55 protein-coding genes, 2 pseudogenes and 2 riboswitches (1 of these 59 running past the window's edge) are annotated in these 57,671 nt (G+C 39.9%); of the genes and pseudogenes, 13 read left to right on the top strand and 44 right to left on the bottom strand.

The features are described from left to right. The 10 genes from BMZ58_RS16705 to BMZ58_RS16660 all read right to left on the bottom strand — a co-directional run. Nucleotides 1-43, bottom strand: the start of a protein-coding gene (locus BMZ58_RS16705) for a hypothetical protein (RefSeq protein ID WP_139207367.1). It extends 596 nt beyond the left edge of the window; 43 of the gene's 639 nt are visible here — the first part of the coding sequence; its start codon is at nt 41-43; its stop codon lies off the left edge, out of view. A gap of 278 nt (nt 44-321) precedes the next feature. Then, nucleotides 322-639, bottom strand: a complete 318-nt coding sequence (locus BMZ58_RS16700) for a hypothetical protein (protein WP_075037703.1) — start codon at nt 637-639, stop codon at nt 322-324. 83 nt (nt 640-722) lie between these two features. Continuing rightward, the gene (locus tag BMZ58_RS16695; RefSeq protein ID WP_075037702.1) at nt 723-1,169 is read right to left on the bottom strand and encodes a hypothetical protein; all 447 of its coding nucleotides are present in this window, start codon (nt 1,167-1,169) and stop codon (nt 723-725) included. Nucleotides 1,170-1,190: 21 nt separating this feature from the next. After that, nucleotides 1,191-1,403 (bottom strand): hypothetical protein, encoded by a 213-nt coding sequence (locus BMZ58_RS16690; protein ID WP_075037701.1) that lies wholly within the window; start codon nt 1,401-1,403, stop codon nt 1,191-1,193. 249 nt (nt 1,404-1,652) lie between these two features. Further along, nucleotides 1,653-3,998 (bottom strand): RNA polymerase recycling motor HelD, encoded by a 2,346-nt coding sequence (helD, locus tag BMZ58_RS16685; RefSeq protein ID WP_075037700.1) that lies wholly within the window; start codon nt 3,996-3,998, stop codon nt 1,653-1,655. Nucleotides 3,999-4,374: 376 nt separating this feature from the next. After that, on the bottom strand, nt 4,375-4,851 hold the full coding sequence (locus BMZ58_RS16680; RefSeq protein ID WP_075037699.1) for an SRPBCC family protein: 477 nt from the start codon (nt 4,849-4,851) through the stop codon (nt 4,375-4,377). 210 nt (nt 4,852-5,061) lie between these two features. Then, nucleotides 5,062-5,895 (bottom strand): STAS domain-containing protein, encoded by an 834-nt coding sequence (locus tag BMZ58_RS16675; protein WP_075037698.1) that lies wholly within the window; start codon nt 5,893-5,895, stop codon nt 5,062-5,064. Between the two features lie 255 nt (nt 5,896-6,150). Next, a complete protein-coding gene (locus tag BMZ58_RS16670) occupies nt 6,151-7,773 on the bottom strand; it encodes an FAD-dependent monooxygenase (RefSeq protein WP_075037697.1) in 1,623 nt (540 codons plus the stop codon). A gap of 569 nt (nt 7,774-8,342) precedes the next feature. Then, nucleotides 8,343-9,380, bottom strand: a complete 1,038-nt coding sequence (locus BMZ58_RS16665) for a DUF4179 domain-containing protein (RefSeq protein WP_075037696.1) — start codon at nt 9,378-9,380, stop codon at nt 8,343-8,345. After that, nucleotides 9,373-9,906, bottom strand: a complete 534-nt coding sequence (locus BMZ58_RS16660; protein ID WP_075037695.1) for a sigma-70 family RNA polymerase sigma factor — start codon at nt 9,904-9,906, stop codon at nt 9,373-9,375. Before BMZ58_RS16660 ends, BMZ58_RS16665 begins: the two co-directional genes overlap by 8 nt. 247 nt (nt 9,907-10,153) lie before the next feature. On the opposite strand from BMZ58_RS16660, the gene BMZ58_RS16655 reads away from it, so the two are divergent. Then, nucleotides 10,154-11,032, top strand: coding sequence for an NAD(P)-dependent oxidoreductase (locus tag BMZ58_RS16655; protein WP_075037694.1), 879 nt, complete (start codon nt 10,154-10,156; stop codon nt 11,030-11,032). 103 nt (nt 11,033-11,135) lie between these two features. Here the strand turns inward: BMZ58_RS16655 and BMZ58_RS16650 are convergent, their stop codons facing one another. The 11 genes from BMZ58_RS16650 to BMZ58_RS16600 form a co-directional block, all read right to left on the bottom strand. Next, nucleotides 11,136-12,275, bottom strand: coding sequence for a mannitol-1-phosphate 5-dehydrogenase (locus BMZ58_RS16650; RefSeq protein WP_075037693.1), 1,140 nt, complete (start codon nt 12,273-12,275; stop codon nt 11,136-11,138). Nucleotides 12,276-12,280: 5 nt separating this feature from the next. Beyond that, nucleotides 12,281-14,368 carry a BglG family transcription antiterminator gene (locus tag BMZ58_RS16645; RefSeq protein WP_075037692.1) on the bottom strand — a complete coding sequence of 696 codons (2,088 nt, stop codon included), beginning with the start codon at nt 14,366-14,368 and terminating at the stop codon, nt 12,281-12,283. A 108-nt stretch (nt 14,369-14,476) separates the two neighbouring features. After that, nucleotides 14,477-16,414, bottom strand: coding sequence for a PTS mannitol transporter subunit IICBA (locus BMZ58_RS16640; RefSeq protein ID WP_075037691.1), 1,938 nt, complete (start codon nt 16,412-16,414; stop codon nt 14,477-14,479). A gap of 417 nt (nt 16,415-16,831) precedes the next feature. Beyond that, nucleotides 16,832-18,352, bottom strand: coding sequence for an MFS transporter (locus tag BMZ58_RS16635; RefSeq protein WP_075037690.1), 1,521 nt, complete (start codon nt 18,350-18,352; stop codon nt 16,832-16,834). 220 nt (nt 18,353-18,572) lie between these two features. Further along, complete coding sequence (locus tag BMZ58_RS16630; protein ID WP_075037689.1) at nt 18,573-19,001, bottom strand: MarR family winged helix-turn-helix transcriptional regulator; 429 nt, start codon at nt 18,999-19,001, stop codon at nt 18,573-18,575. Between the two features lie 292 nt (nt 19,002-19,293). Further along, nucleotides 19,294-20,502 (bottom strand): Bcr/CflA family efflux MFS transporter, encoded by a 1,209-nt coding sequence (locus tag BMZ58_RS16625; RefSeq protein ID WP_075037688.1) that lies wholly within the window; start codon nt 20,500-20,502, stop codon nt 19,294-19,296. 335 nt (nt 20,503-20,837) lie between these two features. Next, the gene (locus BMZ58_RS16620) at nt 20,838-21,902 is read right to left on the bottom strand and encodes an enoyl-CoA hydratase/isomerase family protein (protein WP_075037687.1); all 1,065 of its coding nucleotides are present in this window, start codon (nt 21,900-21,902) and stop codon (nt 20,838-20,840) included. Nucleotides 21,903-21,912: 10 nt separating this feature from the next. Further along, nucleotides 21,913-22,698: an enoyl-CoA hydratase-related protein gene (locus BMZ58_RS16615; RefSeq protein WP_075037686.1), complete on the bottom strand. Its 786-nt coding sequence runs from the start codon at nt 22,696-22,698 to the stop codon at nt 21,913-21,915. A 20-nt stretch (nt 22,699-22,718) separates the two neighbouring features. Further along, a complete protein-coding gene (locus tag BMZ58_RS16610; protein WP_075037685.1) occupies nt 22,719-24,176 on the bottom strand; it encodes a CoA-acylating methylmalonate-semialdehyde dehydrogenase in 1,458 nt (485 codons plus the stop codon). A gap of 15 nt (nt 24,177-24,191) precedes the next feature. Beyond that, nucleotides 24,192-25,079, bottom strand: a complete 888-nt coding sequence (locus BMZ58_RS16605) for an NAD(P)-dependent oxidoreductase (RefSeq protein ID WP_075037684.1) — start codon at nt 25,077-25,079, stop codon at nt 24,192-24,194. A 19-nt stretch (nt 25,080-25,098) separates the two neighbouring features. Continuing rightward, nucleotides 25,099-26,790 (bottom strand): acyl-CoA dehydrogenase family protein, encoded by a 1,692-nt coding sequence (locus BMZ58_RS16600; RefSeq protein ID WP_139207366.1) that lies wholly within the window; start codon nt 26,788-26,790, stop codon nt 25,099-25,101. Between the two features lie 187 nt (nt 26,791-26,977). Continuing rightward, nucleotides 26,978-27,168: riboswitch (cobalamin riboswitch) on the bottom strand. A 224-nt stretch (nt 27,169-27,392) separates the two neighbouring features. Then, a riboswitch (cobalamin riboswitch) is annotated at nt 27,393-27,595 on the top strand. A 175-nt stretch (nt 27,596-27,770) separates the two neighbouring features. On the opposite strand from BMZ58_RS16600, the gene BMZ58_RS16595 reads away from it, so the two are divergent. The 4 genes from BMZ58_RS16595 to prpB all read left to right on the top strand — a co-directional run bounded on the left by BMZ58_RS16595 (nt 27,771) and on the right by prpB (nt 31,606). Beyond that, complete coding sequence (locus BMZ58_RS16595; RefSeq protein ID WP_075037683.1) at nt 27,771-27,992, top strand: hypothetical protein; 222 nt, start codon at nt 27,771-27,773, stop codon at nt 27,990-27,992. 42 nt (nt 27,993-28,034) lie between these two features. Further along, complete coding sequence (gene mmgD, locus BMZ58_RS16590; protein WP_075037682.1) at nt 28,035-29,150, top strand: citrate synthase; 1,116 nt, start codon at nt 28,035-28,037, stop codon at nt 29,148-29,150. A gap of 72 nt (nt 29,151-29,222) precedes the next feature. Then, nucleotides 29,223-30,665 (top strand): bifunctional 2-methylcitrate dehydratase/aconitate hydratase, encoded by a 1,443-nt coding sequence (locus BMZ58_RS16585; RefSeq protein ID WP_139207365.1) that lies wholly within the window; start codon nt 29,223-29,225, stop codon nt 30,663-30,665. Between the two features lie 20 nt (nt 30,666-30,685). After that, entirely contained in the window at nt 30,686-31,606 is a 921-nt protein-coding gene (gene prpB, locus BMZ58_RS16580; RefSeq protein WP_075037680.1) for a methylisocitrate lyase, read from the top strand. A 427-nt stretch (nt 31,607-32,033) separates the two neighbouring features. Here prpB and BMZ58_RS16575 read toward each other — a convergent pair whose 3' ends face one another. The 6 genes from BMZ58_RS16575 to BMZ58_RS16550 all read right to left on the bottom strand — a co-directional run bounded on the left by BMZ58_RS16575 (nt 32,034) and on the right by BMZ58_RS16550 (nt 36,277). Then, nucleotides 32,034-32,366, bottom strand: coding sequence for a DUF1048 domain-containing protein (locus BMZ58_RS16575; RefSeq protein ID WP_075037679.1), 333 nt, complete (start codon nt 32,364-32,366; stop codon nt 32,034-32,036). Next, nucleotides 32,363-32,716, bottom strand: coding sequence for a DUF1048 domain-containing protein (locus BMZ58_RS16570; RefSeq protein ID WP_075037678.1), 354 nt, complete (start codon nt 32,714-32,716; stop codon nt 32,363-32,365). The genes BMZ58_RS16575 and BMZ58_RS16570 overlap by 4 nt, the downstream gene beginning before the upstream one ends. An 11-nt stretch (nt 32,717-32,727) precedes the next feature. Beyond that, on the bottom strand, nt 32,728-33,048 hold the full coding sequence (locus BMZ58_RS16565; protein ID WP_075037677.1) for a PadR family transcriptional regulator: 321 nt from the start codon (nt 33,046-33,048) through the stop codon (nt 32,728-32,730). A gap of 398 nt (nt 33,049-33,446) precedes the next feature. Continuing rightward, entirely contained in the window at nt 33,447-34,700 is a 1,254-nt protein-coding gene (locus tag BMZ58_RS16560) for an aminopeptidase (protein ID WP_075037676.1), read from the bottom strand. A gap of 309 nt (nt 34,701-35,009) precedes the next feature. After that, the gene (locus BMZ58_RS16555) at nt 35,010-35,600 is read right to left on the bottom strand and encodes a putative immunity protein (RefSeq protein WP_075037771.1); all 591 of its coding nucleotides are present in this window, start codon (nt 35,598-35,600) and stop codon (nt 35,010-35,012) included. 137 nt (nt 35,601-35,737) lie between these two features. Continuing rightward, complete coding sequence (locus tag BMZ58_RS16550) at nt 35,738-36,277, bottom strand: GNAT family N-acetyltransferase (RefSeq protein ID WP_075037675.1); 540 nt, start codon at nt 36,275-36,277, stop codon at nt 35,738-35,740. A gap of 161 nt (nt 36,278-36,438) precedes the next feature. Here BMZ58_RS16550 and BMZ58_RS16545 point away from each other — a divergent pair, with 161 nt between their 5' ends. Continuing rightward, nucleotides 36,439-37,365 (top strand): DMT family transporter, encoded by a 927-nt coding sequence (locus BMZ58_RS16545; RefSeq protein ID WP_075037770.1) that lies wholly within the window; start codon nt 36,439-36,441, stop codon nt 37,363-37,365. Nucleotides 37,366-37,600: 235 nt separating this feature from the next. Next, entirely contained in the window at nt 37,601-37,795 is a 195-nt protein-coding gene (locus BMZ58_RS16540; protein ID WP_075037674.1) for a hypothetical protein, read from the top strand. Between the two features lie 851 nt (nt 37,796-38,646). Here the strand turns inward: BMZ58_RS16540 and BMZ58_RS16530 are convergent. The 4 genes and pseudogenes from BMZ58_RS16530 to BMZ58_RS16515 all read right to left on the bottom strand — a co-directional run bounded on the left by BMZ58_RS16530 (nt 38,647) and on the right by BMZ58_RS16515 (nt 40,472). Next, entirely contained in the window at nt 38,647-38,958 is a 312-nt protein-coding gene (locus tag BMZ58_RS16530; RefSeq protein ID WP_075037672.1) for a hypothetical protein, read from the bottom strand. A 179-nt stretch (nt 38,959-39,137) separates the two neighbouring features. Further along, a complete protein-coding gene (locus BMZ58_RS16525) occupies nt 39,138-39,575 on the bottom strand; it encodes a GNAT family N-acetyltransferase (protein WP_075037671.1) in 438 nt (145 codons plus the stop codon). Nucleotides 39,576-39,759: 184 nt separating this feature from the next. Further along, a pseudogene (locus tag BMZ58_RS16520) lies at nt 39,760-40,045 on the bottom strand (hypothetical protein). A 202-nt stretch (nt 40,046-40,247) separates the two neighbouring features. Then, nucleotides 40,248-40,472 carry a hypothetical protein gene (locus BMZ58_RS16515; protein WP_075037670.1) on the bottom strand — a complete coding sequence of 75 codons (225 nt, stop codon included), beginning with the start codon at nt 40,470-40,472 and terminating at the stop codon, nt 40,248-40,250. Nucleotides 40,473-40,929: 457 nt separating this feature from the next. Between BMZ58_RS16515 and BMZ58_RS16510 the strand changes: the two genes are divergently transcribed. Further along, entirely contained in the window at nt 40,930-42,063 is a 1,134-nt protein-coding gene (locus BMZ58_RS16510; RefSeq protein ID WP_075037669.1) for a S8 family peptidase, read from the top strand. Nucleotides 42,064-42,425: 362 nt separating this feature from the next. Here the strand turns inward: BMZ58_RS16510 and BMZ58_RS16505 are convergent, their stop codons facing one another. The 5 genes from BMZ58_RS16505 to BMZ58_RS16485 all read right to left on the bottom strand — a co-directional run bounded on the left by BMZ58_RS16505 (nt 42,426) and on the right by BMZ58_RS16485 (nt 47,380). Continuing rightward, the gene (locus BMZ58_RS16505; RefSeq protein WP_075037668.1) at nt 42,426-43,256 is read right to left on the bottom strand and encodes a glycerophosphodiester phosphodiesterase; all 831 of its coding nucleotides are present in this window, start codon (nt 43,254-43,256) and stop codon (nt 42,426-42,428) included. A gap of 512 nt (nt 43,257-43,768) precedes the next feature. After that, on the bottom strand, nt 43,769-44,305 hold the full coding sequence (locus BMZ58_RS16500; protein WP_075037667.1) for a nucleoside/nucleotide kinase family protein: 537 nt from the start codon (nt 44,303-44,305) through the stop codon (nt 43,769-43,771). Between the two features lie 399 nt (nt 44,306-44,704). Then, nucleotides 44,705-45,703, bottom strand: a complete 999-nt coding sequence (locus BMZ58_RS16495; RefSeq protein ID WP_075037666.1) for an NADP-dependent oxidoreductase — start codon at nt 45,701-45,703, stop codon at nt 44,705-44,707. Nucleotides 45,704-45,743: 40 nt separating this feature from the next. Then, nucleotides 45,744-46,079 (bottom strand): ArsR/SmtB family transcription factor, encoded by a 336-nt coding sequence (locus BMZ58_RS16490; protein ID WP_075037665.1) that lies wholly within the window; start codon nt 46,077-46,079, stop codon nt 45,744-45,746. A 410-nt stretch (nt 46,080-46,489) separates the two neighbouring features. Continuing rightward, nucleotides 46,490-47,380: a LysR family transcriptional regulator gene (locus BMZ58_RS16485; RefSeq protein ID WP_075037664.1), complete on the bottom strand. Its 891-nt coding sequence runs from the start codon at nt 47,378-47,380 to the stop codon at nt 46,490-46,492. A 235-nt stretch (nt 47,381-47,615) separates the two neighbouring features. On the opposite strand from BMZ58_RS16485, the gene BMZ58_RS16480 reads away from it, so the two are divergent. From BMZ58_RS16480 to BMZ58_RS21220, 4 genes are all read left to right on the top strand, one after another. Further along, the gene (locus tag BMZ58_RS16480) at nt 47,616-49,058 is read left to right on the top strand and encodes a sodium:solute symporter family protein (RefSeq protein WP_244151626.1); all 1,443 of its coding nucleotides are present in this window, start codon (nt 47,616-47,618) and stop codon (nt 49,056-49,058) included. Beyond that, nucleotides 49,033-50,169 carry a M24 family metallopeptidase gene (locus BMZ58_RS16475; protein ID WP_075037663.1) on the top strand — a complete coding sequence of 379 codons (1,137 nt, stop codon included), beginning with the start codon at nt 49,033-49,035 and terminating at the stop codon, nt 50,167-50,169. Before BMZ58_RS16480 ends, BMZ58_RS16475 begins: the two co-directional genes overlap by 26 nt. Nucleotides 50,170-50,476: 307 nt before the next feature. After that, entirely contained in the window at nt 50,477-51,394 is a 918-nt protein-coding gene (locus BMZ58_RS16470) for a proline dehydrogenase family protein (protein WP_075037662.1), read from the top strand. A gap of 66 nt (nt 51,395-51,460) precedes the next feature. Next, nucleotides 51,461-51,610, top strand: a complete 150-nt coding sequence (locus BMZ58_RS21220) for a hypothetical protein (RefSeq protein ID WP_167360103.1) — start codon at nt 51,461-51,463, stop codon at nt 51,608-51,610. A 346-nt stretch (nt 51,611-51,956) separates the two neighbouring features. Here BMZ58_RS21220 and BMZ58_RS16465 read toward each other — a convergent pair whose 3' ends face one another. From BMZ58_RS16465 to BMZ58_RS16440, 6 genes and pseudogenes are all read right to left on the bottom strand, one after another. Next, nucleotides 51,957-52,313 (bottom strand): hypothetical protein, encoded by a 357-nt coding sequence (locus tag BMZ58_RS16465; RefSeq protein WP_075037661.1) that lies wholly within the window; start codon nt 52,311-52,313, stop codon nt 51,957-51,959. 253 nt (nt 52,314-52,566) lie between these two features. After that, nucleotides 52,567-53,553 (bottom strand): annotated as a pseudogene (locus BMZ58_RS16460) (type II asparaginase). Between the two features lie 84 nt (nt 53,554-53,637). Beyond that, complete coding sequence (locus BMZ58_RS16455) at nt 53,638-54,741, bottom strand: threonine synthase (RefSeq protein ID WP_075037660.1); 1,104 nt, start codon at nt 54,739-54,741, stop codon at nt 53,638-53,640. A gap of 66 nt (nt 54,742-54,807) precedes the next feature. After that, nucleotides 54,808-55,182 carry a RidA family protein gene (locus BMZ58_RS16450; protein WP_075037659.1) on the bottom strand — a complete coding sequence of 125 codons (375 nt, stop codon included), beginning with the start codon at nt 55,180-55,182 and terminating at the stop codon, nt 54,808-54,810. A gap of 10 nt (nt 55,183-55,192) precedes the next feature. Then, nucleotides 55,193-55,852 (bottom strand): helix-turn-helix transcriptional regulator, encoded by a 660-nt coding sequence (locus BMZ58_RS16445; protein WP_075037658.1) that lies wholly within the window; start codon nt 55,850-55,852, stop codon nt 55,193-55,195. A 309-nt stretch (nt 55,853-56,161) separates the two neighbouring features. Continuing rightward, nucleotides 56,162-56,257 (bottom strand): DUF3953 domain-containing protein, encoded by a 96-nt coding sequence (locus BMZ58_RS16440; RefSeq protein WP_075037657.1) that lies wholly within the window; start codon nt 56,255-56,257, stop codon nt 56,162-56,164. 239 nt (nt 56,258-56,496) lie between these two features. On the opposite strand from BMZ58_RS16440, the gene BMZ58_RS16435 reads away from it, so the two are divergent. Next, complete coding sequence (locus tag BMZ58_RS16435) at nt 56,497-56,697, top strand: CsbD family protein (protein ID WP_075037656.1); 201 nt, start codon at nt 56,497-56,499, stop codon at nt 56,695-56,697. Nucleotides 56,698-56,992: 295 nt separating this feature from the next. Here the strand turns inward: BMZ58_RS16435 and BMZ58_RS16430 are convergent, their stop codons facing one another. Then, the gene (locus BMZ58_RS16430) at nt 56,993-57,247 is read right to left on the bottom strand and encodes a hypothetical protein (RefSeq protein WP_075037655.1); all 255 of its coding nucleotides are present in this window, start codon (nt 57,245-57,247) and stop codon (nt 56,993-56,995) included. Nucleotides 57,248-57,334: 87 nt separating this feature from the next. Then, nucleotides 57,335-57,671: NUDIX domain-containing protein (locus BMZ58_RS16425; RefSeq protein WP_075037654.1), on the bottom strand; the 337-nt coding region annotated here is incomplete at its 5' end.

The raw sequence follows: 57,671 nt of genomic DNA, 5'->3' as shown, positions 1-57,671 counted from the left end.
TTCCATACAGTTTTATTTTCTTTCTCCACTTGTCCATTTCCATCTTGAAATCCTCACTCTCATCATAAAACAACTTGAAATTGTTTTAGATTGCCTTCTCCTGATAAGTCCTTTCTCAATAAACTAATACTTAGCTCCGGAGGAACAGTTGGTTGCTGGCATACTATGTAAATATTTCTGTTTCTTATAATTTGCTGATCCTGATGCCCTCTCCTATATTAAAACCTAGCCAACTTCCGATAAATGGAATAGCATCAAAAGGAAATTCCAACCTTACAGAATCAAAATCCATAGCAAGCCACATTACTGTAAAGCCAACACTTAACACACAGAGAAAAACAGCCGATAGCGTGGTTTTTCGCTTCCACCGCTTCTCTCCCAATCGATCTCGGTCAAAAGCTTGCACACGCTGCTTGATTTTGGACCCAGCACCTTTCCAGTCTTAAGGGTGTACAGCATACCAGCTGCAAATATCCAAAAAAGAGCACAACATAAGCCCAAAAGCAGGTTAGCAGACCCTCCGTTCCTCACAAAATATGCAAACAGCACCATTAACAACAGCATCCCGAAGTTATAGTGAACTAATTGTTTCTTTTTCAAACGCTTCATTTCTTGTATATCCCGATCCACTCCCTCCACTTATTCCCCCTCCTTTCCATTCTGACTCATTTTGGGATGCCTCTCTCCCCCTGAATATTACGAGTGATATCATTAGACACCTTTTATAGTGAACTATGTAAAATATCCTTAATATCATCCAAATGTTGAACTAGGGATAGGCCGGATGTAAAGACATAAAAACAGCTGAGAATCAGGGCACTCTTCAGTGATTTCCCTTTAACAACATCCATTCCAACCCAGAACACCGCGACAATCATGGAAGTGAAAAAGAGGTGATAATGGAACTCCTGCTGACCAATCAGGTCGACAAGCCACTCCTGTTTCCATTCCTCCCCTTCTCGCGGTTGATAAGGAACTCGCTCTCCTTCAAGCCCGAATGTGTTATAAGATTGGAGAACAATCCCGCCCTCTTTATTTTCCAGCACTTCGTAACCGTAGGGAGAATACCCGAGCGGATAGGCGATAAAGTAGGAAATGACAAACGCAGCCATCAAGAAGGCAGTGTAAAGAAGGACGCGCCTGATTTTTTTCAATTTTGCTTCACTCATAAATCCACCACCACTTCTTGCTTATGTATTACTTCCATTCAAATGATAATAGGCAAAAACACAAACGGCATATAAAGGGGCTGTGATAGAAATGAAAGTTATACCTGAGAGGATTTTTTCACTATCATAAAAATCCAGTTTTGCTGCAAAGTATAGCAGCCATGAAGTAATCGCTGCTACAGCAATTAAATAATGAAGCTTTTCCTCACCTAACTCAATTTTCTTTTTCCCCACAAGTTCACCTCCCAGCACCTTCATACCATTTATACGAATCGGATTTTCAATGGTTTCACTGTTTTACACTTGGAAAATAACAATGCCTGCCTCCACTATGAAAATCGTGAAGTCAGGCACCGGGGGGGCATTTCAATAGGAAAACTTACGTGCATGGGCTGGTACATCCGGGACACGCAAATGATACGCTGAACAGATGGAATCGGTACAAATTACTTACCTAAATTCTATTTATCCTAAAAACCATCATCATCCTTGGGAGATCAGCTCTCGGCCAGATGGAATGTTACTCAAGAATTGGTTCGGCTCACCTACACTATAAATTTGCAATTGATGCATCGCTCTAGTACAAGCAGTGTAAAACATCCGGCGAAGGTTCTCTTCCCCATAAACTTCCATGGATGCATCATAAATAACGACCGCATCAAATTCAATTCCTTTTGCAAGGTAAGCCGGAATAACGATAACCCCTTTTTCATACTCATCATTATTTTTCTTCACCAGTTTAAGGTTGTGGATACGATCACGCAGCACATCATAAGCAACAGAACTTTCCGCAGCTGACTTACATATGATGGCGATCGTTTGATAGTCACTATTTCTTAAGGCTTCGATTTTAGTCCCTATTTCAGTGTGTAATTCATCATGATTAGCTAAGATAGAAAGGATCGGTTTATCTCCTTCACGGTCAAAAGCTTCAATATGTTCCCCTTCTGGGACAAGCTGCCGGGTGAACTCAATGATTTGCCTTGTAGACCGATAGCTGCGTTGTAAGTTGATATATTCTGTTTCACTTTTCCCATATAAGCTGGTTAACGACCGGAAATCCACAGAATGATCGGCGTGTGCAAATATGGCCTGGTTAAAGTCCCCAAGGACCGTCATTTTTGCCATTGGAAATAACCTTTTCAAAAACTCGAATTGGAATACAGAATAATCCTGGGCTTCATCTACCAGCACATGTTTGATAGAAGTATTGGAGTGGAACCCTTGAATGAGTTCTTTTAACAGCAAATAAGGGGTAGCATCCTCCTGGAATAGCTTGTTTTCCTCCAGCATTTTTCTTGTGGAAGAGCAAATATCTTCCCATTCTGGCGGAAGATCCTGTTCCTCCCATAACTTTTGCTTTATAGAATTTTCAAAGAGCTGCCTATACAAGCCTTTGATATTAATGAACTGAAGACCTTCTACCTTTTTACGTAAAGGCTTCAACTTGCTTCGTACAATCATACGAGTAAGCACCTTTTTCTCTTTCACGTAAAATTCAAAGGAATCTTCATTAAATTCATCGGTTTCCTCCAATTGATTGTATACCTTTTGAAGCTCATCTTTGCTAAGCAGCTCTATTTGATCCTGTACCCACTTCTTCTTCCTCTCTAGTTTTTCGGTTTTATCGATTTCTTTAAGAAGCCGTTCTTTCAACATATCTATCCGGTTATGAAAGCGAAGCGACGTATTTTCCCGATAAAAAATATCCTTTACTTGCTTTGCGGATACAATCGTTTGACCGCGAAACTTTAATCCTTTGAATAACATTCCATCCGACTCTAAAGCTTCCCGGTACTTTTTGACTGCTTCAAAGAAGTGTGCGGACGCTTTAAATTGAATACTGGCTTTCCTTGTTTTATAAGCAGGATCCTCTGTCTCCACCAGCAAATATTCCAATTGTTCATAAGGGTCCTCAATTGTAAAGGAGTCCCCTAACCGGTGTTCCAGGTAACTTTGAAAAGTTTCCTGCAGCATATTCTCCTCTCCAAGTTCTGGTAAGACATGGGATACATAATTACTGAACATGTTGTTCGGGGAAAATAATATGATTTGATCCGCCTTCAACGTCTCGCGGTATTTATAGAGAAAATAAGCAATTCGCTGAAGGGCGGCTGATGTCTTCCCACTCCCCGCAGCTCCCTGTACAATTAGAAGTCTGCCGCGAACGTTCCGAATGATTTTATTCTGTTCCTTTTGTATCGTTGCAACGATACTTTGCATATGTTTATTAGACCCTTGTCCCAGCACTTCCTGCAAAATTTCGTCACCGATCGTAAGGCTAGTATCGAACATGGACTGGATCACGCCATCTCTGATGTTATACTGCCACTTTCCTTCCAGTTCCCCATGAATAACGCCTTCAGGAGTAGCGTATTCAGCCGGGCCAAGAGGATAATCGTAATAAACACTCGATATCGGAGCTCTCCAATCATAAATGAGGATCGTTTCCTTCGTTTCATCGAAAACCGTCGAAACACCGATATGAATCCGCTCTGCATCATTCGTACCCTCTTCTGTAAAGTCAATCCGACCGAAATAAGGGACTTTCTCGATACGTTTAAGCTTTTCCAACCTTTTATAAGAATGGCGATGCGTGCCTTGGCTTACTGATAAATCCTGCGCTTGTTGTCTCATTCCGATAATCGTTTCAAGGTAATCGTCGAATGTGTCCATATTTACCTTAAGATCATCCCAAAAGTGTTTCCGGATATGGATCACTTCTTCTTTACGCTTGGCTGCGTCTTCTTCAACCTCGTTTATTTGCTTCTTGATGGTTCGCTTCACCTTATCCAAGTATTCCTGCTCTTTCTGAATTTCTTTAGCCACATAAACCACTCCTTAAGAAAATACAAATTCAAGGTTGACTTTCCAGCAGTTTTAGAATACAATCTAAAATAGAGGGAACTATACCCAAAATAAAATAAACGTAAGTCAATAATTAAATTTAACACAGATTCTTTTCTATAGCAATATATATGTATCATTAAAAATGTATAACACTTGATAAAAAAACCAGCTCGGCGATAAGCCCGCAGCTGGTTTTTACATTTCTAAGTGGAGAAAATCCGCACACACTCAACCACTTGTTTCATACAAATCTGCAGCCGGGCAAAATTCCCGCCCTATGGAGGAAATGCCAACTACGATTCCCCATTCAATTATATGAGGAAGCTTTTTGGAAAACTCTCAATCAGCAAGGAAATTAACGAAGATCCAATGATTTTCGATACATTTCCCGTAATTCCGCTGCATTATCTTTCCATTCCACCGGATGCCCGTCGACTAACTGGTGAAGGGTATCCAGACACCTGTGCCATCCAGCAGCCACATACATCGCCATTTCCTTATCATCAAAAACATGAGTGAAGACCATCAGGCAGCCTTCTCCTTCTTCCCGCAAGGAGATTTGTATCTGATCATCCACTTCCTGGAATTCAAAAGTATGAGGACTTTCCAACGCAGTTATGACGGCTTCATATATCGACCCTTCCCCATCATCGAAACCAATCTTACCACCCAATTTAAGGTCCATCTCCCCTGTCGCGAAAGGGTACCATTGGGAAAAGTAACTAGGATCCGTTATAATCGGAAATACTTCTTCTGGTTTACTAGAGAAAAAACGTTCAAATCTTAATGCATAGCGACCATTTGACTCCTGTAGTGTTCCAAGTTCCTTCATATTTCACCCTCCACATTTTTAATCCTTTTTCTACTTTCCCCTTCTCTTTTTCACAACCAAACAATATCTACCGCCCACCTGCTCCTAGAAAAGAAAGGAGAGGCAGCTGTGAAAGCCTCTCTCCTTTTTCAGGTCGCCAATCATTGTAACGACAAAATGACCTTAAAACAGATATGAAAAGGGTTTTCGTCGAGGTGGAATCCTGTGTACCTATTGAAGCTGAGGAAGAAAATATTCGCTTAACGCTTGCTGTAAAGTAGCCAGCGTTTCCGTCTGTTGATTGAAATGGACTCCGCTACTTGTAATTTCTCTTACAATTTCTTTCCTTAAACCAGTGATGACTGTCTTGCATCCCATCATGCCAATACCATCAATACAGCTCATTAACTCAACCGTGCTTTCTTTGTCCATCGCTGCGATGCCGGACAAATCCATGATCAATGTCTCAATTCTCAAGTCAGAGACTTTTGTTAACACTTTGTCTTTCAGAATCTCTATCCGGTTGGCATCCATCGCTCCGATAAGTGGAAGAATACAGATCGAGGAACCAATTGGAATGATTGGGACAGAAAGATTTTTGACCAGCTCCTGCTGAGCAGAGAGTAAGGAATCTTTGTATGTAGAATACCTGATGAAGAACGAATTCAGAAATTCATCCACCCGATTATTAATCGCGCTTTCCAACTGGAAAAAATCACGGACTTCCTTATTCTTATTCATTTCATAGTATTTCTCAATCATCTTCCACAGTGTTCTGCGGATAGCTTGGATCCATTCTAATTTGAATGAAAGGTCAATGGAGTGAGTGGCCCAAGCAATTCCCTCTTGTTTGGCAAACGACCTCAACGCTTCATCTTCCCCATCAATAATATAAAAAACCAGGTGATGCGCATTGTTCACAAGGTCGATGTTCCCTATAGTTAAAATTTCGTCAATTTTGTCTTTGACGTTCACTGCCTCCGACAAAAGTGTCTGCTCAAAAATGTGGCTGTTTTTTTCGAAGAATCCTTTTAATTGATTAGAGTAATCATAAGTTAGTTCCATAACTGTCATCCTTCCCCGTATTTATTAAAAGGCTTCACATCGAGATATAGGTTTCTTTATCACCTTAACTCATTAAACCTATTATATATTTTACTATAAGATCCCTCACAATTCACTTCTCCTAGGCTGTAAATCATTACCTCCAGCAATCACTTCAAAATACAATCACCTAATTGCCGACCCCTGATAATATTGGACCCTGAAGAAGAAACGCTAAAGAGATAAGATAAACTTTGGAGGCATATTCCCGATAAATTAACCAAAATAGTTGACTAAAGCTTCTTTTAAATCACCAACATGATCAAAGGAAGTGTGGACTAGAAAATAAGCATCCGGGCGAATAATCATTGCATCCCCCTTAAATAAACCTAATCTCTCCTTTGCTTCCCCGTTTTTGTCAAGGTAAATTCCATCTCCAGTATACTCCGTTCCCAGCCCATCGCTTTCCACAATAAAAACAGGTGTCAGGAAAGTCCCTACCTTCTGATAAAAAACTTGAAGCGCTTTTCTTACTTGGCTTTCCAGTCTTGGCAGGCTATTTTCGTCGGTATACATAACTAATAGACATTCCCCTGATTTCAACAAATGGTACAACTCACTTTTCTCTTTTTGTACCGTGTAAAGGCGAATATTCGGAACTCTTTCTCCTGCTGTTACTTTTTTAGGTTTGGGGCTCTTCCCCATTCGTTTCGAAAACGAAGTAAATGTATATTCAACTTCTATTTGTGATAAGCGGGAGGCTATTTGCTTCTGGATCGTACCATTGTTCAGGATTAGCTGGAATGCTTTATTTCTGGCCTTTATAGCATATTTATTTTGAATACTCATAATCCGGATCAAACGTTCTGTGGCATCAATAACACCTTGAGCTACCGGCTTTCTTTCTTCCTGATAAGTATCTAGTAAACGTGGGGGCAGTTGATATTTCAAAACATAAGCTAGTTTCCAGGATAGATTGATAGCATCCTGGATCCCTACATTCATTCCTTGGCCCCCTAACGGATTATGAATGTGTGCCGCATCACCTACAAGGAACAGTCGCTTATCCTTATAAGAGGGAACATGACGATGAGAAGCAGTAAAGCTTGACAGCCAATAAGGATCCAGCAACTGCAAAGGTTCCGGATACAGCTTTGTTACTGAATCCTGGATTTCTTTGAAGGTAACCTCTTCAGGGAATCGGTCGCCTTGTTTATCAAAGTCCATGACAATTACTCTCGTGTATCCATTCTGGAAAGGAGCAAAGAAAAGCAAACCACGTTCTGTAGAGATAAGGGATAATCGATTGTCTAAAGAAGGTTCATCGATTTTCACATCCCCAAGCATAAAAGATACATTCTCTGATTCTCCCTCAAACGGCATCTGAGCGAGATCTCTTGTAGTACTATGAGCCCCGTCACATCCTATTATATATTTAGACGTGATCGTCTGCTCTTTTCCATTTTTTAACACAGTAGCCCGGACGAAATCTTTCTCCTGTTGCACATCCAGCAGTTTTGTACTTCGCTGCACTGTTTTGTCAGGGAGATTATTTTCTAAGATTTTTTCCGTCTCACTTTGAGGCAGGATACTTAAAAAAGGATAATCCGTTTTCATTTTCAACAGGGAAACGTCCATGGAAAATAACCTTTCATCACGATAATAAAAATTCAAATGTTCACCTATTGTGCTTTCCTTCATCAGTTTGTTTGTAACGCCGAATATCCTCAATAATTCAAGCGTACGGGAATGAACAACTAGAGCTTTAGAATATAAGGATGGCTGTTCGTTTTGATCAATGATCTGGTACTGGACACCATAGTTATTCAATTGATTCGCCATCGTCAATCCCGTAGGCCCGGCACCAACGATTAATACCTCTGTATCTAATTCGTACATGAGAATCCTCCTAAATAAATCAAAACTGACGAGTCTGAATCTCCATTAGCAGAGAGAGTAACTCTGATTAGCAGGGGCACTCATTTCCAAAAATAGCCCAAATGAAGTATGCAACTTGAAGAGGCTCTTCATATATATTTTTTTGAGTTAGAAATGTACCCTATAGATGACATTCTAATGGTAAAATTTAAATACTCTTTTTTATTCCCTTAAAATGAAGAAAACTAACCTGAATTTTAGGTTTTCTAAATAATTTTGGTTTTTTACTAAAAAACAAGAAAAAGCTGAAGAACAGTTTATCTGTCTTCAGCTCGTAACATGCAAGAGGGCTTGGCATATTCATTTCCTTCCGATATTTAAGTTGAACATATTTTTATAACTCTTATTCTTTCATAGTAACCCCACGTCCTTTAATGAGGATACAACTATATATACGCCCAGCCTGCCTTCAAATCCTATCTAGAAATACGATACCTTGGCTTTAGAGTTCTTCCTATGCATGATTCATTTCACCCACGAAGTTTCTCTATAAACTCGCCCATTCGCCTTAACTCCACGGTGCACCACATTCATTCAATTTTATTTTTATCCTTGCTCAGCACATGAACCTCATAGCGATCTTCTCTGATGGACTTAGTCTTTTCTCCGCTTTGAATAAAAAGATCGATTTCGCTTTTAATTTCTTCTGCTATTTCTTTAGACCTCCGGGATGATTGACCAAGCGATGTTTTGATTTTGATTTGTAATGGATAGGGGTGGAAGGAGTACGAAAATCCTGTGACAGGAAATTGCTCTGATTCCATCATCGCCTGGGCAATATCATTAATAGCTCCAGTTTTTCCCCAGCGGATCTCCTGTTCCCTAGCTCTTTTTTGTACCTGTCGAATATCTAAGTCTGGATCCTCGCCATATTCCTTTCCTTCTTCCAGCATAATTTCTTCTAAAAGATCCAATCGTTTTTCTGTCTCAGGAACAATTACGTTGATATACACCCCTTGTGTTGGGTTCATCTGGACCTGAACCGGGAACATCAGTTCGAAACTGTTCTTTTCGAGACGTTTTGTCAACTTTGTTTCCAGTTCTTCGGTATTCTTCTGATATTCCTCGATTTCTTCTTCTGTCACATCTGTCTTTGTGTTTCTTTCTTTAAAAGGTTTGACAGAAACGGAATAATCGTTGAATCCTTTATCTTCTAATTCCTCTTCCACCAATAGCTGCACAGCAAAATCATCATTGTTCATGCTTTTCATTTCAATGATGACTTCTTTATCATCCCAACTCACCTGGATATTCTCCATTTGATAACCCTCTTTTTTAAGAGAGAGACTGATGTCTTCATAAAAGGCATCCAACCGTTCCATCCGATCTTCTTTCTGGTCCAGGAACTGACTGATGTATGGAATTTTAGCAACGACATGTTCCATAGCCGGGGTAAACATCAATCCACCTATAAATAGAAAGATACAAGCGGCAGCTGCCCATCGTTTTCTGAATTTCTTCTTTTTTACTCGAACTGGTTCTTTAAGCCGATTTATTACATTGTTTTGATTTTCTTTATTGAATTTCAAATTCTTTATCTCTTCTGGGTAATCCCAACGTTCACTCAAATGTCTCTCCTCCTTTCAGTACTCTCTTTAAATTTTTCCTCGCTCTATGAAGGCGTGTTTTAACCGTACTCTCCTTTATATTCAACAGATCAGCAATTTCTTCTATCGTTAACTCTTCATAGTAATAGAAAATGATGACTTCCCTAAGCTTTACCGACAGCTTCAGCACCTTTTGAAAAAGCAGCTTTTTCTCTTCTCTTTCAAGGATTTGCGCACTGACATCTTCCTGTGTTCTTTCTGAATTAATCGATTCAGATGGAATCATGTTTTTGAACGACCAGCTCCTCACATAATCTTTACAGTGATTGACAGTGATTCTATAAAGCCACGTCCGGTAACTGGAGCGGTTCTCAAATGTATGTAGTTTTTGATAACATCGAATAAATATTTCTTGAGATAAATCTTCTGCTAATTGCCGTTCTTTCACATAAGTAAAAGCAATTCTAACCACCATGTCTCCATACTTTTCCATTAATTCCATTAGGATCTCTTTATCTGTGTTTTTCTTAAACTTTTCTTCCTGCATGGTATCCCCCCTTTTTCTGTCCTTTTTGTTTGACGAAATAAATCAAGAATGGGTTCCGTACTATTAATGGTTGATTCATATAAAAGAACTTTTATTGAATAATAAACATGCTTCTATCCACCCAAAGATAAGTGTTTATACTGTTTTCCCTTAATCTCCGATGCTTGCTAAAGAGAGTCTATCGAAGATAATTCCTCGAATAATATGATAGGATGGAGGCAAATACATACAAGGAGAGGATACCGCTATGAATAGTAAAAAAATAGGGTTTGTCGGCACAGGGGTCATGGGGAAAAGTATGGCCCGCCACTTAATGGGTGCTGGGTACACACTGAATGTATTTACACGGACTAAAGAAAAGGCTGTGGAACTCTTGGATCAGGGAGCGAACTGGAAGGATTCTATCGCTGACCTGGCACAAGACTCTGACATCATCATTACGATCGTCGGTTATCCTAGTGATGTGGAAAGTATTTATTTCGGCGAAGCAGGCATTTTAGAGAATGCCGAACCAGACAGTTATGTGATTGATATGACCACCTCCTCCCCACTGCTTGCTCAAAAGATAGACAAACAAGCCAAGGAAAAAGGCATCCATGCCCTCGATGCACCTGTTTCCGGTGGAGATGTCGGCGCACAAAATGGCGCTCTCACCATTATGGTTGGAGGAGACAACGAATCATACCAAGCGGTCCGTCCTGTTCTTGAAATCATGGGGCAGAACATCGTTTTACAAGGAGAAGCCGGGGCAGGCCAACATACCAAAATGTGTAACCAAATCGCTATCGCATCCGGAATGCTTGGCGTCACAGAAGCAATTTTATACGCCGAAAAAGCGGGTCTTGATCCTAAAACAGTGCTAAAAAGCATTGAATTCGGAGCTGCCGGCAGCTGGTCTCTCTCAAATCTGGGTTCCCGGATGATAGAAGAGAATTTCGCTCCTGGATTTTATGTCAAACATTTTATTAAGGACATGAAAATCGCCATTGAATCCGCGGAACAAATGCAAATTCCTGTACCAGGATTGAAACTTGCCAAAGAGTTGTATGACAAACTGAATGACGAAGAAGGCGGAAATGATGGTACCCAAGCCCTGCTTAAATATTACAGAATAATGATGGCCTGATTCCGTGCCTGACCCCCACTATATTAAAGTATTAACGCGGGGGGTCAGGCACCAGTAATACAAAAAAGAGCCTGATTCATTTTCATATCAGACTCTTTCAGATTTATTTTTTCAATTCCTCATATTGACGGACTACTTCTCTCGTCAGCTGATCGTCTTCCTCCAGCTCACTTACGGTTTTCAACACGTAAGCTGGACCGTGTTCTTTGATCATTTCCTGGATTTTCATTGCTTCTTCGTCCTCTGGGTGGTCGAACAATAACGCTGCTGCGATCGCTTTAGCAAGATTCGTATAAGATAACCCTGCTTTTTTCGCCTGTGTTGCTGGACGAATCAATCTATCCTCAGGTCCCAGCTTTCTAATCGGCGCACGTCCGACTCTTGTGACGCCGTCATTCAAATAGGCATTTTTGAAACGTTCGATGTTCTTATTGATGTATTGGAGATGTTCTTCTTCATTCAGACCATATTCCTGGACCAAATAGGCACCCGTTTCCTTAAGTGTCTCCCGGACCTGATTGGCGACTTTCTCATCCGCAAGCGTCTGGTCGATGGTTTCTTTACCTTCAAGATAACCAAAATATGCGATTACCGCGTGGCCTGTATTAACCGTAAACAGCTTTCGTTCGATAAACGGAGCAAGGTCATCGACGATTGTCATCCCTTCTACTGCCGGGATCTCCTCTTTCGTTTCCACAACCCATTCAAAATAAGGTTCTACGAGCACATCAAGAGAATCCCGGTCCTGGATTGGCACGATACGGTCGACAGCTGAATTAAAGAAATAGACGGTTCCTTCGATTTTCTTCTTCGTTTCTTCATCCAGATGTTCGAAGATATGTTTCTTTAAAATGTCTGTTGCACCGATTTGGTTTTCGCATGCAATAATATACAGATTTTCCTGTGATGCAGCCGCGCGTTCGGAAATTCCCCGGGCGATCAACGGTGCAATCCTCGGTAAAATATTTGGACCGATCGCTGTCGTCAGGTAGGTCGCATTCTGAATCGCTTCTACCACTTCATTTTCCTGTTTTATATTGTTTAATCCTGATACGTTTTCAATCGTCACGGTCTCTTTCTGTTCAGTCGCTAACTTAACTTGATAGCTTTTTTCTTCATTCAATTTGTTAATGATTTCGTCTGCGATATCGACAAAAGTTACGTGATAATCAGACTGAGAAAATAGTGCCCCAATAAATCCTCTGCCAATGTTTCCTGCTCCAAAATGAACGGTTTGCTTCACGGTCATCATTCCTTTATCAAATTATTTTTCAGATAGTCTAAAAATAAATCTTCCAATTTTTTTCGAATCATTGCTTCGTTTGAAGAGGAGAAAATCATCATTGCGAAATCACTTTCGATCAAGCTTGTACTGATGATACTAAGTATTTCCTGTTCCCGCTTGCTCATGTTTTCAGGTGCCAGCATCAGCAGCAGGTTCTTCATTTGCATTTCCTCCCCATCCATCCCCTTGACCTTACAAGGGGTCCCTAAATGGGAAACACGGAAAATGAGTTCGTGGACATTGTCGTCACGGCAATGAAAAAGGCCCATGTTCGTGTTGGGTATCCCGAGGCCGCCTTTTTTCTCCCGCTCCTCCAACTCTTGCATCACCTTAGCATAATTTGTGAGCAGACCTTCCTGTTCTGCCTGGTCCACCATCTCTTGTAAAACATTCCAATGGTCTCCGTCTTGCTTTGTACGGTAGACTAACAAATTTTCCAAAATGGCATCCATACTGGAATGGACATCTTTGATCTCCTGCAGCAATTCCTTCACATCATGTTGTTTAGTTGGAGGTTCGGCTTCCTGCTGCTCCTTCGGATTCAAGTACTGATTTTTCCTTGTTAGCTTATCCAGATTATTTTGCAGATAGCTCTTGATGAATCCGATATCTTTTTCACTTAACAAGGGACTGACCAGAATGTAATCAATATCCGTGAAAGGAAGCCTGACCGTGGAAATCACAAGGTCAAAGTTATCCAGATTAGCGGATTGGAAATCTTTAATCGATAATATTTTCACATCCGTAATTTCTGTCAGTTCTTTTTGCATACGGCTTGCCAGCATCTTAGAAGCACCAATTCCTGTCGGACAAACGACGACAGCGTTAATTTTCACTTTTTCTTCATGCACGAGAAGGGCTGAGCCAAAATGCAGAACGATAAAGGCGACTTCATCATCCGGAAAATCGATATCGTTGAATTCGCTTTCCAGGCTTTTCTTTACCGCCATGAATAACACTGGATACTTTCTCTTTATTTCTTCTGTCAAAGGGTTGAATAATTCCAGTTGTTGTTTCAAGCGGAAAATCGAGGGCTCCATATGGGCAAGCAACCCTTGAAACAAGGAAAAGTCGTCAGATAAATCCACATTCAGCATGAAAGAAACATCTTTGATGACGTTTCTAATCAGCTTTCCAAGCAGTACGCTGTCATAGTAGCCAGCATCAGCAGCCTGGACTTTTGAGCCTTTTAAGATGATCGTCAAAAAGTGAACATCACTATTCGTGATCGGTATGGAAAGTTTTTCTTCCAGTTCTTCCCTTATCGTTTTCATTAACTGAAACTCACTCGAAGATTCATTCTCTTCTTTGTATTCCTTTTGCAGGGAAAAACCATCTTGAGTGCGTTGAATGGTAAGGCAAATGTAAACAATGAGACCGATATAATCACTGTCTGCCAACCTCGTCTGCCCTTTATTGACTTTTTGATTCACCAGCTTGTCGATCACTAATAAATACTGGGGAGAAAAATAACCGAGGATTTTTTCGTTGTCCTCTTTCCCTTGTTCCAGTAAGTACAAATTCTCGATCAACTCTTCATAAAAGTACACTAAGAAATAGTTGGCAAGCGCATGCCGCTTGTTAACTTCCTCGGCAATCAGCTCTATCCCTACTCCTCTTTTTCTTGTAAGTGTGATGGAAAATTTATTCAACCATTGCGCCAAATCATCCAGATAGGCAGATAACGTCGCACCGCTTACTCCAAGCTCGTTGGCGAGCACCTGCTTTTTAATCGAGGGGCCTTCCTGGAGCAAGATTATAAGCAACCTCAACTTTCTTTCTTCTGGTGTTTCATCCGTCGGGTTAACACCGGCAAGGTTCTGGATCAGTCTGAAAATCTGTTCATTTTTACCATCGATAAAAAGACCATCATCCGCCCTCCGGTTCAACGTCAGATCAAATTGCTGCAGAATCTTTTCGATGGATTTCAAATCCCTTTGGACCGTTCTCCCGCTGACATTTAAAAACGAAGAAAGCGAGTGGACGGTGTGCTTTCCCGATGTTCGGACAATCATATCAATGATGGATTTTTCCCTTGAGGTGATAAACATTCTTCTCACTCATTTCATTAATTAAGATGTCCCTCTTTCAAGAGAAAAAAAGCGGGAAAAAGCAGAACAGAAAGGCAGGAATAACCCCGCCTTTCTCCTCTAAGTTGCTTATTTGCTGTTGATGATATCCTTAATTTCTTTAGCCGATTTCGCTTCAATCATTTGATCGACATTTTCCTGTTCGGAACAAATCACGGCAATACCAGAAAGGATTTCCAAGTGTGTGCCATCTTTACCGGCGATTCCGAAGATCATCTTCGCCTGTTCTCCATTAAAATCTACCCCATTCGGCACCTGGATAACCGTAAAGCCGGATTTGAGGACAGCCTTTTTCGCTTCTTCTGTACCATGTGGGATGGCCACGTTATTACCCATATAAGTGGAGGTGATCTCTTCACGGTCAACCATCGCATCCACATAGCTGTCTTCCACGTAACCCGCCTTGGCTAACACTTCTCCGGCAAAACGGATGGCTTCTTCTTTTGTAGAAAATTCCTTGCCGATAAAGATGTTCTCTTCCAACAGCAAGTCATCATCCTGATCCATCTGCGGCTCTGTGTCTACCGCATCTTCTTCCGATTCTTCTACAAGTTCTGCCTGTTCTTCTGTAATATCATTTTGCAGACTCGCGATCAATTTATCGTACTCTGGGCTTGATAAGAAGTTATCAACCGAAATGTGGTAAGCATTCGGCATTTTACTTTTCGCCCTCGGTGTCAACTCTTCCTGTGTGATGACAATATCCGTATCTGCAGGGATATTACTGATCGCTGTATTTGTAACAGATACATCCAAGTCGGCTTCTTTTACTTTCTTCTTAAGCAGGGAAGCTCCCATGGCACTCGATCCCATGCCAGCATCACAAGCAAAGATGATCTTGTCGACTTTCTGAGGGAACTCGCCATTATTTACTGCTTCATCTGCAGTTTCCTCTCCTGCTACATTCCCTGCAACAGAGCTTTTCTTCCCTTTCATATCTTCCATCTTCTTCGTCGCTTCATTAATATCCTCATCCGTTTGCTTGCCTGTCTTAAGCACAAGAGCAGATACGATGAAGGAAACCGCGGTAGCCACAAGAACGGCAGCGAAGTTCGCTACATACACCATACCTTCTGGCGGGGTAACAGCAGAAATCGCCAGGATACTACCAGGAGAAGCCGGAGCTCCTAGACCTCCACCTAAAAGCACAAGGGTGAAAACTCCGCTCATTCCACCAAGAATAACAGAGATGATCAACATCGGTTTCATCAACACATACGGGAAGTAAATCTCGTGGATACCACCAAAGAAGTGAATGATACCCGCTCCTGGCGCTGACTGTTTTGCCGTTCCTTTGCCAAACAGCATGAAAGCCAATAACACACCAAGACCCGGTCCAGGGTTCGCTTCCAGCAGGAACAGGATCGACTTACCAGCTTCCTGTGCCTGGTCCAGTCCAATTGGAGATAGAACACCATGGTTGATCGCATTATTCAAGAATAAAATTTTCGCAGGTTCGATCAAAATACTTGTTAACGGAAGTAATCCAGCTCCGATTAACCAGTCCACTCCTACTACAAGTATCTTCGTGAAACCTTCAACTGCCGGTCCTACACCTAAGAATGCAAGAATCGCGAGAATACCACCGAGAATTCCAGCAGAGAAGTTGTTGACAAGCATTTCAAATCCGGATCTTATTTTTCCATCGATCATCTCGTCGAACTTCTTAATGACGTAAGCACCAAGCGGTCCCATGATCATGGCACCCATGAACATCGGCGTATCAGGGGCACCAACGATCACACCCATCGTGGCAATAGCACCCACAACTCCACCACGCTGGTCATGTATCAATTTACCTCCCGTGTAACCGATCAAAAGCGGCAACAGGTAAGTAACCATCGGGCCGACTAATTCGGCAAGGTTTTCATTCGGGAAGAAACCGGTCGGAATGAATAATGCCGTGATTAATCCCCATGCAATAAAAGCACCAATATTCGGTAAAACCATCGAGCTAAGGAAGTTACCGAACTTCTGCACTTTAACTTTAATATTTGATTGAGCCATTCAAACTCTTCCTTTCAGTAAAAATTATCATAAAAACTTTCTAACTTCATCATAGAGGAGTTATGGAGGCGCATTCAATAACAATGAAAACTAACTTTGTCGCACGTGTCGTGACAAACCTATTGTTTCTCTAATTTCAGGGGATATTCGGGAGAGGAAACGAGGACACCTGAGTTCTTTTCCCTTTCAAACCTATTCTTCCCTAAGAGGGCTTCTTCAAATAAAATGCTTCCGTAAAAAAACAGGCATCGCTTTGTCGCCTGTTTTTTTACGGAAGCCTTGATTCCAGGATAAATGGAGGTGAATCCTCCATTTATCTATGCCTAATCAGTACCGGACCATACTTTTTTCAGCAGGTGATGTGAGGAGTAGGCATTTTTCTTAGCACTTTCATTTCTCATTCTGTTCAGGCTTAGACTACTCATTCTGAAGTATCTGTTTTTCCTTCTTTACGAGTGATCTCCCTTTACCTGTCATCATTTTTACGACTGAAGCGACAAGCATAATGAGCCCCAGGATCAATAAAAGTGTAAACAAATCATGGTAAGCACCTAGAATGGCAGACTTTTTCACACTCAATTCCAACTGCTTTGGCGGACTTTCTATATTTAGATTCTGCTTGATTTCTTGATAGTGAAATGTATTCTGTCTTAGTAAGAGCCAGCCAACAAATGGAGAAAGCAAAGCTCCTGCAAAGTTTCGGATAGAGTGCAGTGTTGCAGATCGTTTGGATGCTTTATGGATATCGCCAGCTAGGGCTGTTCCCAGGGCACCGGATACAAGGACCATACTTACTCCAAAACCAAGCAATGCGATTTGTAAATAGAGGAACGGCAAGGGTATGTCAGGTTCTATCCCCCTCCATTGAATGCTGACATAAATCATCACAACCGATCCCAACATACCAAGGATTCCTGCCCCTAACTTATCAAAAAGCAGTGTTTTAACAATGGCGCTACCTATAATCCCAATAAAGAACCAAAAGTAAAAGTACGTTAGATTCAAGTATGGAAGCTCCATATTATGTTGTAAGAAACCATTGATACCAGCTATAGCTATGATTAATGAAGCATGAGAAACCACAGCCATGATTGTGCCGGAGACAGGCTTTGCTGCTTTCAATGTACGAAAAGGAACCAATGGTGCTTCTGCTTTCAAGTCGACATAAACAAATAGGCCCAACGACAAGAGCGCGATTATTAGAAACGGCCATACGTAAATAGATGAAAACCCATGTGGAGACAAATGGCATAATGGCAAGGCGAGCGTAAGGAATGTAAAACACAACAGAACTACCGCTTTTTTATCCACTTTCCTTTGTTCTTGCACCGGTTCTTCTTGTCTCGGTAATCCGAAAAAGCCAATGATGAAGCAAAGTAAAGATGCGATGACATTTAGTAAAAACAGCCATCTCCATGCATCTGTGTATAAGGATATCGAGCCACATAACGCTCCGAGAGCACTGGCGCCGAACAGCCCAGTGATAACCATAAATAAAAATAAGTTCCTGATTTTATTCGGAAATGCCCGTAAACTAACAGGTAAGATTGTTAAAAACAATATTCCTGACCCAAGCCCCTGGATCACTCTTCCGATAATCAATGTCACAATACCAGTAGAGATCAAATCTATAACCGAACCACATAAGAACATAAAAGTGAACAGTAAGTAATTTTTGCGCAGCCCCAACTTCCCGGTAAGAACGGGCCCAAGAGGTACTCCAAGTGCAAACGCCAAATTAGACAGGACTGAGGGCAAAAGTATATCTTCAGAACTTATGTGCAGTCCTTCCTGAATAACTCCTTGATTCAAGACATAGGAGAGATTAGAAAAATACTGCGCTCCTATCGCGAATATGGTTAAGAAAGAAATGATCAAGTATTGAGGTATCCCAATTTTATTTTTCACTAGTGCTGATGTATGAATCTGTTGACTCATCTATTTTCCTCCCATCCATTACAAGAAACCTCCTTATTTTTTACAGGTTAATTTGTATTATACAAGTTGTATTATACAACAAAAAAGTATAAAAAAATATCACTTACACTAACAATTTTCTCCCTCCCTCATACTGAAGGCCAGCAAGGATATAAAAAAAGCATGACCATCCGCTTGTGAATGATCATGCCCGTATGTATCACTTTCTTATAATACTCGACTACTTTTTCCACTTTTTAAAATAATGATTAAGGCGGCTCAGGTTCATCTCCAACTGCTCGAGTTCTTCTTTGGTCCAACCTTCAAGAATTTCATCATAACCTGCAGCACGTGCTTCCTGGACTTTACTCAGAGCTTCTTTTCCCTCATCTGTGATTTGCAGAAGGCTGATCCTACGATTCACAGGGTCGGGATGTCTGGTGATATATGCTTTAGTTTCTAGGTTCCTTACTTGTCTACTCGCTGTTGAAATACTCACCATTAAATGCTCCGCCAGAACATTGATTCCTAAAGGCCCTCTTGCTTGCAATTCATACAATATAAGGTATTCAGAGCGATCCAAAATTCCAAGCTTCGGACTATGAGCCGTTGTCAGACGTACTAACAAGGCAACTTGATATTCAATACTTTGGAGTGAGTCCTGTTTCAAAATATCCCCCCTAAGTCAACGTTGGCTATTTTTATATGAGAAACATAATAAAATGTAATATTTTATAACCAATGTAAGTATATCATATTAAAATTCGCAGGGATGGAAAAGAGAAACAGGACATACCTCGGTGTGGTTCAGACATCAGCGCCGGACCATTAAGCTCCATAGCAGTACAGTAATAACTATGAATAAATCGGAGCCTGCCACCTCTGCTCTATCAAAGTGGTAACGGGTTGGGGACAGGGTGGAAAGTTTACTTCAGTAGTATCATAGCTTGAAGAAACACCAATCATGCACTTACATGTTGGCTTTTCTTCGTCATAGTGAAAAAGATAGCAGCACCAATTGTTGCTGTCGTAAACAGGATAGCTCCCATCGGTACAGCAGTCGTCTCATCAAGACCGACCAATGGAGAAACAGTCGCACCAAACAACAATGGCAGCATCCCGAGAACCGCACTGGCACTCCCTGCTCTGTGACCTTGATACTCCATCGCCAGGGTGAACGTACTTGTCAGAACCATCCCCATCGCTGTCATATAAATAAAGATAGGAATCACGATGGAATACAGAGGCCCTTCGATGATTGTCATCACTAACAGGAAAGCCGTCGCACTGACAGCGACCACTACAGCCGTCCGAAGCAAGCTTCTTTCATGGAAGATCCCTCCAAGACGACCGACTAAGAAGCTTCCTGTAATGATCGCCAGACCGTTGATCCCGAACAAGATACTGAAGACCTGAGGAGATACGTCATATATTCCCTGATAAACGAACGGCGTTCCGGATACATAAGCAAAGCTCCCCCCATGGACGAAACCGATCGTCAGGGCATACCCGATGAAGGAGCGGTCTTTCAGCAAACGCCCAATGGTCAGGACCGATTCTTTCACAGAGCTTGGAATCCGCTTTTCCACTGGAAGGGTCTCCGGTAATTTTCCTGCAACTGTTAAAACGATGATTCCACCTACGATACTTAAAAAGTAGAAGATCGTCTCCCATGTCGCGAATGGTAATAGTAAAATCGCTCCTCCCGTCATCGGGGCGATCATCGGGGCAGTCGCATTGATCACCATTAGTAACGCAAAGAACTTTGTCAGCTCTCTTCCCGAAAAAACATCACGAACGACGGCCCGTGAAAGGACGACACCGGCAGAAGCCGTGAATCCTTGAAGGAAACGGGCGATAACGAGCACAAGGATATTAGGCGCAAGGGCACAAAGAAAGGATGCCAGAGCGAAGAGGGAAAGGAAAATGATCAGCGGTTTCTTCCTCCCCTGTGAATCACTGATAGGGCCAACGACGATTTGACCGACGGCAAGACCGATCAAACAGGTCGTTAAGCTGAGCTGGACCAGGGACGCGCTTGTCTCTAAATCGGAAGCGATTCCAGGAAAACTGGGCAGATACATATCGATGTTCAATGGACCTAAAATACCAAGCATTCCAAGCAGAAACGCTAGACCTATTCTCTCTTTCCCTTTTGGGTTATGTAACATGATTAAACACCTTCTTCTATTCTATCTACATTTTAAAAGACCTCTGAGTATTATCCCCAGAATCTTCAAGCTGTTAAACTATGATTTTATCTTTATTCTTCCAGGAAGTCTATTCATACGCACAGAAAAAACCTCCGCTTCGGCCGAAGCAGAGGTTCAGCTTATTTATTTTATAGTTTATCGATCAAGCATCATTTGCCGGAAATAAAAGAAGTTTTTCCTTCCTCACTATGAAATTGAGTCACATACAGCCATTTTCGGCAGCCAATCAACCAACTATGGTAATTCAACAAAAAGCCCCCCTCATCGAATTTTTGATGAGCGGAACCTTTTTCCTATTTTCGGCTTGCTATGTTTTCCTCTGTAAAGAAGCGTTCAACCAATCTATCATCCACATCGGATAGCCTTTTATACCTGTAATCCGGACGATGATCTTTATCAATTAACACAGACCGAATTCCCTCATAAAAGTCGTCATGAAGCAGGAAATTTTTTGCAATGGTAAAGTCGCGATCCAAACATTCCCTGATTGATTTCCCTTCCCCATCTTTTAATTGCTGGAGTGTCACCTTCAGGGAGCAGGGAGATTTAGATAATATGGATTCACGAGTCTTTTCTGTAAAAGGCGTTGCAGATTGATCCAGAGATTGTACAATACCCTCCACTGACGTATTTGAAAAATGGTTATCAATCTCTTCCTGGACAAGGCGGAGTCCGCTATCTTCAGGAGGAGGTGATGCAAATTTTTGGATTGCACTCTGCAAGGCACCTTCGACAGCCTTCTGATTCCAATCGACTGTTGTCAAGAAAACAAGAAAGTCGTCCAAGGACTCCTTCGAAATATAATAATCCGCAGCCTCACAGTAGAGAACGTCCGCAGCTTTTATAACAGATGCGGTTAACGCCAAATATCTTCCCGTGTATCCAGGCGCTTGATTAAGGAAATAAGCGGCACCGACATCAGGGAAAAAGCCGATATTCATTTCAGGCATCGCCCACTTGGTTTTATCCGTCACAATTCGATAATCCGCTCCATAGCTGAGACCGACGCCACCCCCCATGACGATGCCGTCTAAGATGGCGATGATCGGTTTCGAAAAGGTATAGACCATTTCATCCACTTCATATTCCCTCTTAAAAAATGCCACAGCCCGCTGCATTGCTTCTTCGCTTTTTTGGGCTTCATATAATGTTTTGATATCTCCACCGGCACAAAACCCTTTATCCCCTGAGCTTTTTAAAACAACTAAATGGACACGTTCGTCCTGTTCCCACTCCTTCAACTTGACGCCGATCGCATCAAGCATTTCATAATTCAGCGAATGGATAGCTTCCGGTCTATTTAAAGTTATGCTCGCTAACCCGTTTTCCTCTTGAGAAAAAAGTACTTGATCAGACATAAAATCCCTCCTACGAATGGCTGAATTCCGGTTTTCTCTTATCGATAAAAGCTTGCACGCCTTCTTTGGCGTCATCTGTGCGAAAAAGTTCAGCAAATTTCTGTTTTTCACGGTCCAGCCCTTTTTCCCGGCTTTCCTGAGACCCTTTAAGGATGCACTCCAGCGCACGTGTCACACTTGTCATGCTCTTTCCGTCCACCCACGAATCTGCCAAGGTGCGTGCTGTTTGCGATAGCTCTTCTGTTTTCACAACCATTTGGACCAACTGCAGTCCGGCCGCTTCCTCCGCACGGAGCTGTTTACTTGATAAGATGATATCAATCGCTTTAGCCGTCCCCGTTATTTCTGTCAATCGCTGCGTTCCGCCAAAAGAAGGAATCAGCCCGAGATTCAACTCCGGTAAGCCAAGGATAGCATCTTCTGCAGCTATTCGGTAATGACAACTCAGAGCGACCTCCAATCCGCCCCCGAGAGCAGGACCATTAATGGCCGCGATGACAGGCTTATTCATCGCTTCGATTTCGCCACATAATGCCTGTCCCGCCTCTGCCATAGCATAAGATTTCTTTTCATCATCAAAGGCGTCTACGAATTCTTTAATATCTGCTCCAGCAATAAAGAATCGCCCGGCCCCCGTCAGAATAACCGCCTTCGTCTCTTCTTTGTCTGCAAGAGTACGGAAGCTTTCCCTCAGTTCCTGAATACACGCGGAAGATAGCGTATTTGCAGGGGCATGTTGTATCTCCACTGTTGCCACCGAGTGATCATAGGTAACATCCACATATTTTCCTTTCATCTCTACCTCTCCTCCTCTTATTAGAACCAGCGTTCTGTCACTACTTTTTTACGGGTATAAAATTGGACTCCATCTTTCCCATTCGTCCCTAGATCACCATAGAAGGATACCTTGTTTCCAGCGAACGAAAAAAAGGCCATTGGCGCGGGAACATTGACATTGATGCCGACCATCCCTGCATCAATCTGCTCCCTAAATTGCTGAGCTGCCTTTCCGCTACCTGTATAAATGACAGCACCATTCGCAAATCGGGATTGGTTGGTGATACGGATCCCTTCCTCAAGGTCCTTCACACGGACAATGCTTAGCACAGGAGCGAACAGCTCATCCTGCCATATCTTCATATCTGTCTGAACATGATCAAAGATGGTTGCTCCAACAAAATACCCTTCATCCTCTATCTCGGGATCCCGTCCATCCACACGGAGTTCTGCTCCTTCTGTTATCCCGCTTTCAATATAGTCAAGCACGCGTTGCCGGTGTTGTTCACGAATAAGCGGACCGACAAAGTTTCCCTCTTTCGCACCATCTCCCACCTTCAGCTTATTCGTTTCTTCGACCAATTTTCCGATGAATTCATCTGCCACATCATCCGCCACCGCCACGACAGAACAAGCCATACACCGTTCCCCACTGCTAGCAAAAGCTGCTCCGATGACACCTTGGACCGTCTTTTCCATGTTGCAATCCGGAAGCACGACGGCATGATTCTTCGCTCCCGCAAGTGCCTGGACTCTCTTTCCGCAGGACGTCGCCGACTTGTACACATGGTTAGCGACGGGCTCGGATCCTACAAAAGAGATCGCTTCTACATCAGGATGTTCAATCAAACCGTTGACGACATCTTTTCCGCCATGGACAAGATTCAATACCCCTTTCGGGAAACCAGATTGGTAGAACAGTTCCACCAGCTTCCCGGCTAAAACCGGCGTCCGTTCAGAAGTTTTCAAGACAAACGTGTTGCCACAGGCTATGGCAAGCGGGAACATCCAAAGGGGGATCATCATCGGAAAGTTAAACGGTGTGATTCCTGCGACCACACCTAGCGGATATCGGCAGATCGATCCGTCTATTCCCTCGGCGATGCTTGGGAGAGCGTCCCCCATCATCAAGCTTGGCGTGGATGTTGCTAATTCGACAGCTTCTATGCCACGCTGGACTTCCCCACGCGCGTCTTTTAACGTTTTCCCGTTTTCCAACGTAATAATTTGAGCAAGCTCTTCTTTGTTCTTTTTCAAAAGCTCCAAATAGGAGTAGAGAAGTCTGGACCGCTGAGGCACGGGTACTTTGGACCATGATGGATAAGCAGCTGCGGCAGCCTCTGTAGCACGGTCTACGTCTTCCTTGGAGGACAGAGGCACATAAGCGATAATTTTACCGTTTGCTGGATTAGGAATTTCCTCTATTTCTTTCCCTGTCGACTCTACCCACTCGCCATTGATATGATTTTTCACTTTCTCTGCCTTTATCGTAAGCATGAATCTCACTCCTCTTTATAAAGTTGATTTTGTCTGTTCTCTTATTTTTTGATAGATGACGGACATGTCTTTATCACCATATCCATCCTTAATGGCCTCTTCGTACATGGAGAGCAGATGTTTGCTGATCGGCAAATCCAAATGGTGCTTGTCCGCTAAGTCCATCGCAAACCCTAAGTCTTTTCTTAAGAGTTTCAAAGTGAATCCTGGTTCATAGTTGTTGTCTTGGATAAATCCTTTATAATTACGATCATAGATCCGACTGCTGGCATAACTGACATGAAGGATGTCATAAAGGTTCGCTAGATCAATACCACTGTCCTTAGCAAGATTGAGCGCCTCCGCTACTCCAGCCGTATAGAAACCGATGAACAAATTGTTAATCAGCTTGGCTTTCGTTCCGCTGTCAATGTCTTCATTGACATGAAAAATGTTTTCCCCTAACCTTTCTACGACTGGTAAGACTCGTTCATAATCGTCCTTCTGTCCCCCAATCATGAACGTCAAGGTTTTATTGACAGCTCCGATCACTCCGCCGCTTACAGGTGATGCCAAAAACGATACGGCCTTCCCCCGGCAGGCTTCCTCAATTTTCACATTGACTTCCGGCGCCACCGTACTTGTATCCACTAAAAGCATACCGGGTGCACTCTCTTCTATAAGCCCTTCATCACCGAGATAGATTTCTTCCACAGCTTCTGAAGAAGGCAAACTCGTAAAAATAAGATCGCAAATTCTAGCAACCTCAGAAATGGATGCCCCAGTTTTTCCTCCCAAACCTGCCAGACGTTGCTCGGCTTGTTTATTCAAATCAACCCCATAAACGGTAAAACCAGCTTCCAGTAAATTTTTCGCCATAGGAAATCCCATATTTCCTAATCCAATGAATCCTATCTTCTTCATGATTGGTCCTCCCATTCTCTTAAATAGCTTCCGCTTCCTTCCACGCCGTCACGTCTTTTGCGATCTTCCTTTTCAGTTCAAATATTTCGGGGAACGGCGGAACATCGATGTTGTTGTAAGCTGTAATCCAGCCTTTTCGATCTGCTTCAACGGAATGGACCGAGGATAGGATAGTAAAAGCCCCTTCCTTGATCCGCCGAAGACTCTCCGCGCCTAACACCTCTGCCATCATTTGATGGGTCTCGTTCAACCGTCCCATCCGCTCAGATTTTTCTGTTCGCAAGAAGGCTGACTCCATCACGTATAAATCACTGACCATATCCGATAACAACCGGGCATATTCCTGTTCTTGGGCAATGGACACGCCAGCATCCGTAAGCGCTTTCAAACATAAGTATAAAAATTGTTCCGAGGCCTGTATCCATTTACCACTCTGACCTTCGACCTCTTCGATATGTTTTTCTTCCGCAGGGATAGTGGTAAGGTATTGCTTCATAAGCAGCTTTGATATGGTCAAACGGTTGATTTCATTCGTCCCTTCAAAAATTCTGCTGATTCTTGCATCCCTGTACAACCGCTCCACTTCGTATTCCTGCATATATCCGTATCCGCCATGAATTTGAACGGCTTCATCCACTACCTGGTCCAATATTTCGGAGCATTTCACTTTATTGATCGAACATTCCATGGCGAAATCAAACATCAAATTGCTTGCATCTTGATCTTTTTCTATGAGCTCCATCCTTCTATCCAGTCCATCTGCCGTTCGATAAGCTGCGCTTTCTGCACCGTAAATAGCGATCGCCATGTCCGCGATTTTCTCCTGAATCATGGTAAAACCAATGATCGGCGTTTGAAATTGCAGACGTTCTTTTGCATAATCACCCGCTAGGACCAGGGCCTGTTTGGCGGTACCCACATTGGAAAATGCAAGCTTGAGCCTTGCCATGTTAAGGATATTCAATGCGATTTTATGCCCTTTCCCTATCTTGCCGAGAATATTTCCAGATGGGATTTCCACCTCTTCCAGGATCAGCGTTGCCGTTGACGAACCTTTGATGCCCATCTTTTTCTCTTCCGGTCCAACGGATACTCCTTCAAAGGAACGTTCGACAATGAAGGCTGTCATTCCTTGATCGGTCTGGGCGAATACGACATACACATCTGCCATATGCGCATTCGTAATCCATTGTTTTTCACCGTTCAATACCCATGCCGACTTCTCCTCATTCCATACAGCACGGCTTCTTGAATTCAGTGCATCTGACCCGGCATCCGGTTCCGTCAAAGCATAAGCTCCAATCCATTCTCCTGTCGCAAGCTTTGGTAGGTACTTTTGCTTCTGTCCCTCGGTTCCAAAGTAGATGAAAGGTAAAGTTCCAACACCCGCATGAATGTTAAAAGATACACTAAATGCCCCTGCGTGTCCCATATATTCCGCAATAAGCCCGGAGATTTTTTTATTAAGAGATAACCCGCCATACTCCTCCGGCACCTCCACACCCAGAAGTCCAAGCTCCCCTGCCTGGACAAATAATTGTTTAGCAACGGAGTATTGATGCTGAGCAATAGCCTCCAACTGTGGCTTTACACTCTTTTTCACAAAGGATGCTGTTGTTTTCAACATCAAGTCCTCTTCATCTGAAAAGTCTTCGGGTGTGAAAAAGTCTCTACGATCCTGATATGGAAATAATGCTCGTTTCATCTTCATTGTCCTGCCCCTCCCTTTCTCAGCTTTGTTTTCTTGTCAGACTGGTACAGGGTATTTTTAAACATAAAAAAACAACTTCTAATTCGAAGTTGTTAAGTCATTCAGAAATTTGTAAATCAAACACACTTCTCCAAAAAAAGCATGATTTTTTTCTGACGCACTTAACACCTCCTATCCTCGTAGGTTATAGTGTTTGCTGATTCAGGCAGGTCTCCTGGCTTATGATCTTCGCTTTCCGGCCCTTCCCGTCCTCGGTAGGACAGTGGATCACCGAATTACTCCCAATTACAGTTGCGGGACAGCGCCGGATTCGAACCGGCTTCCCTTTTAAGCTGATAAACGTAATGCTTTACCAGCACCCAAATCTTCACCTTATTCACTTGTCGAAATAAACATACCAAATTATCTGAATATTAACAATCGACTTTTAAAATAAATTTCATGCTAGAATCGAATCCAATCTTACAGCCGTGAGGTTTAAAACATTTCAATAGTTTTCCTTCCCGGCTTACTAAAAGATTCCGAACACCTTAACTACCACTCACTTTTTAGAAATAATTGTCTATTTTCAAAATCTTTGTTATATTGAAAACGTCATAACTGAATATGTTTCAGACTCAGGTGCAAATAAGCTTGTTGGAGCTCATTTGCTTAAAAGGGAAATCGGTGTAAATCCGATGCTGTCCCGCAACTGTATTTGGGAGCAAACTGGAAAAACCACTGTTCTCCGTTAAAAACGGGAATGGGAAGGAGCCAGGGAGTGATGATCATAAGCCAGGAGACCTGCCTATGTCAGCGAACATCCATACCTACGAGGATAGGAGGTGTTAAGTGCGAGTGAAAGAGTATGGACCGGTGGGTGCTTTATCCCTGATGGTGTTGGTTCTACTCGATTAAAAAGGCTGATCTCAACTTAACAACTTTCTCTGAAAGTTGTTTTTTTATTGCCTTCATTTCCATTTGATTAGAGGTGTTTTTCTTTGACCACTGCAACCGAGTATTACGTCAATAGATTCAAAGCTTGTATTATGAATCACCTGCATTCGTCCGTTTCCGGTTCACTCGATTCAATCTATAACGAATTAAAAAAAGAAATACCTGGTGAGGCCGGCCGAGAGCAGGAGATGGATAACCTCGATGCCGCCTATACCCTTGTTCTGGAAGAAATCTGTGGATCTCCGCAGGTGTCTTCGAAAGTTTAAATACTTATTTTGAAAGCGTTAACAAAAAGAGGAGGAATTTTCATGCCAGAACAAACAGCCTACAAACCAGGTTTAGACGGTGTGATTGCGACAGAAACAAAACTGTCTTATTTAGATGTTGATGCGGAAGAAATCGTCCTTCGCGGATATGAACTCATCGAGCTAGCCGAGCACAAACAATATCTTGATTTAGTCCAGCTGTTACTTCAAGGTGCACTCCCTGATGACGAACAACGCTCCTCTCTTGAACAAGAATTAAAGAAAGAATATGACCTGCCTGCTGATTTCTTTTCCCTATTCAGCAAACTGCCGAAAGAAACCCACCCGATGGACGCTTTACGAACAGGGATATCCGCCCTTGCCGGGTACGAAAAAAATTTAGATGGACGGCGGGAGGATGAAATCAGCAAGACCGCTCTCAGACTGCTGGCGAAAATTCCAAACATCGTCGCGAACAGTTATCACATCCTTCATGAAGAAGCTGTCATCGAACCCAAACAGGAACTTCCTTACAGTACCAATTTCTTATACATGATTACAGGAAAAGAGCCGACTCAGGCGGAAGCGGACTATTTCGATCAATCCTTGATGGTATATAGCGAACATGAAATGCCAAACTCGACCTTTGCAGCACGAGTGATCGCTTCGACAAACGCTGACATTTACGGCGCACTTACTGGAGCAGTGGCTTCGTTGAAAGGAAATCTCCACGGCGGAGCGAATGAGGCAGTCATGCACATGCTGCTAGAAGGAGAAACGACGGATGGATTCCGCCATCTTCTCTATGAAAAACTTAAAAATAAAGAAAAAGTCATGGGCTTCGGACACCGTGTTTACATGAAGAAGATGGACCCTAGAGCCGCTCTTATGAAAGAAGCGTTACGTGAACTGGCTGTAGAGAGAAAACGCGAAGATCTTTTTGAGATGTGCGAAGCAGGAGAACAGCTGATGAAAGAAGAAAAGGGTTTATATCCCAACCTGGATTATTATGCCGCACCCGTCTACTATCTCTTAGGTATACCGATTGATTTGTACACCCCGATATTTTTTGCTGCCCGTACGCTTGGTTTGTGTGCTCACGTATCCGAACAATATGCCAACAACAAATTGTTCAGACCGAGAGTTCTCTATACAGGTCCTCGTGGTCTGCATCCATAAAAGCAAGCTGCCGGACTAATTCCCGGCCTGTTTTTACACATCATTTCAAGACTAAAAAAGGTGGCGATGAAAATGACAGAAGTGAAAATAAATACGGCACAGTCGACGGATCAAGTTTTGGACCGTATTGCGGAATACGCAGTTTATGGAAAGATCACCAGCGAAGAAGCTTTAGAAACCTCCCAATACGTGCTGATGGACACGTTAGGATGCGGCTTTTTAGCCTTACGTTATCCGGAATGTACGAAGCACTTAGGACCTATTGTACCTGGCACTGTCGTTCCGAATGGCTCCCGCGTACCCGGTACGTCCTATGAATTGGACCCCGTCCACGCAGCATTTAATATAGGATGCATGATCCGCTGGCTCGATTACAATGATACATGGCTAGCAGCAGAATGGGGACATCCTTCCGACAACTTAGGAGGAATCCTGGCAATTTCCGATTACATCAGCCGTAAACGGATCGCAGAGGGTAAAGAGCCTCTGAAGATGGATGATGTCCTTGAGAATATTGTAAAAGCCCATGAAATACAGGGGATCTTAGCTTTAGAAAACAGTCTCAACCGTGAGGGGCTTGACCATGTTCTTTACGTGAAAATAGCTACAACAGCAGTCGTAACAGCCATGTTAGGTGGGAGTAAAGAAGACGTGGTGAACGCAGTTTCTCAAGCCTGGATCGATAACTCGAGCCTTCGTACTTACCGCCATGCACCAAACACAGGCTCACGAAAATCCTGGGCGGCCGGAGATGCAACAAGCCGTGGTGTAAGGCTCGCCTTGATGACGATGAACGGGGAAATGGGATATAAAACTGCCTTGTCTGCACCAGGCTGGGGATTCCAGGATGTACTTTTCGGCGGAAAAGAACTCACCTTAGCACGTCCATTCGATTCTTATGTGATGGAAAATATTCTATTCAAGATTTCTTTCCCGGCTGAATTTCATGCCCAAACGGCAGCAGAAGCAGCGATCGAACTTCATGACCAGGTCAAAGGAAGAATCGACGAGATCGAGCGTGTAACGATTACGACACATGAATCTGCCATCCGGATCATTGACAAGAAAGGGCCACTAAATAACCCTGCAGACCGTGATCACTGTTTGCAATACATTACAGCCATCGGTCTATTGTATGGATCTTTGAATGCAGACCATTACGAAGACGAAGTAGCTGCAAACCCTGAAATCGACCGTCTGCGAAATGTTATGGAAACCATTGAAAATGAACAGTACAGCAAAGACTACCTTGATCCTGACAAGCGTTCCATTGCCAATGCCGTCCAAGTGTTCTTCAACGATGGCACCTCTACTGAAGAGATCGCTATCGAGTATCCGATCGGTCACCGGCGTCGACGTGATGAAGGAATTCCGCTTCTGCTGAATAAATTTCAAAATAATTTAAAGACACGCTTCCCATTCCGCCAAGTGAATCGAATCCTCAACCTTTGTGAGGATTATGATGAGCTGACAGATACTCCTGTCAACCAATTCATGGAGCTGTTTAGAATTTAACTGGTAAGGAGGAAAATCGTATGTCATGGATATTCGAATCAACGTCTACCCAGCCAGAAAGAGCAGAAGTTTTCAAACGCCTGATTGATCAGCCGGAACTGTTAAAAATCCCAGGTGCCCACGACGGCATGTCCGCAAAAATCGCAAAAGACGTCGGTTTCAAAGCCATCTATTTATCCGGGGCTGCCTACACAGCAAGCCGGGCGCTTCCTGACCTGGGACTGATCTATTCGAACGAAATGGCGGAAAAAGCACAGGAGCTTATCCGCGCCTCGGACCTTCCACTTCTTGTTGATATCGATACAGGATATGGAGGAGTTATTAACGTAGCCCGGGCAGCAAAGGAAATGGTCGAAGCCGGTGTGGCCGCTGTGCAAATCGAAGACCAGCTATTACCAAAGAAATGTGGTCATTTAAATGGTAAAAAGCTGATTGAAGCCGAAGAAATGATGCAGAAAATCCGCACGATCAAAGAAGTCGCTCCAACCCTTGTCATCATAGCACGGACAGATGCCAAGTCTGTAGAAGGAATGGACAAAGCCATGGAACGTGCTAACCAATATGTAAAAGCAGGGGCTGATGCGATTTTCCCGGAAGCTTTAACAAGTGAGGAAGATTTTCGCCATGCCTCTTCCGCCATTCAAGCTCCCCTGCTTGCAAACATGACCGAGTTCGGAAAGACACCGTATTTTACAGGGGAAGACTTCCGCTCGTTCGGAATGGACATGGTCATTTATCCAGTCACCTCCCTTCGTGTAGCTGCCAAAGCTTATGAACGAATCTTTACAGAGATTATGACCTCCGATACTCAAAAAGAAAAGCTAGAGGATATGCAATCACGTGAAGAACTCTATGAAACGATTAAGTATTACGATTATGAAGCGTTAGACAAAAAAGTAGCGAGAACCGTCCTTCCTGAAATAGGTAAAGAAAATAAGTAACAAACAAAGAGAAAGGTCATTCCTTTCTCTTTGTTTGTGTGATAATGTTGTTCCTTCCCAATTTTCTTGAATCTAGTCCTTCCCCAATTCGGCCTGATGAGGTAAGAAAAGACGACGACCCTTATTGAATAATCGCCTCCCATTGGTTTAAGACAAACTTAATACTCATTTCACTTTTTCACCCTCATTATCGGGTTTTTTCTTTTAGATGGAACTTTACCAGAACACCAGTAGATTTGGTCTTCCACATTAGCCGTTCTGATTATTTCAAAATATTAGATCATCTCAACAATGAACTGTATTAACGTATGAGTTGAAGTGGAGATAATTTAGCAAGTTAATCAAAATTCCGTGACTGCTAAAGTTTCATGTCTTTGTAATTTAGGAGTTTTCAATATGATTTTTGGAGTCAACTCTTACAATCCTTTTAACTCTTCGGAGCCTTACCGACTTTCTCATTGACCGATTCCTGATAGAGATCAGCGTAAGTTTTGGAATCTTTAATCAAGTCATCGCAAAAAGCAGCCACATCCGTTCCTATGACTTCAAGAACACCTTTGCCAGCAGACGCACCTTCTTCAAAGAAGCTGAGAATTTCTGAGAGCAGTCCATTACCTTCGTTCAGATCAACTGGGCCGACTTTAAAAAGATATTTTTGGATTTCTTTATAGACAATTTGGTAATCTTGCGGAAGCTTTTTGACACGTGAAACATGGGCTCTCCACTCTTTTTTGCCTTCGATGATTTCTCTGATCCTCATTTCAGCCCTCCTAATTTTCTCGCTACATTCTTGTTAAGCTGGTCACGCCATTTATCTCTAAAAGTATTTGCACCTTCGTCACCAACGAGCGCTGCGCAGAAGCCTTTAATATCATCTCCAAGTACTTCTTCTACCCTTTGTTCTTCTGCTGATGCAACTTCAAGCAGTTCAAGAGCGCTGTCAAAAATCGGCATCAAGTTACGACCTGTGAAATCTCCGTGTATCCATAGATGAGAATTAATTTCTTTCCAAGCAGTTTGATATTCATTTGGCAAGACTTTTACTCGTGCTTCAAAAGCTTTCATTATTTTAGTCATATCACTGCCGGTTATTTTTTCTAAAAAATTCATGGCAATCTCCTTTATTTTGTTTTTAATTTATTTAGTTTATTTGAAATGAACTCCCATTTATCCCAAAAATTTTCAAGGCGCTCTTTTCCTGCTGAGTTAAGTGTGTAAAACTTTCTAGGAGGACCCATCGTGGATGGCTTTTTCTCGATATCCACCAGTTTGTTTTTCTCAAGCCTTATTGTAATCGTATAAACGGTCCCTTCAACCACATCCTCAAAACCAAGTTCCCGTAGCTTTTGCGTGATTTCATAGCCGTAAGTTTCGCCTCGGCTTATGATTTCAAGAACACACCCCTCAAGCACCCCTTTCTTCATTTCTCTGAAATTTTCCATGTTTACCTCCGTCAGTAAATTTAATCTCTTGTCTAATTAGTTTGGATATCAGGTATATAGTATTACTTACTACCGGTACATAATAATACTAAATAGCTTATCTGTCAAGGTACCTTGTTATCTCAATAAAAGGATCCATAAACAGCTATTCTTCATAAAACCTTACTACTCCGTTTATGAGAAAGCGATCGTTCTTATGGAACCATCGCCCCAATACTTTAAGACTCGAATCCGAGAGACTTTGGTGTGTTCTTTAAATAACGCACTCGTTTGTGTAAGTACATTCATAAACATAACCCATAATCTTTATTTGTTACAGAAATGCTGCCCAGTTCGTTTCCACTATAACTAGCACTAAGCATAATCCACCAGAAATCTGTTTTAAAGTTGGAGACGATTCAGAATTGGAAATCCCCATCCTTCATTAACAGGACTTCAGTTCCACCTTCTTTAATGCCCAATACTTTCATATCTTTCGTACCAAAGGTCACATTGACTAACAAAAGTGAAGTATTCAGACCCGCTGCCTTCAACTCTTTTTCAGATTGATCCATGCCATTTTGAATACTGGAAGGAGATGCATTACCGATCCCAATATGACAGGACGTGTTTTCATCAAACAATGTATTGTAAAAAAGAGTATCTGCCTGAGCAAGAGGAGATTTATTAGAGACCAAGGCAATTTCACCTAGATAATGTGAACCTTCGTCTGTTTCGATGAGATTTTGTAACACTTCCTGTCCCTTTGCGGCATAATAGTCGGTAATCCGTCCATCTTTAAAAATCAGATAAAATTCATCGATGACACTTCCCTCATAGATAAGAGGTTTAGAACCTACCAATTTGCCGTTCACCTTACTTTTATGAGGAGCAGTAAATATTTCTTCCGTAGGAATGTTCGGAAAGAAAGGTATTCCCTTTTCATCTATGACACCCCCGCCGATATAGAGATGATTTTCAGGTAGACCAACGAATAAATCAGTTCCACGGCTATTTGTAAAATGCAGGGCTTCAAATTGGCTCTCGTTCAGGATCTTTTTTCGGGACTCGAAGGCTCTATTGTGACTCTCCCAATCTTTTATCGGATTCTTCCTATCTGCCCGTGATCCTTTTAAAATTAATTTCCATAATGAATGTAAAGCTTCTTCTTTACTTAGGTTGGGGAATACTTTAGCTGCCCATTCAACGCACGGGACAGCTAGAAGACACCAGCGCACCTTGTGAGATCTAATTTTCGCATGATAATCCTTCAATTTGGTACGAGAAGCTTTTTGGAAACGATTCACCCTTTCTGTAGAAACCTCCTTAAAGACATCTAAGTTTTCAGAAATAATATGTATGTAAGCAGCACCTGCATCGTCCCACTCCTTAAAACGGGCAGCCTGCCAATCAGGAAAGTGATCGATGACACTATCTGCTGCATTTAAGTAAAATTCTTTAGTAGACTGTTCATCTGTCCAATCTATGAATACATTTGACGCTCCTGCCTCGTAGGCTACCGTTTGGATTAAACGTGCAAATGGAGCATTTTGTATATCACTATGAATAATCAATAGTTGATTTTTTTGCAGATTCACACCAGCTCGTACAGCAAGTTCTGCATACTTTTTCAGCTGTGGTTCACTTATAAATTCATATATTCCTTTAATCATTTAATAACTCTCCTGTGATGTTCTTGTATAATTTCACGGCCGGAACTTGACCTACTTTAATTAACTGCTCCGATAGCACAACAAGCGATAGCCAAAGTACAGCTTTCGTCCCCATTTCTATAAGATTTGATTCCGAGAGAAGTTGAACCGGACATATATAACTGGTATCTCTTTTCCAAAGCCACTCATCAAAGCATTCTCTAATTCAAAATCTATGGTTGGTGACTAACGTTTGTGGCAGATCAAATATAGTGGATGGTTTAAGAATGTCAACGGAGTACTTATAGGTTGAAGACTTGAAACTGAGACTTATTGATTTTCATCCTTTTTATCACTCAATAATCTTTCTTTATTAGGTTTGGTATCATCCCTTAGAAAATCAGCCCATTTTAGTCCTAGGTTATCGGTATTTTTTTGCCAGTGTAGAAGGCGAGTATAATAGTAATCTATCTTTTCAGTTACTGGACCTTGGAAGTCATCTTTACCGTATTTATTGACTATTGACGTCAATTCATAAATGGGTAATCCTAATGCATGTGTTTCCACATGTACAGTAGCCCCAGCATGACCGATAGCTTGACATAAAGTTCCATATTCTATATCGGCAATTTCTTTTGCAACAGCATGCGAACTTAAGATAGCCCTCTTTGCTACGGGCATTTTAATTTTACCTCTTGACCAATCCTCGCAGAGCTCTAGACAATTTCTTGGTCTCTGCTCTTCAGGATATTTTTCTTCAAATTTTTCTAAAGGCAATGCTGCGCAATCTAACGCCCACATGACGAGAGTTCTATGATTTTGTTGTTGAATAAGTTCTTTCAATTCTTGCAAACAAACGCTATCACGAGAAAACAGTAATTTATTCTTTTTCTTCATTTTAATTTTCACATCTGAAAACATAGGTATCCCCCAAGTAATTGGATGTATATGCCCCTTTTTAGGCGAGTACTTCACCATCATCCTTAGCATTAATATAAATCTTCCTAAGAATAGCCCCTATTCCGGAAGACTCGATATCAAGATATTCAACCTTATAATTAATTTAATCTCCCCATTAATAACGTATTGTAGTAATTACCATCAGCTAATAACTCTTTCTGTAATACACCTTCAATCTGAAAACCATAGTTTTTATAAAGAATTATCGCTTTCTCGTTTGTTTCCAGGACATTTAAAGTGATTTTCTTTATGTTATTTGCATCTGCCCATTTAACGGATTCTTTCAGAAAGTTTTTTCCTATTCCATATCCCCAGTAATCCTTCAATACACCTACACCAAACTCTAACTTATGAGAACTTCTCTTTAATTCATTTCCTTCACATCTAGAGAAGCCAACCAGGGTTCCATTTACTTCAGCTACCAAAAAAATACTGTTCAAACTTTCTGAGTCACTTTTGATAATATCCTTAAAGCCTTCTCCGTCTATGTATTCTTTTCCTTTAACTCTATCCAAATTTTCCGTTTCACCATCTATCTGTAACCTTAATTCAGACAAAGCTTGTGCGTCTTCCGATTGTGCAGATCTTACTTTGTAATGGAGATTACGGACTTCAAATTCTTTTGTGTTTACTAGCAAGTTGTTCTCCCTCCTCTACCGTCCCATCGTAACCCCTATCAATATCTGAAAATTCAACATTGACTTTTCATTCTTACAAATTTAGAATAACAACAATATACATAAAAAGGAAATTCGATAGATAAAGGAGGGTTTAATTGCGACTAACTAAGAACTATGCAATGGCTGGAACTGCTTTTTTAATTGCTTCAGCGTTTTTAACTTCCGGAAGCAACGTTTACTATTCCAACAAAGTACAAGAAATAAGTCCCTTCTTCTTCACTTTTATTAGCTTTCTTATTACTGCATTCTTTTTTCTCGGAATTCAACTGAAACAATCATCCCGATACATGAAAATAAAGAAAAGCTTTCTTAAGGATATAGTTGGGATTAACCTTAGTACTGCAGGTGCATTCATGAGTTTTTATTTTGCCTTAAAATACATAGAACCTGCAATTGTAGGTGCAATTGAAATAGGAATTGGTCCAGTCTCTTCCTTAATCATTGTAAGGTTAATTTATGGTAGTAAGATGAATAAATTAGACCTCTGGATAGGATTGGGTGCCTTAATAGGCAGTCTATTTTTGATTATCAGTACATTACAAGGGAGTTCGGGAATTAAATTTGAATCTCTACCAGTCACACTTTTAGGGTTGTTTTCCTCTATATTGTGTGGATTCTGTGCAGCTTTAGCAGCTATTTTCTCCAAACGACTAAGTATTGCTCAATGGAGTTCCTCTAAAATACTTGCGCACAGATTTTATGCCATTGTTGGATTATCCCTCTTTCTATCAATTCAACAGGGTAATTTATTGCAACAATTATCTGCAAATTGGTTATGGATCCTGATTGTATCAATATTAGGTGTTACAATGCCCCTCTATTTTTTGCAGATGGGGATTCAATATTCTGACAGCTTTTTTGTCATGATGTCTCTTTCATTTATACCGGTGTTCACTTATGTTTTTCAGTTACTTGATCCTCGAATATCGATGTCTTACCATTCATTATTTGGTATATCGATTATCTTGTTATTTGCTTTATTTAGTGTCATATTAAATAATTCTCGATACAAATTGATCCCCAAAGAAAAAAGGAAGGCAGTTTAATTTACTGTTTTTCCTTTTTTCATTATTTTATATAAGCCCCCAATTCTTTAAGACTCGAGATCAAGATAATCACTAAGCTTCTTCCAACCCACATTAAGCACTACACATTTTTTCATTGTTAAGCCAAAAGTTCCTTTTTTACTACCCCATGATCTAATCGACGGTTTTTAGTGCTTTATTTATGAAAATGTTAAAATCACCCATAAACGTTTATTTTATTTAAGGAGGTAGTTCCATGTTCAAAAATGAAAAAGCAAACATTGTTTACAGCATAATAGGAGCTATTATCGCACTTGGAATGGCTACGTACATCTTATCTCCAACTCTTGAAGGGGTTATCCCTTGGTTAGTTTACACTTTAATCTTCTTGGGATTGGTATTATTTTCCAGAAAACAATTTTATCTTTGGAAAGATAATAAAGAAAATTAAAAGGGCTGGGAAATAACTCGACCTCTAAATCAAATCCCTGCGACCAAATTGGTTCGCAGGGAATTTCGAGATGAAAGCGTATTTTGCCTTTCGAACAATACCTTGTGCAGTCGCCCCTGGCTCTAAAGAAAGACTCAGTTACTCAAAAGCCAGTTATAAAAGCGAATAGTACATGGATAACCAGAGTAGAAAGGTCAGAAGGCTCGCTAATATAACACTTTTCCCTACATACCTATCGGGGACTTTCTTTATGATTTCAAAGGTTATAGGAAATACAATAGCAACCAATAGTAGATAAAAGCTATAAAATATGATGAACGGCGTAAGGATGACTACCCCTAATACCGCTATGACCAAATACACCCCGTATCCTATAAAAAACTTACCGTCAACAAATCGATTGGACAGTTTCTCTACCAAGAATGAGAACGGGAAAGCATATAAAAAATGACCCAAAAGAATAATAACGAAATTAAAAAATAGATAATCTACAAAGTTATTGTAATCGTTTGTAAGATACAGGGTCAGCATTAATGAAGATAGATTGCCACTAATCAAAACTGCAAGTAAGTTCCTCAACAACAAATCCTCTTTTCTTATGTAATTTCGTGATGGTGCCTGCCCCCGAACTAAAGTGTTAGAGCATAATCTAAGTGGGATCAAGCACTAAAATAAAGATTTTACAGTACTTCCTGATTCATAAAGAAATCAAAAAATGTTTTTTCGATTTTATGCTATTGTCCCCTAGGAAGCGATATCGAGATATTCTGGAGAAGACCTTAAAAATCCGGTCTACATATAATGAGTTTTCGAACATAATGATTCATTATTTATAGGCTAAAGGACCTTTCTTATTTTTCTTGCTTCTTATAATGAAACACTAGGCACCACCAATAAAGCAAATAGGCAAATATCACCAACCAAAACCATGCCCATAATTCAAATCCCTTTATACTATTTATAAAGTAATCAAATTCATTCTGATTACCTCGACCTATACTTGAGAGGATAAGTAAAATAGTAGAAAAAGGAATTAAGATAACCGAAATAAGCGAGGAAATTAATAATTGTTTTTTTATTATCCTGCGAATCGCCATAGAAAAAGAAGTTATTATGAATAAGTAAAAAACAGCAACAATCCAAAAAGGTACTGTTGGAGACATAAAATTAATCACCTCTCAATGTAAAGTAGCGTAAAGAATCTATGTATTCTTGGGGTTAATATCTTATTCCTAAGCAAGCAATAAATGCTGGCTCTCTATCTAAATTGTTTCACTAAAGCCCATTTTAGTTGAAGAATTGAATTCAGGATAACTAATAGCAATTAATAGATTTTCCCCCTCTAACTTAATTCTTTATACATAATCACATGAGGTCCAATTGGAGGGTAATCAAAAACTTCCCCGAAAGGTTTAAAACCCAACTTTTCATAATATTTCTGGACAGAAGTTCTTCCTTTACACCAAAGGAGATCAGCTTTAAGATTTTTCAATTTGCTCTCAGCGTATTTAACTACTATTCTTCCCGCCCCCATAGCTCTATACTCTTCCACAGTAGCCATAGCTCTTAATCTGTATTGATTAGAGCTTTGAAATTCAGGGTGTGATTCAAAATAAAAAGAAGCCACACTAACCAATTCCTCCTCATTAAACGCCCCGATATGAAATGCATCATCGTCATGATCAGTATTATATTGACATGCTTCGAACGGTTGATGAGGCCTAAGGATTTTGTGTCGAAGATTATAAGTTTGTTCTGCTTTTACTCTTTGTACTTTCAACTAAATTACCCCCATTAAAAGTTGAATTTTAAATTCTGAGATTTGTAAACTACAGAAAAGCCCCCGTTTATGTAAGACTTTGATTCGAGATATCTCTTACTGTCCTTTTACTTTAGTCCCCATTAGTTATACATAAAGACTTACACAATAGTTAAATAGTGGATGGTGTGATATTAAGTCATCATTATTTCTTACGTATTCGTTCTAAAAATATAGGTGCTAGATTTAGTAAGATAGAAACAATTGTCAAAAACCAAAATGCCCTTGCCATACTCAGGTACTACATCCGTTAAAGCCGCCCAATCTTCTGCTTTTATCCACCGATTTAGATAACTGTAATCTGCACAAATTGTTAATGCTGTAAATGATAACGCCATCGCCATAGCAAGCTTATAATCCTTTCCTGCTGCATACAAAGAAAGGTTTATAACAGTTACTACTATGGCAATACCCCCTGATATTGCCCACATTACTATACCTCCATATATTTTCATTTAATGATAACCCATTTTACTTATTAAAGATTACCGCTCCGACAGTTAAATAGGTTAACCATTGATATTACTTGTTTATGTAATAAAGGGCTAATGCTCTATTAAACAATCGCCCTCTTTTCTATAAGACATGGTTTCGAGACAATTGAAGCATTTTTCAAGTAACGCACCTGTTAGTTTAAGTGTAGTTATTCTTTGCTAAAATCAAGTATATCCCCAGAATAAAAGTAATTATTAAAATCGCACAAATCACCCAGAACATCACAGGGTAGTTATATGTAACTGTTGTTACTCCCGAATTCATATTTGTTATTTTTTCCGCAAGAGGATCATAAAGTGACTCTACTATTATGTATGTTAATAAAGCTGAAAAACTCAAAAATATTCCTACTATACGTTTCATCATTTCCTCCTACTCAAAACCATTTGCTATTTCCAGTTTAATAAGAATTGAACCCTACCTCAACTTTTCTTTCCATCAAGTGATCGAATAAAAAAACTGAAAAGGCTCTGCTCCCTTGGTGGTACAATAAGCGAAAGCCATTGTGTGTAGCTATCCCCCCTTCAACTTAAGACTTAACTGACATCAAGAGAATTATTTGTGATTTAATTATTAGCAGTAACTGCCACTAAATTATGTATTCCATTTCTAATACTTTGTAATACTTCAATGACCTCATTCACGCTGCATGATCAATCCAATTATTAAACTTGCCCAAGTTGATACTTCAACACCCCTTTAAGAGGATGCTTTTACATATGCATTTCCCAAACACCTGTAATCCCGCTCATGTTATCATAACATTAATACTATTCAGAATTCATGTATAATTCTGAATTAAAATTAAAGGAGGAATTGGATGCGTAACCACATGTGGAAAGTAGCTGGGATTATGTTAGTGTTTGCTTTAGTCTTTTCATTCAATAACATAGTCCAAGCTTCAGTTGAAAAAGCGGCTGAGCAAAAAGCAGAGGTAGAAGAATACTTAATTGGCTTTAAATCGAAAGTGAACCAAAATGCCGTAAAAGGCGTGGGAGGGAAAGTACTTCATGAATATGAATATATGAATGTCGTACATGCTAAGCTACCGGAACAAGCAGTAAAAGCCTTATCCAACAACCCTAATGTGGCTTATGTAGAGAAAGATCATACCGCACAGGCGACTAGTCAAACGACGCCCTATGGAATCTCCCATATTAATGCAGATGATGTACAAGCTCAAGGAACGACTGGGAATGGTGTAAAGGTAGCTATCCTGGACACTGGTATTGATGGAGCACATGAGGATTTAAACGTAGCTGGCGGAGAGAGTTTTGTAAGCGGTGAACCTAACCCATTAGTGGATGGAAATGGTCATGGTACCCACGTAGCTGGAACGGTTGCAGGTGTAGATAATTCACTAGGTGTACTAGGTGTAGCACCATCTACTGAGCTCTACGCCGTTAAAGTATTAAGTAGTGAAGGCAGCGGTTCATACAGTGGAATTGCTCAAGGGATTGAGTGGGCAATTAGTAATGACATGGACATCATTAACATGAGTCTTGGAGGAAGCCGCGGTTCGAATACTCTAGAACAAGCGGTAAACAATGCTGATGATCAGGGCGTATTAGTAGTAGCTGCTGCTGGAAATGAAGGGTCTAAAGGGAAGAAAAACACAATTGGTTATCCTGCTAAATATGACGCTGCCATGGCTGTTGGTGCCGTAGACGATGCCAATAATAGAGCCTCATTTTCCAGTGTTGGGGATGAACTTGAAGTGATGGCTCCTGGTGTAGATATTTTAAGTTCTGTCCCGGGTAATGATTATGAGCGCTTTAACGGTACTTCCATGGCGAGTCCACATGTCGCAGGTGCAGCTGCTTTATTATTAGCAGATGATCCTGGATTGACTAATGATCAGGTCAGACAAACATTAAATGACACAGCTGTTTCTCTTGGTGATTCCTTCTCTTATGGAAACGGAGTTATCGACGTGCAAGCTGCTGCTCAATAATAATATAAAGAAGCTGGATACAAGTATAAAAGTACTGTCACATTCTTAACTAAAAGTGAAAAAGCGTATGAAACCAGTTTTTTAAATCTTGATTTCATACGCTTTTCTTTTATACTGTATATTGTTACATTCCCTTCAATGTGTCACCAACGTATAAAATGGTGTATATTAAAGCTCTTTTTGTTCAAGAAGTTAATTAAAGTAAAGCCCCTTTTAGTTGAAGACTCGAAATCAAGATAACTTGGAATAGACCTTTAATTAACGCTCCCATTTATAAAATGTTCTTAATACAATCAATATTACCAATCCAAACAAAAAAAGAAGTAGTAACTCCCCCTTTTCTTTAACTCTCTTACACAAAATTAGTTTCTAGGATCTACATAATCCGGGTAATCAGAAATAATCGCGTCCACTTCCATTTCGAATAGGAAATCTGCCGCTTCTTGACTACGTACCGTCCATGATCCAATTTTCATATCAAGAGTGTGAACCTGATGAACCAATTCTTCTGTCACATTTCCATAATTCGGGTTAAACCAATCCGCATAGTTAGAAAATTCCTCTAGTGAATCTGTTGTTGTATCTGCATGGTTAGAAGTTAATACACCGATTGGAACTTTCGGAAGAAGCTTGTCCATTTTTTTCATGGATTCAAAGTTAAATGATTGAATAATGATTTTTTCATTTTGTGGCTTATCGAGATTTCGTTCTTTCAAAACTTCTGCCACTTGTTCTTCAATCCCTGGGTAAAGCTGTGGAGCTTTTAATTCTATTAAAATTCCAACTTTTCCATAGTAACGATCAAGAATCTCTTCAAATGTGGGGATTGGTTCTCCTGCAAATTTTTCCCCTTTCCAACTCCCCGCATCAAGACTTTTAAGCTGTTCATATGTTAAATCCCCTACTTTGCCCGTTCCATCTGTTGTACGATCCACTGTTGTATCATGAATCAATACTAATTCCCCATCTTTACTTCTTTGAAGATCAATCTCAATATAATCTGCTTTCATATCAACAGCCAGATCAAAACCAGCGATCGTATTTTCAGGTGCATATCCAGCTGCACCACGGTGTGCTACATTATCCACCTGTTTTCTTTCGCCTCCTGTCAGTTCATCTGCAGACACCTGACTTAACGGACTAAGTAACAACGAAATAACTATTCCTGCACCCAGTACTAATTTTTTACTCATTTTCTCATCTCCAATCTATAATATGTATATAACAGTATTATAGATTGGAAATGTTAACCTAGTATGTATAAATTTTTATAACTTAATAAAGATCGCGTTAACAAATTTCGATCTTTTTCCTTCCTTTTTTACAAATCTACTAATAAAAATAAAACAGGAATACTCTCCCCCCCATTTCACTTATTAATCTCAATCATCGTACAAGACATCTAAAAGGGTTATGGTTGAGAAAAAATAAATAGCTTGCTTCTGATACACTTTTACAAACTTAAAAAAGTCACATTTCCGAAAAAGAAGTGCGCCTAATTGTGTAAGATTGTTATTTAGGTAAAGCACCCATTACAGGAAGGCTTGAATTCGAGATAAAATAATAACCTTTCTCCCTCTTACTACAAATTTTGCCTATCCATTAAAAAATGACAGATACTATTGGAAAAAAAGATGGTATCCATTGATAGTGGATGGATAAGAGGAAAAACAAAAAACCGTTAATAACCATACCGGAATAACAATCATACTATGTTCACTACATTTTGAGTGATAATACCTGCAACCTCAAATTTAGGTCGTGTGCCGTCTACAATTAGATCAGAATTTGGTTTTGTCGTATCTAACATATTAAGATAACCTCGCCTCCCTCTAACTAAGTAGTTATCTAAATCCAGTATTATATCTTCAGCAGAACCATTTTTAAAATCTCTATTTATTCTGCGTGCCATTGCAATATCCAATGGAGTATCAATAAACACCGCAAAACCAATAAGACTACTTGTTTTACTATGTAAATATGCAAATGGAAAATCTAATATTATGTAATCTAGAGGTTCAGTAAGAAACTGTTTTATATCTCTAATAAGTGGTGATAAGTCCCAATCATCAGGATTACAGCCATTATCAATCGATTTAATTATATTTTTAGAACCATCAAAATCATAATCATCAAAATATATCGTTTTACTATTTGGTAACTTCCCATTTAAGCAACAAGCAATTGTCGTTTTTCCGCCGCCCGAAACCGCAGCAATAGCAATTACCATTGGTCTTTTCATTAAACCCCACCAATATTCCCGTTTGTCTATACTTATTTAAATTAGGGCGAGTACTCTATTGAGCAATCGCCCCCTTTACATGAAGACTCGGAATCGGGATATCTTTAAACAGATTTCAAACTAAGGTGCCCATTACCTTAAGTATGTCCTTTAACAAAACCAGCTCCAGTAGATGTCGTTTGAATGCACGGTATATTTGTAATGTGTAGTAAATAGAACTGGTGTTTTTCGTCATGCTTATTCAACATTAGCCCCCTCATTGAAGGTCATTTGTAGCTTTAGAATAAAGATCAATAGAAATTACCTTAACATTATATTTACCATCAATACAAAGAATCCATTTTGAAGAAGTTTGATTACAAGATAAAAGGTTAGCTATATTTTTTGCATCGTTTACAACTATCTAATTTTTAATATTATTTTCCCTTTTGCCCTTCCAGATTCCGCATATTCCATCGCTTTTTGAGCATCTTCAAATGGCAAAACTCTATCAATTTTAGGTTTGATTTTGCCAGTCTCAATATAGTTTGCGATTATACGTAATTGCTCTCCGCTCGGTTTCATAAACAAAAATGTATATTCTGCATTATGCTTTTTTCCGAGCGCAGTAATTTTATGGCTTGCTGCTGAAAACAACAATGTTTTAAAAAATCCGGAACCATATTCTTTACCAAAACGAGCATTTGGTAATCCCGAAACAGAAACAATTTTCCCTCCGCTTTTTATCACTTCAAATGATTTTTCGAGTACTTTGCCCCCAATTGTATCAAATACGGCATCATAGTTTTTCAGTTTCTCCTCAAAGTTTTCTGTCTTGTAATTTATGATTTCATCTGCTCCCATAGATTTTACTAAATTCGCACCAGCTTCACTGGCTGTCGTTGCAACAGTGGCACCCATTAATTTGGCCAGTTGAATAGCAAAGGTACCGACACCACCAGCGCCAGCTTGAATTAATATCTTTTGTCCTTTTTGTAATTCCAAAATGTCAGTGAGGGCTTGATAGGAGGTTAACCCAACCAGCGGGATTGATGCTGCTTCTTCAAAGCTCAAATTTTTAGGTTTTAAGGCTATGTCATCTTCATGTATAGCGATATATTCTGCAAATGTACCAATTTTACTCTTTCGTGGACGTGCATATATTTCGTCACCAACTTTAAAACGAGTCACTTTTGCACCAACCTTTACCACGACACCAGAAAAGTCATTCCCTAAGATAAGAGGCATTCTATATTTAACTAACAATTTGACTTTCCCATCCCGTATTTTAAAATCAATAGGGTTAATACTCGCTGCATGAATTTCTGCGAGGACCTCATTTTCACCAATTTCAGGTGTGGGCATTTCTGCCAAATGCATGGGCACTTTCCCATACTTATCAACGATCATTGCTCTCATAGACTATACCTCCAAATAATGGTGTTTAAATTCCCTCATTTCAATAAAAGTTCTTCATGAACTTATCAATATTTAAAATAAGCGTTCTTAATAAACCTAATTCCGTACGGACATTAATATAATAAAAATTTTTTGTCCCTTCTTTACGCATTAGAATAACACCGGAATCTCGTAAAACCTTAAGATGATGGGACACAGCAGGCCGAGAAAGATGTGTTTGTTCTGTGATTTCACCTACACGTAGTCCTGTATGACAATCCGTTCCCATTAGAACTAACAAGATTGATTGGCGTGTTTCATCACCAATTGCCAAAAGTACTTTTTGACAATTAATAAAATCCTCTTTAATTATATTTAGTTGGTCCTGTTTATTCATTCAGTAAAATACCTCCAATAATCAGTTTAATCGTTTAAGTTGATAAACGATATGACTGAATACAACAATATAGGATTGTGATATTAGGTGCAATATTGAGAAAGCAAATCGAGACGAATACATCTTAGAGGGGAAGCATCATTAACTTTTAATGTTCAGCAACTTAAAATATGGGACTATGTTTGATGAGCGCTCTAAGTAATAATGCAACTTTAGTATTCCATTTGACCCATTAAATAAAGTAAACAATAGATAAGTAATCTAGAGGTTTTCTTTTACTTTTTATTTTATTCACTGGTTATCCCATGAAAATACCTCTTTTCCGTAAAGCTTGAATTCGGGATAAATCCTATATCCATTGTCCAATTATTGAAGGTAGGAGAACAGGCATTGTTGAATGCGTAAATTTTTTAGTGAGGATTAATTGATTGCTTAATCACTTCAAGGAAAGGTTGTACAATTGGGGAATTGTTATCTTTATGCCATGCTAATGCCGTTTTTACTGTAGTAAAACTTTTCTTAAGTTCAAAATAAACAATCCCATCGGTTTTAAAAAATTGCATTGGTTTCGGCACCAGTGCTACTCCTACTCCTGAGGAAACGAGTGCTACAATCGTTTGTAACTCATGAGCTTCTTGACATATCTTGGGGCTAAAACCGGCGTGATAACAAAGACTTATAATAGAGTCATAATAACTCGAACCTATGTTTCTAGGTGTCATAATAAATGACTCGTTAACTAAATCGGAAACTTCTATAGGCGCTCCTTGCTTAACAAGATGATGTGTTTTTGGTAATGCGACTATAAAAGGTACCTCACGAAACATTTCTAAATTAAGCCATTTGCTCTCCACTGGTGGAACTAGTAAACCAAGATGGATTTCTCCTTCGTGTAAAGCCTTAACTTGTTCTGCTGATGGAAGCTGTCTTAAAATAACATTTACGTTTGGAAATTTTTCCCGAAAAATTTCCAGTATGTGTGAGAGACCATCAAAAGCTGCTGTTCCTGTAAATCCCAATATTAAATCTCCCACTTCCCCTCGATGGACCCTTCGTGCCTCTTCAGATGCGGCCTCTACATTATTTAAGATTTGATAAGCCCTTTCCAGAAACACCTCACCTGCTTCCGTTAATTCAACTTGGCGTTTTGTTCGAAAAAATAACAAAACGTCTAATTCAGACTCCAATTTCTTTATTTGTTGGCTTAATGGCGGTTGTGCCATTTTTAATTGCGCAGCTGCTTTCCCAAAGTGAAGTTTTTCAGCCACTATTATAAAGTACTTTAAATGACGTAATTCCATAAAACCCCTCCGTTTAATATTTAATTAGTATTAATCATTTAATAAATATATATTGGACGTATTTGTTACTGCATTGTACAGTGAATACAAGAAAAATTCAAACTTGTTTGATAATTTAAAAAATGGAAGGGTGTTAGCTGATGCTTTTGTCCATTTCCAAGGAAGAGATCCATAATCGACAGAGTATTTTTAATTCTAGGCTTCAAAAAAACAGAATGGAAGGAGGTGAAACATAGTGAGCAGTAGCATTCAAATAAGTGCAATAGTGACGTACTTACTACTTATGGTTGCACTGGGTATTTATTTTTCTAAACGCGAGGTTAAAACTAGCGAAGATTTTATGGTCGCTGGCAGACGGTTACCTAGATTAGTCCTTATTGGAACCTTACTGGCCACTTGGGTTGGATCGGGAACAGTTGTCGGAAGTGCAAGTTTTATGTATCAACATGGTCCACTCGCCAGTATTTTAAGTGGACTATCAGGACCAATAGGGATAATTATTCTATATTTTATAGCTGATAAAGCTAGAATGCTAAAAAAGTACACAATACCAGAGATGCTCGAAATACGTTATGGCAGTCTGGTCCGCTTGATTGCAGCTATTTTTATTATATTGGCCTATATTGGGATAACCTCTTATCAATTTATAGGCGGCGGTTATATCCTTAGTATCACTACTGGTCTACCTATTGAAATAGGAACAATTATTACCGCTGTTTTAGTTATTTTTTTAGCGACATCGGGAGGATTATTTTCAGTTGCTTATACAGATTTTGTTAGTTCTCTTTTAATTGTCTTTGGCTTTTTGTTAGGGCTGCCTTTTGTTTTATCAGCAGTCGGGGGCTTTGATGGACTTGCTTCAGACTTACCGGATCACGCACTCACTTGGACGGGCGGGCTGACTGCTCCCCAATTACTGGGGTATTTTTTACCCCCTCTATTATTAATATTAGGTGACCAAAATATGTATCAAAGATTTTCTGCGGCAAAAGATGCAGATACGGCAAAAAAATCGACTATCGGATTTTTCATTGGCGATGTAGGAATTAAAATTTTAACCATTATTTTTGCTACTGCTGCTATTGTTCTTTATCCCAATATCATGTCTGATACATCTATCCTGCAGGTCGCTGTTAGTGGTGTACCAATATCAATTGGTGCAATCATTCTTTCTGCAACTGTAGGTTTTGTTATTACTACAGGTAATTCATATCTGCTTTCGTCTGCTGGAAATCTAGTTTTTGATTTATATAGTCGGTACAGTAGGAAAGAAGTCCCTGAAAGAAGACTTTTAACTTTCAGTCGTTTGGCTGTAATCGCCTTTGGAACCTTCGCTTATGTTCTTGGCGCTTTTTTTCCAAGTGTTTTGGCCATTCAAATGTATTCCTATACGATGTATGGGGCGGCAATCACACCATCTATTTTGGCAAGTTTTTTATGGAAGCGAGCAACCGGTGCAGGAGCCTTAGCTTCAATTATAATGGGTGGAACAGCTACAATGTTTTGGGAACTAGTCTTAGGTAAGCCCCTGGGTTGGAATAGCGTTCTGTTCTCTTTGCCATTGTCGATTATAGCGCTAATAGTAGTAAGTTTGCTTACAAAAAATAAAAAAATAAATATTCAATACCAAACTAATAGTAGGAGTGATCAAAATGAAAGTTTGTCATCGTTTAAATGATTTAAGAAAACATATGGAGGAAAACGGTATTCTTGCTACGGTTATTATGAGTCCAGAAAATCAATTTTACTTAAGCGGTTTCAAAGCTTTAACTTATTCTAGACCTATCGCTTTATTTGTTGAAAGAAATAAAACACGTTTAATTGTGCCTGGTTTAGAAGAAGTGCATGCAAAAGAAGTGGCAAATGTGGATGAAATTCATGTCTATTACGAACATCCGGAGAAGGCAGCCATAGGAACCAATTCTGAAGAGTTTATTAATAAAATTTTAACGGGATATCCCAAGGGTTCTAAAATTGGTGCAGACTTAGCTCATAGCTCTGCTGAACTTATTTTGAAAATGAAAGACCTTGGACATGAGATAGCGGATGTAGGATCCAAAATCATTGAGAGTAGGTATATTAAAGACGAAGATGAAATTGACCTAATCACTGAAGCAGGTAGATTAGTAAGTCTTGCAGTAAATGAATCATTACAAGTGTGCAGACCCGGAGTCACTGAGTTAGAGATAGATGCAACAGGGAATAATGCTCTTTTTGCTGAAACTTCAAGAAAGCATCCAAATGCTACTCTCGGTTTATCGGGGATGTCGCCCTCGGGGTCAAAGCGGACTGTGATGCCTCATATCTTTTCCAACACACGAAAATTAGAGGAGGGAGATCTCCTCATCCATACACGCCAAGTAAGTTTTAATGGATACCGGGCAGAGCTGGAAAGGACAGTTATCATTGGAGAGCCTACGAAGCAACAAAAGCAAGTATTCGAGGTTATGAGAACTGCACAACAAGTTGCACTGGAGTTTATCAAACCCGGTGTGACTGCAGCTGAAGTCGATAAAGTTGCAAGAGATGTGATTGATAAGGAAGGGTTTGGCGAATTTGCGGTTCATCGTGTCGGACATGGTATTGGGATTTCGGCCCATGAGAAACCTTATCTAAGATTTGATAACGACCTTATACTGAAAGAAGGTATGGTTTTTACTATTGAACCAGGGGTTTATATACCTGGCTTAGGTGGGTTTCGTCATTCAGATACAGTTCTTTTAACTTCTAATGGAAATAAATTAGTTACAGATTACTCAAGGGGTTTAGAGTCAATGGCACTCTTATAAAACAAAGATTTAGGAATTTTGGTGCGGTAAATATAGTGATATGGTGTTATGTCACATATGATGAGGATTTATCCACAGTGGGACACATATACCAGCATTCAAATAAATTCACTTATAATTGTAAAAGGCTATAATATATTCGAACATGCTGTGTTAGGTTCGCTCTTTAGTTTGAGTGAAGCCGCGAGACAATATCCATAACGAGATTTCAGATCTTGTTAAGGTCTAATAGGCACATAAAAAATTCATAGTTTTCATACATTTGACCCTCGTTTGTAAAAAGACCTTTGTAAAGGAGGCAGTCCCTTTGGAAGCAATGACGAAGAATTTGTTTTCCTATCTGGCGAAAAGTAACGTGTTGAATCAAGCAGCAAAAAAATGGGGGCTACAATTTGGTGCAAACAAAGTTGTAGGAGGAGAGACTTTCGCTAAGGCCGTTCCACTAATCAGACAGCTTAATAAGCAGGGGTTAAGTGTGACTGTTGACCATCTGGGCGAATTTGTGAGTTCAGCTGAAATTTCAAAAGAGAGAACACAAGAGTGCGTTCAAACAATCAAGCGTATCAACCATGAGGGCCTTGACTCACAAATATCTTTGAAGCTAACCTCCCTCGGATTAGACATCGATCATGATCTTATCACGGACAATTTGACTCAAATTATGGAAGCCGCCCGACATTATGATATTTTTATCACAATTGATATGGAGGATACTTCTCGTTGTCAGGCGACACTCGATATTTTTGAAGAATTAAGAGCTAACTTCGACAACCTTGGTACAGTCATCCAATCGTACTTGTACCGTTCGGAGGATGATGTCCGAGATTTAAACAAACATCATCCAAATTTGCGCTTAGTAAAAGGTGCCTATAAGGAATCATCAAAGGTTGCTTACAAGGAGAAAGACGATGTCGATGAGAACCTCAAACGTTTGATAAAAACGCATTTATTAAACGGAAACTACACAGCGGTCGCCAGCCATGATGACGTGATGATCAATTACACAAAGCAAATTGTGAAGGAATACAAGATTCCGAGCAACCAGTTCGAATTCCAAATGTTATACGGAATGCGAACACAAACGCAGCTAGAACTTGCAAAGGAAGGCTATAAAATGAGGGTCTATGTTCCTTACGGGGACGACTGGTACGGCTATTTTATGAGAAGACTGGCGGAACGGCCCGAAAATATCAGCTTTGTGTTAAAAGGTATGTTCAAACATTAATCTATTATTCAAAGGAGAGATCGTATAACAGCACCGTAAAAGATGAACTATTAACAGATTTCTCTGTTGAAGCCCAACCGTTGCGCTGTGGTGTTTTATGAACAGTTGATTTTAATAGATGCAGAATTATTAGCGAGGTTATTCACTATTGAAAATTGGCAACTTCTTGATGGGAAATGGATGATAGTTAGAGAGATAGAAGAACCCATTAATTAATTTCAACCTGGACTTGTTCAAGAATAGGGAGCGATTGTTTAAGCCTAATTTCTCGGTATATTAATCGAGAAATTAGGCTCTTTTAAAATCTGCTCTTTCTAATTCCAAAACAAAGAGAGCCTGTTTTGAGTCGATCACAATCAAAAGCAGGCTCTCCTTCTAACGTCCCTTTATCCACCGAACTTTTTATATCTCCCATTATCATTTAAAAATTTTATTGGACCCCATGCATTCACTTGATAGAAATATCGACCTGATTTAGTGTTTATTATTTCTATTTCTTTTATCTGGTCGTTCACATCTTCTTTTACAGTAGTAATATTTTCATTTTTTAAGTATCCGAACGCTATGTTACATTTCCATTATCTGTTTCATAATGTAATACGCTGTGTCTTACACTATATGAGTCATCAGTGATGGCGGTAATATCAGAAACAATTAAATCCCAATCTTTATCACCCTGACGCTTTAGTAATGCGAACCCCACTTTTTCAAATTTGTCACCCTCGTCTGTTCCTTGGGCAGTAAAAAGAACTACTCTTCTATCCTCTGTTTTTTGTCTAGAAATTATATCATTTACTTTTATTTCACTAGACCAACTATTCTTTATGGCCTCTTCCGGTGATTCGTTGCTACACCCTGTAAGTATAAAAACAAATATTAGTAACAGTAAGTGATTGGTATTTTGTATTGCATTTTTCATAAGTAGTCACCCCTCCTCTTTTATAGTCAACCTATCCATCAATCACCGCATTTGGCGATCCTTTAGGACATGAAATATTCCATATACTCAAGCTATCGAATTATTGAGGTCCCTATTCAGTAAAAAATTTCTAGTAATATTAGCTTATCAAATGAGTTTAAGGGTAACGACCAAAAAAGCGCTTCTCTATATTAGAGAAACGCCCCCGTTTCATGAATACTCGGGATCGAGATATCCAAATTATCATTAGTCCTTAATAAGTACGAAAAAAATGTTGTATTTCATCTTTATCATTAGTAACAGTTAATGCAAGCATAAGAAGAATTCGGGCTTTCTGAGGGTTCAACGGGTCAGCTGCAATATAATGTTGTTGATTATCCATACTTGTTCGGCTAACAATTCCCGTACTTAATCGTGAGGACCTGATGATTACAACACCTTTTTTCAAAGCATCTTGAATTCCCTGCTCTGCTTGTTTAGATATGGTATAACCCCCAGCAGTAGCCACAATAATACCTTTAGAACCTACCTGAACGGCTGCGTCATATAAATGTCGATCGTCCCCTAGATGAGAATATATAATTGGAACTTTAGGCAATTCGACAATTGATTCTACATCGAAAATCGAATCCACTGTATGAAGCCTGGTAATATCTTTATAAAAGAAGTGTACTTCCCCTCCTACAATCGCACCTATATAACCCTGTTCAAGAGCTTTAAACGAATCGACCGTTGTAGTATTCATTTTCCCTATGTACCGTACAGAACCAACTCTATCATTTAGCACAACCAGTACACCTTTGCCATGTGACTGGCATTCACAAGCCACTTTCACCCCATTATATAGATTTAACGGACCGTCGGCACTAATTGCTGTTGCCGGTCTGACTGCCCCGACAATTACGACTGGTTTATGACTTTTAATCACAAAATGTAAAAAATAAGCTGTTTCTTCCAGTGTGTCTGTTCCATGTGTGATTACAATCCCATCTACTTCTTCATCTGACATTGTTCATTTATATATTTACTCAGCCTCAATAAATGTTCCGTTGTCATATTCAATATTAAACAACTGTTCTACTTCTATATTGGAAAAGTCGTTTAAGTTCGGTGTTCCCTCTAATAATTCTTCAATAGTTACGGCACCAGGTTTATATCCAGTGGTGGTTATATTTGAAGATCCAGCTCCCACAATCGTTCCACCAGTTGCAATTATTTTAATGGTTGGCTTACTTTTCATCGTCATCCACTCTACACCCTTCATACATCTAGCTGCTCTTTTATCCTAGGTCCATGCAAATACATGGACCTAGGATAAGAGCGATCAATTTGATTTAATTCCTGCGCCACAAAGAGGTACGATTATTTTTTCTTCTGGTTCTTTCTTATATTTTAAATAGCCAGCATAGTTTGCGGCTGTTGTCACTTCAACATAAAAACCTTTATCACTAAGTTTCGCACGGGCACTCAGAATTTCATCTTCTTCAATCGTTATAAACTCACCATTAGTTTCGCGTACAGCTTCTAAAATTTGCGAGGAACGCGCCGGTGTTGCTATAGCTATCCCTTCTGCTAAAGTGCCTTTATTCATAACAGGCTGGGCTGATAAATCCCCATTGTTGAAAGCCTCTACTAGCGGGGAACAGTTAACTGCTTGTATGGCAATAATTTTCGGCATTTTTTCGATTAAGCCATTGGCAAGCAACTCTTTAAACCCATAGTAGGCACCTAGTAAAAGCGTACCGTTACCAACAGGAATAATTAAGGTATCGGGTGTACCATTCAATTGCTCGAAAATTTCGTAAGCATACGTTTTAGTTCCTTCATAAAAGTAAGGATTATATACATGACTTGCGTAAAAGGCTTTTTCTTCTTTTACCGCTTGTTGGGCAGCTGCTGCAATATCTTCCCGAGTCCCCTGAATTTGTTTAATCGTTGCACCATGAGATTTCACTTGTGCAATTTTCTTGGGGGACGTTTCATCTCTTAGATAAATGTCGCAAGCAATATTACAACGTGCAGCGTAGGCAGCAATGGCAGTTCCAGCATTCCCGCTACTATCCGCAATAACTTTTTTGACCCCCAGTTCTTTTGCCTTCGTCATTAAAACTGCAGCTCCTCTGTCTTTAAAGGATAAAGTAGGCATCATATAATCAACTTTTACATAAGTATTTGGTTCAAGAGAATCTAGAACAATTAAAGGGGTTTGACCTTCTCCCATTGTTATAGACTTCCAATTATTTGAATCCTTTTGGAATGGCATGGTTTCTAAATAACGCCATAATGAGTTCGGATAGCGATTCCATGATTCCACATTTATTGTAGGAGTATCTTTTTCCAAATTTAATAAACTGCCACACGTACATTTCCATATAAAGGGCGTAATAGCATGCTTTTTTCCACAATCATTACAAATATATTGTTCCATCCTTCATCCATCCTTTAGATATTTTTATATATAATAGAATTTTTTATATACCAGTTTCAAAAAAATTTATATATACGCGATGGCATCAACTTCTATTTTAAATCCAAAATGTAATTTATTTGTAGGTACCACTGTACGAGCCGGTTTATATTCTCCGAAAAATTCTTTATAAACAGCATCTACCCTATCCCATAGTTCTACATCAGGAATGTATAATGTCATACGCAATATTTGCTCTTTTTTGCTTCCAGCTGCTTCTACAATCATTTCTATATTATTAAGTGCCTGGATTGTTTCCTCTTCAACGGAACCATATTTCCTTTCACGAGTTTCTGGATCAATAGAAAATTGTCCGGAAACATAGACGATATCATCATGAACAGTCGCAAGTGCGTAATGACCATTAGATTTTAAGTTTTCTACTTCAAAAATACTTTTCATTGTTTTCTCCTTACCTTGATTTATTTTTTATTTCATCTAAATAGCTATAAACAGTGACCTTTGATATGCCTAATGAATCTGCAACCTTATCGATAGATCCCTTCATTGAAAAAATCCCTTTTTTATCCATGAAACGAATCAATTCTACCTTTTCATGGCGTTTCATAGCTGGATGAGCACTGTTTTGTATGATTTGATTAATTAAACCATCAACGATCTCCTCTACATTTTTAATCTCAGGACTTGGTTTTTCTTCTTTTTCTTCTTTCTCTTCTACTAGAACTGGTGTTGGAAGAAATGTGTTCATGAACTGTTGCATTTGAAGTAATGCTTCCACATCGAAATTAATACAGAAAGCACCGATCACTTTCTGGTTAAAATCGCGAATTAACGTTGTTGAAGAGCGAATCGTGCGTTTATCTTCAGTAACAAATGTATAACCGGCCAGATAATCTTCTTTAAAGTCTTTCGATTGTAATACCGTTGTCACGAGATGATCAAAGGATTGACCAACTTCTCTACCCGTTACATGACTATTTATTGTGGATATGACAGATGCTTGGGGGTTTGTTAAATCGTGAATAACAATTTCACAATGATGTCCAAACATTTTAGCCGTTGATTTTGCTAAGGGAATGTATCTCTCTAATATTTGCTTTTTCTCTTCCATCTCTCTACCTCTCAGCCCGATTATAGTTTTCGACAAAAGATATATCTTACTTTCTTGATCGTATAAGTATTTATTCTGTTTAATTAGTAGGAGTCGCATATAAATTCGAATTGACTTTTTTATTGTATCATATAAAAAAATATACAAAACACCTTTATTTTATATTTGCGTATAATTTTTTATACGTAATGCTTGTAAGGAAGCGATTGCTCTTATTGAACAATCGCCCCCGTTTTTATAAGACTTGATTTCGAGACAATCAGTGATATTTATATTGAAATTCTTACTCTATTTTTTCGCTTAATTGCTTTATAAAGTATAAATACTAACGAAAAAACTAAATCCAGATACAAGGAATGATGTGAAAGCGATTGGTTTGCGTTTTTGAAATTCAGTAACCCCCATAACAAGAAGCTGACATCGGATGCTTCAAACTTACTGACCCGCAAAGCTATCGTTTGAATGATATCGTCAATGATTTCCACTATTTAAATCCATGACCAACATTTGTTTTCAAAACTGCAACATCAGAATAAAGATGCTAGTTTAACGATGGCGAAAGTATTTTTGTGGAATCATTTGTTTTATCCCAGGTGTCACCGGGAATATCCCCAGTACAAACCTAACAAAGGAGGTATTTATTTATGGCAGATAAAAAAGGTTTCAGCGATAAAGTAAAGGGCGCTGTTAATAAAGTAAAGGGCGAAGTAAAGGATCAGGCAGGCAATGCTAAGGACGATCCGAAAATGCAGAACGACGCCAAGAAAGATAAAATCAAAGGCGAAGTACAGAACAAAGCCGGCGACGCCAAGAAGCAGGACGAGGAAAAAAAGCAGCATTGGTAAGGGGCTGTCCCAAAAATGATATGCTCCCTTTTAAGTAGACAGATGAAATAAATCATCTGCTTTACTTAGAGGGGTGCAATTTTTTATGCCTTATGTAAACAAACGTAATTGAACCTATATATTATACTTCCTATTCGTTGTATCCTCTCGTATTATTTTCGGAAAATTGAGGATACAGCTATTGTAAATATTTAAAGAAAACCAGACCGACTCCAATCAGTATATACATTAAATCAAGATATCTTCGAATTGATCTTTAAATAACGCATCCGTTTCTTGAAGAAGGAGATTTTAATTACTCCATAATTTCTATATTTTTCACCTCAAAATCATTAGGGTCCCAATCATCCGTAGCTGTTTTATCAATGTAGGTAACTTTCACATTTTGAACAACCTCTAGCTGAGATGTGTCCTTCACTTTTAATGGCGATTCATCTATATAAACCATCCCTGCTTCAATTTTTGTAATTTCTCCTGTAATCTCTTCTTCGGAATTTGAACATGCAACTAACATCAAGACCAACAAGAGTACAACATTAAATCTCCTCATTTTCTTTCACCCTCCATTTACTCCGTGTTGCCTTTTAAGCAATTGCCCCCGTTTCTTGAAGACTCGATTTCGAGATTTATAAAGGTATTAACTTAATATCGCCTTCTTTAGGTCCTCTAAGATTGTTTGATTATTAGGAGTCATTGGAGGTAAGGAATCTAGGTCAAAAAACTGCAAATCTTTAGTCTCGTCTTGATCTAATGTTGGTGTGCCTTCAAATTCTTCACTTATGTAAATAACGTTAACAAAATAGACTTCATCACCATTCGGGTAAATGTAGTGTTGTGATTCTCCAGAATAAATATTAAATATCTCTAGATTCTGTACTCGTAAACCTGTCTCCTCAAATACTTCTCTTTTAACAGTATCTTCTACTGCTTCCCCGATTTCCACTGCTCCCCCAGGGTGTGACCATTGATGGTTG

The organism is Halobacillus dabanensis, assembly GCF_900114165.1.
GTDB classification, from domain to species: domain Bacteria; phylum Bacillota; class Bacilli; order Bacillales; family Halobacillaceae; genus Halobacillus; species Halobacillus dabanensis.
Note: the sequence above shows the minus strand (reverse complement) of the source record. Positions and strands in the feature narration are given on the sequence as shown.

Bases quoted from the DNA above. Each gene is read 5' to 3' on its own strand.
- BMZ58_RS16645 (WP_075037692.1), bottom strand. From the start codon at position 14,368: ATGTTTATCACCTCAAGGGAAAAATCCATCATTGATATGATTGTCCGA.
- BMZ58_RS16585 (WP_139207365.1), top strand. From the start codon at position 29,223: ATGACAGAAGTGAAAATAAATACGGCACAGTCGACGGATCAAGTTTTG.
- mmgD (WP_075037682.1), top strand. From the start codon at position 28,035: ATGCCAGAACAAACAGCCTACAAACCAGGTTTAGACGGTGTGATTGCG.
- BMZ58_RS16660 (WP_075037695.1), bottom strand. From the start codon at position 9,906: ATGCAGGAAGAAAAGTTTAAGAAAAACACAGATAAAGAGATCCTAATG.
- BMZ58_RS16505 (WP_075037668.1), bottom strand. From the start codon at position 43,256: ATGAGTAAAAAATTAGTACTGGGTGCAGGAATAGTTATTTCGTTGTTA.
- BMZ58_RS16680 (WP_075037699.1), bottom strand. From the start codon at position 4,851: ATGAAGGAACTTGGAACACTACAGGAGTCAAATGGTCGCTATGCATTA.
- BMZ58_RS16495 (WP_075037666.1), bottom strand. From the start codon at position 45,703: ATGAGAGCAATGATCGTTGATAAGTATGGGAAAGTGCCCATGCATTTG.
- BMZ58_RS16575 (WP_075037679.1), bottom strand. From the start codon at position 32,366: ATGAGGATCAGAGAAATCATCGAAGGCAAAAAAGAGTGGAGAGCCCAT.
- BMZ58_RS16475 (WP_075037663.1), top strand. From the start codon at position 49,033: ATGAAAGTTTGTCATCGTTTAAATGATTTAAGAAAACATATGGAGGAA.
- BMZ58_RS16440 (WP_075037657.1), bottom strand. From the start codon at position 56,257: ATGGGGGTTACTGAATTTCAAAAACGCAAACCAATCGCTTTCACATCA.
- prpB (WP_075037680.1), top strand. From the start codon at position 30,686: ATGTCATGGATATTCGAATCAACGTCTACCCAGCCAGAAAGAGCAGAA.
- BMZ58_RS16635 (WP_075037690.1), bottom strand. From the start codon at position 18,352: ATGAGTCAACAGATTCATACATCAGCACTAGTGAAAAATAAAATTGGG.
- BMZ58_RS16600 (WP_139207366.1), bottom strand. From the start codon at position 26,790: ATGAAGATGAAACGAGCATTATTTCCATATCAGGATCGTAGAGACTTT.
- BMZ58_RS16610 (WP_075037685.1), bottom strand. From the start codon at position 24,176: ATGCTTACGATAAAGGCAGAGAAAGTGAAAAATCATATCAATGGCGAG.
- BMZ58_RS16530 (WP_075037672.1), bottom strand. From the start codon at position 38,958: ATGTCTCCAACAGTACCTTTTTGGATTGTTGCTGTTTTTTACTTATTC.
- BMZ58_RS16450 (WP_075037659.1), bottom strand. From the start codon at position 55,182: ATGAAAAGTATTTTTGAAGTAGAAAACTTAAAATCTAATGGTCATTAC.
- BMZ58_RS16655 (WP_075037694.1), top strand. From the start codon at position 10,154: ATGAATAGTAAAAAAATAGGGTTTGTCGGCACAGGGGTCATGGGGAAA.
- BMZ58_RS16605 (WP_075037684.1), bottom strand. From the start codon at position 25,079: ATGAAGAAGATAGGATTCATTGGATTAGGAAATATGGGATTTCCTATG.
- BMZ58_RS16510 (WP_075037669.1), top strand. From the start codon at position 40,930: ATGCGTAACCACATGTGGAAAGTAGCTGGGATTATGTTAGTGTTTGCT.
- BMZ58_RS16540 (WP_075037674.1), top strand. From the start codon at position 37,601: ATGTTCAAAAATGAAAAAGCAAACATTGTTTACAGCATAATAGGAGCT.
- BMZ58_RS16670 (WP_075037697.1), bottom strand. From the start codon at position 7,773: ATGTACGAATTAGATACAGAGGTATTAATCGTTGGTGCCGGGCCTACG.
- BMZ58_RS16485 (WP_075037664.1), bottom strand. From the start codon at position 47,380: ATGGAATTACGTCATTTAAAGTACTTTATAATAGTGGCTGAAAAACTT.
- BMZ58_RS16490 (WP_075037665.1), bottom strand. From the start codon at position 46,079: ATGAATAAACAGGACCAACTAAATATAATTAAAGAGGATTTTATTAAT.
- BMZ58_RS16435 (WP_075037656.1), top strand. From the start codon at position 56,497: ATGGCAGATAAAAAAGGTTTCAGCGATAAAGTAAAGGGCGCTGTTAAT.
- BMZ58_RS16445 (WP_075037658.1), bottom strand. From the start codon at position 55,852: ATGGAAGAGAAAAAGCAAATATTAGAGAGATACATTCCCTTAGCAAAA.
- BMZ58_RS16640 (WP_075037691.1), bottom strand. From the start codon at position 16,414: ATGGCTCAATCAAATATTAAAGTTAAAGTGCAGAAGTTCGGTAACTTC.
- BMZ58_RS16560 (WP_075037676.1), bottom strand. From the start codon at position 34,700: ATGATTAAAGGAATATATGAATTTATAAGTGAACCACAGCTGAAAAAG.
- BMZ58_RS16430 (WP_075037655.1), bottom strand. From the start codon at position 57,247: ATGAGGAGATTTAATGTTGTACTCTTGTTGGTCTTGATGTTAGTTGCA.
- BMZ58_RS16625 (WP_075037688.1), bottom strand. From the start codon at position 20,502: ATGTTACATAACCCAAAAGGGAAAGAGAGAATAGGTCTAGCGTTTCTG.
- BMZ58_RS16620 (WP_075037687.1), bottom strand. From the start codon at position 21,902: ATGTCTGATCAAGTACTTTTTTCTCAAGAGGAAAACGGGTTAGCGAGC.
- BMZ58_RS16695 (WP_075037702.1), bottom strand. From the start codon at position 1,169: ATGAGTGAAGCAAAATTGAAAAAAATCAGGCGCGTCCTTCTTTACACT.
- BMZ58_RS16615 (WP_075037686.1), bottom strand. From the start codon at position 22,698: ATGAAAGGAAAATATGTGGATGTTACCTATGATCACTCGGTGGCAACA.
- BMZ58_RS16565 (WP_075037677.1), bottom strand. From the start codon at position 33,048: ATGGAAAATTTCAGAGAAATGAAGAAAGGGGTGCTTGAGGGGTGTGTT.
- BMZ58_RS16455 (WP_075037660.1), bottom strand. From the start codon at position 54,741: ATGGAACAATATATTTGTAATGATTGTGGAAAAAAGCATGCTATTACG.
- BMZ58_RS16675 (WP_075037698.1), bottom strand. From the start codon at position 5,895: ATGGAACTAACTTATGATTACTCTAATCAATTAAAAGGATTCTTCGAA.
- BMZ58_RS16545 (WP_075037770.1), top strand. From the start codon at position 36,439: ATGGCTGGAACTGCTTTTTTAATTGCTTCAGCGTTTTTAACTTCCGGA.
- BMZ58_RS16570 (WP_075037678.1), bottom strand. From the start codon at position 32,716: ATGAATTTTTTAGAAAAAATAACCGGCAGTGATATGACTAAAATAATG.
- BMZ58_RS16555 (WP_075037771.1), bottom strand. From the start codon at position 35,600: ATGTTTTCAGATGTGAAAATTAAAATGAAGAAAAAGAATAAATTACTG.
- BMZ58_RS16515 (WP_075037670.1), bottom strand. From the start codon at position 40,472: ATGAAACGTATAGTAGGAATATTTTTGAGTTTTTCAGCTTTATTAACA.
- BMZ58_RS16465 (WP_075037661.1), bottom strand. From the start codon at position 52,313: ATGAAAAATGCAATACAAAATACCAATCACTTACTGTTACTAATATTT.
- BMZ58_RS16500 (WP_075037667.1), bottom strand. From the start codon at position 44,305: ATGAAAAGACCAATGGTAATTGCTATTGCTGCGGTTTCGGGCGGCGGA.